The organism is Myxococcus sp. CA005 (assembly GCF_006518205.1).
Classification (GTDB): domain Bacteria; phylum Myxococcota; class Myxococcia; order Myxococcales; family Myxococcaceae; genus Myxococcus; species Myxococcus xanthus.
In genome coordinates, this window is record NZ_SRLV01000040.1 from 1 (window position 1) to 57,220 (window position 57,220).

50 protein-coding genes and 1 pseudogene (1 of these 51 cut by a window edge) are annotated in these 57,220 nt (G+C 67.9%); 31 read left to right on the plus strand and 20 right to left on the minus strand.

Going from position 1 to position 57,220, the window contains the following annotated elements; all coding sequences use genetic code 11:
• The first annotated feature begins 254 nt into the window (after positions 1-254).
• Positions 255-1,142 carry an RNA polymerase factor sigma-32 gene (locus FMQ63_RS18870; RefSeq protein ID WP_011556153.1) on the plus strand — a complete coding sequence of 296 codons (888 nt, stop codon included), beginning with the start codon at positions 255-257 and terminating at the stop codon, positions 1,140-1,142.
• A gap of 89 nt (positions 1,143-1,231) precedes the next feature.
• On the opposite strand, the gene FMQ63_RS18875 is transcribed toward FMQ63_RS18870, so the two are convergent.
• Positions 1,232-2,500 (minus strand): winged helix DNA-binding domain-containing protein, encoded by a 1,269-nt coding sequence (locus FMQ63_RS18875; protein WP_225909520.1) that lies wholly within the window; start codon positions 2,498-2,500, stop codon positions 1,232-1,234.
• A gap of 130 nt (positions 2,501-2,630) precedes the next feature.
• Positions 2,631-3,455 (minus strand): SDR family oxidoreductase, encoded by an 825-nt coding sequence (locus tag FMQ63_RS18880; protein WP_011556155.1) that lies wholly within the window; start codon positions 3,453-3,455, stop codon positions 2,631-2,633.
• 48 nt (positions 3,456-3,503) lie between these two features.
• Between FMQ63_RS18880 and FMQ63_RS18885 the strand changes: the two genes are divergently transcribed.
• Positions 3,504-3,770, plus strand: coding sequence for a hypothetical protein (locus tag FMQ63_RS18885; protein WP_011556156.1), 267 nt, complete (start codon positions 3,504-3,506; stop codon positions 3,768-3,770).
• A gap of 101 nt (positions 3,771-3,871) precedes the next feature.
• A complete protein-coding gene (locus FMQ63_RS18890) occupies positions 3,872-5,596 on the plus strand; it encodes a hypothetical protein (protein ID WP_225909521.1) in 1,725 nt (574 codons plus the stop codon).
• A 99-nt stretch (positions 5,597-5,695) separates the two neighbouring features.
• Here the strand turns inward: FMQ63_RS18890 and FMQ63_RS18895 are convergent, their stop codons facing one another.
• The 4 genes from FMQ63_RS18895 to FMQ63_RS18910 all read right to left on the minus strand — a co-directional run bounded on the left by FMQ63_RS18895 (position 5,696) and on the right by FMQ63_RS18910 (position 8,602).
• On the minus strand, positions 5,696-6,070 hold the full coding sequence (locus FMQ63_RS18895; protein WP_011556159.1) for a helix-turn-helix transcriptional regulator: 375 nt from the start codon (positions 6,068-6,070) through the stop codon (positions 5,696-5,698).
• Between the two features lie 84 nt (positions 6,071-6,154).
• The gene (locus tag FMQ63_RS18900) at positions 6,155-7,252 is read right to left on the minus strand and encodes a trypsin-like serine protease (RefSeq protein ID WP_011556160.1); all 1,098 of its coding nucleotides are present in this window, start codon (positions 7,250-7,252) and stop codon (positions 6,155-6,157) included.
• 16 nt (positions 7,253-7,268) lie between these two features.
• Positions 7,269-7,871 carry a toxin-antitoxin system YwqK family antitoxin gene (locus tag FMQ63_RS18905; protein ID WP_011556161.1) on the minus strand — a complete coding sequence of 201 codons (603 nt, stop codon included), beginning with the start codon at positions 7,869-7,871 and terminating at the stop codon, positions 7,269-7,271.
• Positions 7,862-8,602: a hypothetical protein gene (locus FMQ63_RS18910; RefSeq protein WP_011556162.1), complete on the minus strand. Its 741-nt coding sequence runs from the start codon at positions 8,600-8,602 to the stop codon at positions 7,862-7,864. Before FMQ63_RS18910 ends, FMQ63_RS18905 begins: the two co-directional genes overlap by 10 nt.
• 149 nt (positions 8,603-8,751) lie before the next feature.
• Here FMQ63_RS18910 and FMQ63_RS18915 point away from each other — a divergent pair, with 149 nt between their 5' ends.
• Positions 8,752-9,033, plus strand: a complete 282-nt coding sequence (locus tag FMQ63_RS18915) for a hypothetical protein (protein WP_011556163.1) — start codon at positions 8,752-8,754, stop codon at positions 9,031-9,033.
• A gap of 54 nt (positions 9,034-9,087) precedes the next feature.
• Positions 9,088-12,831 carry an isoleucine--tRNA ligase gene (ileS, locus tag FMQ63_RS18920; RefSeq protein ID WP_011556164.1) on the plus strand — a complete coding sequence of 1,248 codons (3,744 nt, stop codon included), beginning with the start codon at positions 9,088-9,090 and terminating at the stop codon, positions 12,829-12,831.
• A gap of 372 nt (positions 12,832-13,203) precedes the next feature.
• On the opposite strand, the gene FMQ63_RS18925 is transcribed toward ileS, so the two are convergent.
• Entirely contained in the window at positions 13,204-13,938 is a 735-nt protein-coding gene (locus tag FMQ63_RS18925; protein WP_011556166.1) for an SDR family oxidoreductase, read from the minus strand.
• Positions 13,939-14,245: 307 nt separating this feature from the next.
• On the opposite strand from FMQ63_RS18925, the gene FMQ63_RS18930 reads away from it, so the two are divergent.
• The 5 genes from FMQ63_RS18930 (at position 14,246) to FMQ63_RS18950 (ending at position 18,281) form a co-directional block, all read left to right on the plus strand.
• On the plus strand, positions 14,246-15,661 hold the full coding sequence (locus tag FMQ63_RS18930) for an ATP-binding protein (protein ID WP_225909997.1): 1,416 nt from the start codon (positions 14,246-14,248) through the stop codon (positions 15,659-15,661).
• A complete protein-coding gene (locus FMQ63_RS18935) occupies positions 15,648-16,199 on the plus strand; it encodes a response regulator transcription factor (RefSeq protein ID WP_011556168.1) in 552 nt (183 codons plus the stop codon). The genes FMQ63_RS18930 and FMQ63_RS18935 overlap by 14 nt, the downstream gene beginning before the upstream one ends.
• Before the next feature lie 75 nt (positions 16,200-16,274).
• Positions 16,275-17,321: a hypothetical protein gene (locus tag FMQ63_RS18940; RefSeq protein ID WP_216609135.1), complete on the plus strand. Its 1,047-nt coding sequence runs from the start codon at positions 16,275-16,277 to the stop codon at positions 17,319-17,321.
• Between the two features lie 5 nt (positions 17,322-17,326).
• Complete coding sequence (locus FMQ63_RS18945) at positions 17,327-17,809, plus strand: hypothetical protein (RefSeq protein WP_011556170.1); 483 nt, start codon at positions 17,327-17,329, stop codon at positions 17,807-17,809.
• Between the two features lie 10 nt (positions 17,810-17,819).
• On the plus strand, positions 17,820-18,281 hold the full coding sequence (locus tag FMQ63_RS18950) for a hypothetical protein (RefSeq protein ID WP_225909523.1): 462 nt from the start codon (positions 17,820-17,822) through the stop codon (positions 18,279-18,281).
• A 58-nt stretch (positions 18,282-18,339) separates the two neighbouring features.
• Here FMQ63_RS18950 and FMQ63_RS18955 read toward each other — a convergent pair whose 3' ends face one another.
• From FMQ63_RS18955 to FMQ63_RS38050, 5 genes and pseudogenes are all read right to left on the minus strand, one after another.
• A complete protein-coding gene (locus FMQ63_RS18955) occupies positions 18,340-18,585 on the minus strand; it encodes a hypothetical protein (protein WP_011556172.1) in 246 nt (81 codons plus the stop codon).
• Between the two features lie 271 nt (positions 18,586-18,856).
• Positions 18,857-19,294, minus strand: a complete 438-nt coding sequence (locus FMQ63_RS38035; RefSeq protein ID WP_011556173.1) for a hypothetical protein — start codon at positions 19,292-19,294, stop codon at positions 18,857-18,859.
• Positions 19,295-19,478: 184 nt separating this feature from the next.
• Positions 19,479-19,811, minus strand: a pseudogene (locus FMQ63_RS38750) (RING finger family 4 domain-containing protein); the annotation flags it as partial.
• 209 nt (positions 19,812-20,020) lie between these two features.
• On the minus strand, positions 20,021-20,356 hold the full coding sequence (locus FMQ63_RS38045; protein ID WP_228556451.1) for a transposase: 336 nt from the start codon (positions 20,354-20,356) through the stop codon (positions 20,021-20,023).
• Positions 20,328-20,615 (minus strand): helix-turn-helix domain-containing protein, encoded by a 288-nt coding sequence (locus FMQ63_RS38050; RefSeq protein ID WP_074960277.1) that lies wholly within the window; start codon positions 20,613-20,615, stop codon positions 20,328-20,330. Before FMQ63_RS38050 ends, FMQ63_RS38045 begins: the two co-directional genes overlap by 29 nt.
• A 465-nt stretch (positions 20,616-21,080) precedes the next feature.
• Between FMQ63_RS38050 and FMQ63_RS18970 the strand changes: the two genes are divergently transcribed.
• The 4 genes from FMQ63_RS18970 (at position 21,081) to FMQ63_RS18985 (ending at position 25,292) form a co-directional block, all read left to right on the plus strand.
• Positions 21,081-21,377, plus strand: coding sequence for a helix-turn-helix transcriptional regulator (locus FMQ63_RS18970; RefSeq protein WP_011556175.1), 297 nt, complete (start codon positions 21,081-21,083; stop codon positions 21,375-21,377).
• Positions 21,378-21,546: 169 nt separating this feature from the next.
• Complete coding sequence (locus tag FMQ63_RS18975) at positions 21,547-22,731, plus strand: MFS transporter (protein ID WP_011556176.1); 1,185 nt, start codon at positions 21,547-21,549, stop codon at positions 22,729-22,731.
• Positions 22,640-23,434, plus strand: a complete 795-nt coding sequence (locus FMQ63_RS18980; RefSeq protein ID WP_225909524.1) for an IS630 family transposase — start codon at positions 22,640-22,642, stop codon at positions 23,432-23,434. The genes FMQ63_RS18975 and FMQ63_RS18980 overlap by 92 nt, the downstream gene beginning before the upstream one ends.
• 277 nt (positions 23,435-23,711) lie before the next feature.
• A complete protein-coding gene (locus tag FMQ63_RS18985) occupies positions 23,712-25,292 on the plus strand; it encodes a right-handed parallel beta-helix repeat-containing protein (protein ID WP_011556178.1) in 1,581 nt (526 codons plus the stop codon).
• A gap of 41 nt (positions 25,293-25,333) precedes the next feature.
• On the opposite strand, the gene FMQ63_RS18990 is transcribed toward FMQ63_RS18985, so the two are convergent.
• The 3 genes from FMQ63_RS18990 to FMQ63_RS19000 form a co-directional block, all read right to left on the minus strand.
• Positions 25,334-28,486, minus strand: a complete 3,153-nt coding sequence (locus FMQ63_RS18990; protein ID WP_011556179.1) for a hypothetical protein — start codon at positions 28,484-28,486, stop codon at positions 25,334-25,336.
• A gap of 12 nt (positions 28,487-28,498) precedes the next feature.
• A complete protein-coding gene (locus FMQ63_RS18995) occupies positions 28,499-29,275 on the minus strand; it encodes a hypothetical protein (RefSeq protein WP_011556180.1) in 777 nt (258 codons plus the stop codon).
• A gap of 181 nt (positions 29,276-29,456) precedes the next feature.
• Complete coding sequence (locus tag FMQ63_RS19000; RefSeq protein ID WP_225909525.1) at positions 29,457-29,717, minus strand: hypothetical protein; 261 nt, start codon at positions 29,715-29,717, stop codon at positions 29,457-29,459.
• Positions 29,718-29,855: 138 nt separating this feature from the next.
• Here FMQ63_RS19000 and FMQ63_RS19005 point away from each other — a divergent pair, with 138 nt between their 5' ends.
• The 3 genes from FMQ63_RS19005 to FMQ63_RS19015 all read left to right on the plus strand — a co-directional run bounded on the left by FMQ63_RS19005 (position 29,856) and on the right by FMQ63_RS19015 (position 33,868).
• The gene (locus tag FMQ63_RS19005; protein WP_225909526.1) at positions 29,856-30,332 is read left to right on the plus strand and encodes a hypothetical protein; all 477 of its coding nucleotides are present in this window, start codon (positions 29,856-29,858) and stop codon (positions 30,330-30,332) included.
• Between the two features lie 139 nt (positions 30,333-30,471).
• Positions 30,472-31,287, plus strand: a complete 816-nt coding sequence (locus FMQ63_RS19010; protein ID WP_225909527.1) for a spermidine synthase — start codon at positions 30,472-30,474, stop codon at positions 31,285-31,287.
• Between the two features lie 322 nt (positions 31,288-31,609).
• The gene (locus FMQ63_RS19015) at positions 31,610-33,868 is read left to right on the plus strand and encodes a hypothetical protein (protein ID WP_020478523.1); all 2,259 of its coding nucleotides are present in this window, start codon (positions 31,610-31,612) and stop codon (positions 33,866-33,868) included.
• 64 nt (positions 33,869-33,932) lie between these two features.
• On the opposite strand, the gene FMQ63_RS19020 is transcribed toward FMQ63_RS19015, so the two are convergent.
• Entirely contained in the window at positions 33,933-34,409 is a 477-nt protein-coding gene (locus FMQ63_RS19020) for a VOC family protein (RefSeq protein ID WP_011556185.1), read from the minus strand.
• A 17-nt stretch (positions 34,410-34,426) separates the two neighbouring features.
• Positions 34,427-34,594, minus strand: a complete 168-nt coding sequence (locus FMQ63_RS19025; protein ID WP_228556450.1) for a hypothetical protein — start codon at positions 34,592-34,594, stop codon at positions 34,427-34,429.
• 434 nt (positions 34,595-35,028) lie between these two features.
• Here FMQ63_RS19025 and FMQ63_RS19030 point away from each other — a divergent pair, with 434 nt between their 5' ends.
• The 6 genes from FMQ63_RS19030 (at position 35,029) to FMQ63_RS19055 (ending at position 46,383) form a co-directional block, all read left to right on the plus strand.
• On the plus strand, positions 35,029-38,901 hold the full coding sequence (locus FMQ63_RS19030) for a kelch repeat-containing protein (RefSeq protein ID WP_020478525.1): 3,873 nt from the start codon (positions 35,029-35,031) through the stop codon (positions 38,899-38,901).
• 3 nt (positions 38,902-38,904) lie between these two features.
• Positions 38,905-40,521, plus strand: a complete 1,617-nt coding sequence (locus FMQ63_RS19035) for an OmpA family protein (RefSeq protein ID WP_011556188.1) — start codon at positions 38,905-38,907, stop codon at positions 40,519-40,521.
• A 163-nt stretch (positions 40,522-40,684) separates the two neighbouring features.
• Positions 40,685-42,952, plus strand: coding sequence for a family 2 encapsulin nanocompartment cargo protein terpene cyclase (locus tag FMQ63_RS19040; protein WP_011556189.1), 2,268 nt, complete (start codon positions 40,685-40,687; stop codon positions 42,950-42,952).
• A gap of 27 nt (positions 42,953-42,979) precedes the next feature.
• A complete protein-coding gene (locus FMQ63_RS19045) occupies positions 42,980-44,389 on the plus strand; it encodes a family 2B encapsulin nanocompartment shell protein (protein WP_011556190.1) in 1,410 nt (469 codons plus the stop codon).
• Positions 44,390-44,424: 35 nt separating this feature from the next.
• The gene (locus FMQ63_RS19050; protein WP_011556191.1) at positions 44,425-45,822 is read left to right on the plus strand and encodes a family 2B encapsulin nanocompartment shell protein; all 1,398 of its coding nucleotides are present in this window, start codon (positions 44,425-44,427) and stop codon (positions 45,820-45,822) included.
• Positions 45,823-45,987: 165 nt separating this feature from the next.
• Positions 45,988-46,383 carry a hypothetical protein gene (locus FMQ63_RS19055; protein WP_020478526.1) on the plus strand — a complete coding sequence of 132 codons (396 nt, stop codon included), beginning with the start codon at positions 45,988-45,990 and terminating at the stop codon, positions 46,381-46,383.
• On the opposite strand, the gene FMQ63_RS19060 is transcribed toward FMQ63_RS19055, so the two are convergent.
• Entirely contained in the window at positions 46,361-46,948 is a 588-nt protein-coding gene (locus FMQ63_RS19060; protein ID WP_011556193.1) for a TetR/AcrR family transcriptional regulator, read from the minus strand. The two genes, FMQ63_RS19055 and FMQ63_RS19060, sit on opposite strands and share 23 nt — an antisense overlap.
• Positions 46,949-47,005: 57 nt before the next feature.
• On the opposite strand from FMQ63_RS19060, the gene FMQ63_RS19065 reads away from it, so the two are divergent.
• The gene (locus tag FMQ63_RS19065; RefSeq protein WP_011556194.1) at positions 47,006-47,434 is read left to right on the plus strand and encodes a VOC family protein; all 429 of its coding nucleotides are present in this window, start codon (positions 47,006-47,008) and stop codon (positions 47,432-47,434) included.
• A gap of 57 nt (positions 47,435-47,491) precedes the next feature.
• Here the strand turns inward: FMQ63_RS19065 and FMQ63_RS19070 are convergent, their stop codons facing one another.
• Positions 47,492-49,366 carry a Hint domain-containing protein gene (locus FMQ63_RS19070; RefSeq protein ID WP_043612895.1) on the minus strand — a complete coding sequence of 625 codons (1,875 nt, stop codon included), beginning with the start codon at positions 49,364-49,366 and terminating at the stop codon, positions 47,492-47,494.
• A gap of 366 nt (positions 49,367-49,732) precedes the next feature.
• On the opposite strand from FMQ63_RS19070, the gene FMQ63_RS37475 reads away from it, so the two are divergent.
• From FMQ63_RS37475 to FMQ63_RS19085, 3 genes are all read left to right on the plus strand, one after another.
• Entirely contained in the window at positions 49,733-50,005 is a 273-nt protein-coding gene (locus FMQ63_RS37475; RefSeq protein WP_194866441.1) for a hypothetical protein, read from the plus strand.
• A gap of 544 nt (positions 50,006-50,549) precedes the next feature.
• Positions 50,550-51,305: a DUF6585 family protein gene (locus FMQ63_RS19080; protein ID WP_011556196.1), complete on the plus strand. Its 756-nt coding sequence runs from the start codon at positions 50,550-50,552 to the stop codon at positions 51,303-51,305.
• 28 nt (positions 51,306-51,333) lie between these two features.
• Positions 51,334-51,834: a hypothetical protein gene (locus FMQ63_RS19085; protein WP_011556197.1), complete on the plus strand. Its 501-nt coding sequence runs from the start codon at positions 51,334-51,336 to the stop codon at positions 51,832-51,834.
• A 198-nt stretch (positions 51,835-52,032) separates the two neighbouring features.
• On the opposite strand, the gene FMQ63_RS19090 is transcribed toward FMQ63_RS19085, so the two are convergent.
• Positions 52,033-52,572, minus strand: a complete 540-nt coding sequence (locus FMQ63_RS19090) for a TetR/AcrR family transcriptional regulator (protein ID WP_011556198.1) — start codon at positions 52,570-52,572, stop codon at positions 52,033-52,035.
• Between the two features lie 72 nt (positions 52,573-52,644).
• Between FMQ63_RS19090 and FMQ63_RS19095 the strand changes: the two genes are divergently transcribed.
• The 4 genes from FMQ63_RS19095 to FMQ63_RS19110 form a co-directional block, all read left to right on the plus strand.
• Positions 52,645-53,805, plus strand: a complete 1,161-nt coding sequence (locus tag FMQ63_RS19095; RefSeq protein ID WP_011556199.1) for an MBL fold metallo-hydrolase — start codon at positions 52,645-52,647, stop codon at positions 53,803-53,805.
• A 132-nt stretch (positions 53,806-53,937) separates the two neighbouring features.
• The gene (locus FMQ63_RS19100; RefSeq protein WP_020478530.1) at positions 53,938-54,498 is read left to right on the plus strand and encodes a hypothetical protein; all 561 of its coding nucleotides are present in this window, start codon (positions 53,938-53,940) and stop codon (positions 54,496-54,498) included.
• 93 nt (positions 54,499-54,591) lie between these two features.
• On the plus strand, positions 54,592-56,457 hold the full coding sequence (locus FMQ63_RS19105; protein ID WP_216609136.1) for a gliding motility protein: 1,866 nt from the start codon (positions 54,592-54,594) through the stop codon (positions 56,455-56,457).
• Positions 56,454-57,220, plus strand: the beginning of a protein-coding gene (locus FMQ63_RS19110) for a hypothetical protein (protein ID WP_011556202.1). 832 nt of this gene lie beyond the right edge of the window; only the first 767 of its 1,599 coding nucleotides appear in the window; it begins with the start codon at positions 56,454-56,456; its stop codon lies off the right edge, out of view. The genes FMQ63_RS19105 and FMQ63_RS19110 overlap by 4 nt, the downstream gene beginning before the upstream one ends.

The window sequence follows — 57,220 nt, forward strand, 5'->3', positions numbered from 1 at the left end:
TATAAGAGACAGCCCCCTGCCTGCCCCCCGGCGCCAACGGCGCCGTTGGCCAGTCGACGTTCGGAAGAGACTTCCGTGGGGCTGGCTGTAAAAACGACCGATTACCGCCCATATGCATGGGCCGGCTCGGATGCAAACCCCTGGATTCACTTGGAAACGATGGTGCCACCCCTTGGCACGTGGGTCGCAAAGGGCAACCCCCCGTAGCGTCATCTCGCTCCCCCAACCAGATCTCTTTTTCCCCGAGAGACACCATGCAGGCTTCCAACTCCTTCTCCTCCCCTGATTCGCTCTCCACCTACCTGTCGGAGATCAACCAGTACCCGCTGCTCACCCAGCCGCAGGAGCAGGAGCTGTCGAAGCGCTTCCGCGCGGGAGACCTGGCCGCGGGCCACCAGTTGGTGACGGCGAACCTCCGCTTCGTGGTGAAGGTGGCCTACGAGTACCGCTCCTACGGCCTGAAGATGTCGGACCTCATCCAGGAGGCGAACATCGGCCTGATGAAGGCCGTGCAGAAGTTCGATCCAGACAAGGGCATCCGCCTCATCTCCTACGCTGTCTGGTGGATTCGCGCGTACATCCAGAACTGCATCCTGAAGAACTGGAGCCTGGTGAAGCTGGGCACCACGCAGGCGCAGCGCCGCCTCTTCTTCAGCCTGGCCCGCACGCGCCGCGAGTTGGAGAAGATGGGCGCCGGCGACGCGAACGTCGTCAACGCCGAGGAGATTGCGCGCAAGCTGAACGTGAAGGCCTCCGAGGTGCGCGAGATGGAGCAGCGCATGGGTGGCCGTGATTTGTCCCTGGACGCGCCCATGGGCGAGGACGGCGACGCCACGCACCTGGACTTCGTGGAGTCCGAGTCCGTCTCCGCGGTGGACGAGGTCGCCGACCGGCAACAGGCCAACCTCACCCGCGAGCTCGTGCAGCGCGCCCTGCGCCGCCTGGACCCGCGCGAGCGCTTCATCATCGAGCAGCGCGTCATGGGTGACGCGGAGATGACGCTCAGCGAGCTGGGCGAGCACTTCGGATTCTCCCGCGAGCGCGCCCGTCAGTTGGAGATTCGGGCGAAGGACAAGCTCAAGCTCGCGCTGGTCACGCTGATGGCCGAGGCCGGCGTCGACGAGAGCACCCTCAACGCCTGAGCCTCACACCTTCCTGGGGAAGACGACGGCGCTCCAGTCCGGCCCGGCTGGAGCGCCGCCTCCCCGCACCGGCTCGACATGGAACGGGCTCACCCCACCCGCTCGAAGCGAATGTCGGCGTGCTGGCCATCCGAGGCGGCGAAGGCGAGCAGCCGCCCGCCCTCGTCGCTCAGCGCGGCGCGGTCCTCACGCGACAGCCGCGCGAAGGGCGTGATGCACAAGGTCGCGGTGCCGCGCGCACGTTCAATGCGCCAGGTACCTCGAACGAAGCCATCGACGAGGATGGTGGCGCGCACGATGCCGTTGATGGTGAAGACGCGCTTGCGGGCGGCATCGGAGATGATGCGCGTGCGGTCCGCGTGGGCCAGCAGCACGCTGTCGAATTCGGACAGGAAGCGGACGGGCGCGGGCGTGTCCGGGTCGGGCCTCCGGGCATTCGGGATGTCGAACAGCTCGACGCCGTGCTCGTCACGGAAGGCGCGCAGCTCAGGCCTCAACCGCTCCAGGACAGCGCCCATGCGTGGCAGGCCCGACCAGGCCTGCAGGTCCTTGGCGCTCGCGGGGCCAAACGCGGCGAGGTAGCGCATCACCAGCGCGTCTGGCGGCGCGGCGGGCTCGAAGCGCTGGCCGAGCCAGGACTCGGCGGTGGCGTACACCATCCGCTCGCCATGGCCCCACGTTCCACAGGGTGGCACCGTCACGAGCGGCTCCAGGCTCGAGAAGCCCAGGCTCAGGGCGCTCGCATCATGGCCGGGCCACCTCTCCTGGAGCCGCTGGCCCAGCTCGCCCCGGGGACTGGGACGTGCCTCCAGCAGCGCCCGTCCCTCCGCCACCAGCGCCTGGACCTCCACGCCCGCCAACTGCTTGCCATGGGAGGAGTGCTTCAGCCCCCTGTCCAGCGCGGGTTGCAGCACGGGACGCAGCGCGAGGCAGTCACGCGCGGTCACCAGGTGCAACGTCCCGCGCATCATCCCGGCGCGCACCACCTGGCGCTCGGTCATGAGCCGGGTCAGCGCCTCTTGCTGGAAGCCGTTCAGCCGCGTCCACAATGCGCCGTAGGGAGGATGGGTGGCCTGGGCTTGAAGCCCCACCAGGTGCTCAAGCGCCTCCATCACGCCCGCCCGGGAACGCTGCAACAGCCACTGACGCTGGAGCAGGGCCCGGTTGAGGGCCCGCTGCCCCAGGACCTGGGCCGGCAGCCGCCGCCGCGAGGAGGCGCGGACAGGCGGCGCGCTTCCTGATTCCTCCGTGGGTGAAGGCACTGGACTCAGCCCCCCTTCCCTCCGTGCCTTGCTGGAGCGTCCACGTTTGACACCCGCGGGGACGAGCATCGGCAACATCATCAAGAAGGGAATCATGTCGGGTGGCACCTGGGCGTGGGATGCGAACGCCCCTGGGTCGGGAGAACCCAAGGGGCTTCGTGGACGCCATCCTGGGACCCGCCCCTGACAGTCCTATGTCAGGAATGTGCAACCCGTTGGGCCCAGCTCAGCGCCGCGACATGCCGTGGAGCGCCATCACGAGGTGCTCGAAGGTGCGCCCGGGCAGCAGGCGCTTCGACACCAGGCCGATGCGCTGCGACAGGCGACCCACGGAGTAGCGCACGTCCACGCGCTGCCGCTCCACCAGGGCCAGGAGCTTCCGGGCGACGTGCTCGGGAGGAACGCCCGCGCCTTCTCCTGACTCCACCAGGTTCATGACGCGCTCGAAGGCCTCCTGGTAGGCGGACCCGGGACCGGACTGCCGGGCGCGCTGCCGGTACTCACGCACGCGCGTGAGGACATCCCCGGGCTGCAGCAGCGTGGCCTCGATGCCGAAGGCCGCGACTTCCTGCCGGAGGCTCTCCGTCATCCCCTCCAGGGCGAACTTGCTGGCGCTATAGAGCCCCTGGAAGGGAAGCCCTGCGGCGCCGCCCATGGAGCTGATGTTGACGATGAGGCCCGACCGCTGCGCGCGCATCGTGGGAAGCACCGCCCGGCAGACGCGCAGCGCGCCGAAGAAGTTGGTGTCCATCTGCCGCTGGGCTTCTTCGACGGACACGTCCTCCACGGCGCCGGCCATCACGAAGCCCGCGCAGTTCACCACCACGTCGAGCCGGCCCTCGGCCGCGAGCACCGACGCCACCGCGCGCTGAACGGAATCCTCATCCGTGACGTCCAACACGGCCATCCGGTGGTGGGCACCATCCGCGCGGGGATGGCGGCTGGTACCATGGACGGCGTGGCCATGTGCCCCCAGGAGCTCCGCGCAGGCCTGACCGATGCCAGAGGATGCGCCAGTGATGAGGACCACCTTGCGTCGCGACTTGCTCATGCGTGTTCCCGCCCAGGCTCGTGACGAGCATCAACGTGGGAGCTCATAGTGAACCTCATTGAACCCTGTGTCCTGGCGGGCGCGGTGGTGGGCACCCTCACCGGCGCCGTCCTGGGATTTCCCCATGGCCTGTTGTGGGGACTGGGCGGCATGGCGGCCGGCTTCGTCGGCGGCGTGCTCGTGCTGCCCTTCGTCATCCTCTTCCTCGTCATGGCTGGAATGGCGCTGTTCTTCTGGCCGCGCCACCTCCTCAGGCAGCTCCGGGGCACGCAACCCGGGACGGATGACGCGTCGCGAGAACACGGCGAACACTGAGGCGTCTGTCTTTACGAGTCGCCGAGTCCTCGCTTAAGAGGCCGGCTCATATGATTTCCACGGACAGTGCGCATTCCCGCCGTCGAGGCTCCTCCAATGTCATGGGCTTCCCATCGCCGCGCGTGAAGTCGCTCCTGGCGTTGATGCTCCTGTGCCTGGCCCCCGTCACCTGGGGCTGTGGTGGTTCGGAGCCGTCGCCCTCCCCCAGACCCGATGCGGGCCCCCAGCGGCCGGACGCGGGGGCATCGACGAACGACGCGGGCACGGATGCCGGGACGGAGGACCCCGACGCGGGAGAGCCGCCTCCGGGCTTCACGCTCCAAACCGCGTCCGAAGTGACACTCCGGTTCATCCCGGAGGCAAGCGCGGGGCTGAACGTCACCATCACCCGCGAGCCCACGTTCACCGATGCCGTGCACCTCTCCATCGAGGGGCTTCCCGAGCATGTGCACGTGACCACCGACGTCATCGCCGCCACGGAGTCCGAAGCCACGCTCTCGCTCGCCGCCCAGGAGTTCGCCCGCTACGGCAGTGTGCCCGTAACGCTGGTCGCGAGCGGCGGAGGGGCTCGCGTCGAGCATCCCCTGAACCTCGTCATCCGGCCCGGCCCGGCGGCGCTGGACACCTCGTTCGGCGGCAATGGCGTGGCGATGCCCGCCTTCGGCCACCCGGAGGTGCGCATCCACGCCCTGGCGGCGCAGCCGGACGGCAAGTGGATCCTGGCGGGCGCCACGGGCTCCACCGGCCTGCGCGACGTCCTGGTGGCACGTCTGCTCCCGAACGGGACGTTGGACCCTGCCTTTGGCACCCAGGGCACCGTCACCCTGGACGTCTGTGGCGGCGATGACTACGTGGACGCCGTCACCGTGCTGTCCGACGGGCGAATCCTCGTCGCGGGGGGCGCCATCGCGGGTCCTGGGAGCTGCTCGGGGAGGCAGTACCAGAGCCTGCTCTTCGCCCGGTACACCTCGGCGGGCGACCTGGACACCACCTTTGGCGACACGGGGGTGCGTACCTTCCAGATTTCCGCGGGCAACGCCACGCTGCATGCCGTCACGGTGGATTCGAGGGGGCGCATCGTCGGTGCCGGCACTGTGCAGCACGATGACCTGGACTTCGTCATCATGCGCCTGACGCCCACGGGCGCCGCCGATACGACCTTCAGCTCGGATGGACTGGCCTGGGATGACCTGGGCGCAGACGAGGACGGCCTGGCCGTTGTCACCCTGGCCGACGACCGCATCGTGGTGGCGGGAACCACGAATGCCAGCCGCAATCGCATGGCCTTGCGGCGCTACAACGTCAACGGCACGCCCGACTCGAGCTTCACGTACCGAAGCGCGTCGGATTGGCCTCGCCTCACCCCCCGGACCCTGCACCTGCTGGACGGGGGCAAGTTGCTGGTGGGCGGCAGCGGGCGGTGGAATGCGGGCACCGATTCCCCCAACAGCGGCGCGGTGACACGGGTCCACGCAAGCGGCAGCCCTGATACGAGCTTCGGCTGGGATGGCGATAGCGTCACCCACTGGTCCGCGCCAGGAGTCCAGCAGGAGCGGCTGGTGGGCACGGGCATCCTGCATGGCGGCGAGCTGGTCCTGGCGGTGGCCAGCACCATCAATGGCGCCACGGATGGCATCGGCCTCATCCACCTGTCCGCCGATGGGAAGACCGCCTTGCGGACGCACCGCACCAACCTGCCGGGCGCCGAGGTTGCCCTCGCCGCCGCGCTCGACACCGATGGCTCGATGTGCGTGGCGGGCCTCCGCGCCGACGAAGGCTCGTCCACCACGGCGCCCTTCGCGGCACGCTTCTGGCCCCACCGCTAAGCGGGGCGCCAGGGCCCCAAGCCCATGCGCTGGAGAATGACGTCCACCTCCTCGCGGGTGGACGTCGCATGCGACAGGACGGCCGGACGCATCCGGCCCTCACTCATGTCGCGCGCCCTTCCTGGCGCTGCCGCGCTCGGGCTTGCGGAGCTCCCGCTCCAGGGCATCCAGCCGGTCATTCCAGAAGCGCTCGTAGAAACGCAGCCAGTCGGCCGCTCCGGCCAGCGGCGCCGGCGCGAGACTGCACCGATGCGTGCGCCCCTCCACCGACCTGTTCACCAACCCCGCACGCTCCAGCGTCTTGACGTGCTTGGAAGCGCCCGCGAAGGACATGCTGAACGGCGCCGCCAGTTCGCCAATGCTCCTCGGTCCCGAGGACAGGCTGCGCAGCATCTCCCGCCGCGTCGGGTCGGAAAGCGCGTGGAAGACCGCGTCGAGCTGCTCGGAACGTTGCTGAACCATGGGGGTGACCATAACGACCTCCGCCCTAAATTAAACTACCCAGTTAAACAACATGCCAGAGGGGTGGGCAGGCGGGCAGCAGAAGGCGCTCGCGGACTACCCGCCCTTCGCGCGACGGCCGCGTCCCCAGGACCAGGCCAGAAGCACCAGCGGAATCAGGCCGGGGTTTCCGCCCCCTGCCGCCGCGCACCCGCCCGGCGCTGTTGCATCCCGCGGCTCGGAGCAGGGCAGCCACAGCCGGCACGCCGAGCCCGCCTTCACACAGGGATGCTCACCCTGCGCGCCGGTGCAGGCAGGCCCGAAGTGGCCCGCCTCGAGCCCCGCCACCGCGCAACTCCGGGTGCCGTCCGCCCGCGCGACACACGCCATGCCCACGGGGCAGTCCGCATGCGCACGGCACCACTGCGCGCAGGCGTCCACATCCGGGTCCACCAGCGTCCGGACGGGCGCGCCTCGCGAGGCGTCCTCGATGGCGACCTGGATGAAGTCCGCGTGCACGTCGACGCGGCTGTTCGTCCCCGTGGTGCAGGAGAGGTCACCAAACGAAGTCACACCGACCAGGCGCTCGACGCCGTCCTGTTCGATGAACACCGGGCCACCGCTGTCCCCGCCGCACGACATCGCTGGCGCCGCTTCGATGGAGAACGCGTCCGCTTCAACCGACGTGATTCGGGACAGGCCGCCACGGCGCAGGCCCGAGCCGCCCTCCCCGTCCGCGCCAAAGCCCACCACCCGCGCCAGCCGCCCCACGCCGTCAGCGGGAAACGCCCGCGCCGCCCAGGCCAGCGGAGCGACCGGCGCATCGCTGGCGAGAATCAACACGCCCAGGTCACTCACGCCCGGGCGCCACGCGGGATGGAGCCGGCCCTCCACCACGCGGATGCGCTGCGCGGCGGAGGCACGGGCTGTCTCCGCGGCGAACACCACCGAGAACACCCGTGGAGCATCCGCGTTCTCCACGCAGTGCGCCGCCGTCAGCACCACCCGAGGCGCCACCAGCGTGCCCGTGCAGAGCACGCGAGCCGCCTCGTCAGGCTCCCCACAGAAGGGCGGGACGGGAACGATGGCGGCCACCGTGGGGAAGCCCGGCTCGGGCGCTCCGCCCACCACGGCCCGCCGCGCCGGGGTGAGCGTCTCCGGGGAGACGGGAACGACAGAAGGACCGCACGCTCCCGCCGCCAGCAGGAGTCCCACGGCGGCGGACGTGACGTCACTCGCTGTCGAAGTCGCCCTGCGGAACATCCGTGGCGACGCCCGCGACATCCCAGTACTTCCACTCACCCGTCTTCTCCCCCTTCTCGTACTGGCCCTGCACGGCCAGCGCGCCATGGGGGTGCCACTCCGAATAAGCGCCCTGCGAGCGATGCCCCGCCAGCGTCCCTTCCGCCCACTTCGAGCCGTCCGAGCGCCAGGCGGTCCACTTCACCGGGCCGGAGCCGGGTGAATGGAGCTCCTCGCGGTTCTTCTGGCCCTCCTCGTAGTAGAGGGTCCACAGGCCCTGCTTGAGCCCGCCACGATAGTCACCTTCGAACTGCTTCACGCCGTCCTCGAAGTAGCTGACCCAGCGGCCCTCCATCTTCCCGTCGACGTAGGTGCCTTCCGTCTTCAGCGCCCCGGTGGCGTGCCACTCCGCCCAACGGCCGTGCTTCTTCCCGTCGGGCCGGGCACACCACTGGAGGACTCCGTCGGGCGGCGCGCGGCCCTGAAGCTGCGCGCCATCAGGACAAGGCCCGGAAGCCCGGTTGCAGCCCAGGGCCATCCCCGCGACGAGCACCCGCACCGCACCTGTCAGCACGCGCTTCTTCAACTGCACGAACCCACGCCGCTGCAGCTGCAGTTGTTGCGCGCGAACGAGTAATCATCCGACGCCGCCGCGAAGCTGCCCAGGCCGTAGTCGTGCTTGGCGCAGTCCTGCGTGTAGGCCGTGGTGCCCACGCAACGCGGCAGGCTGGTGACGCCGCAGCCCTGCCCGCAACGGCCCTTGCAGCCGTTGCCCGAGCCGCCGGTGCAGCCGCAGCCCATGCCCGCCGTGCGGTAGTAGCCAGAGCCGATGTACTGCCGGCCGCAGGAGCAGGAGATGTGCGTCCAGCCGCGCTCGGACACGTACTCGTACGCCGTGAGGACCTCGCCCACGGGGACGATTTGCATGAAGCTCGTCTGGCGCTCGGCGGCGTCCTCGACGCGGGTGCGGCCCTCTTCGGGGAGCTCGCGGGCAAGCCCCTCCATCAGCGACGCGAGCAGGTGCGAATGGGCCGCGTCCAACGGGCTGCCCGACGGCATGAACTGGCCTACGCCCTGATTGAAGTCGATGTGGAACCCGATGACGGGGTCGCCAAAGTCGTACGTCACCTCGACGACGTTGGCCTGCGTCTCCACCGCGAGCATCCGCACCACAGCCCCCCCGGAGCCGTACGTGGCCTCCAGCGTCGTCGCGTCGTGCTGAAGGACCTTGAAGCCCTCCTGCGCGATGGACTGTTCAGGCGGCGCGCCGGAACAGCCCACCACGACCGCCAGCGACAGGGCACAGAGCAGCAGCCTTTTCATGTCTCTCTCGATTCCAGGGCGTGAAATTCTCAATGCCCGAGAATCTAGAAACATACACACATGGGCGTCAACGGGCTTACCCTGAAATCAATACCATCCCGGCTTAGGCTCGACACCCCGGCGATGGACGCCGGTCTCAGGAGAGTCCCATGCCCCAGAATCGCGCAACCCTGATGTGCATTGCCGCCCTGCTGATGGCTGGCTGTGGTGGAGCCATGGACGAAGCCACGGCGGAGCCTGCCACGACGGAGTCCGCGTCCCAGGCGCTCTACCCGGAGTATGACCCGGACATCCACTGCCTGGTCTCGTCCCAGTACGTGTCCTGCCGCAGCGGACCGACGATGTACGCCTACTACAGCCCGGACTGGGGCTACTACATCAACCGCGACGTCTGTGGCCGCAACGGGCCGCTCATCTGTCCGCTGTACTGATTCACAGGACGGGCATCCATCCCCGGCGCGGGCGGTGCTATCAAGCACCGCACCATGCCTGAAACGCCCCCTTCCCTGTTCGATGCGGTGCCCGCGGAGATGGACTTTCCTTCCGACGAGCGCCGCATCCAGGCCTTCTGGAAGGACCGCCGCATCTTCGAGCGCTCGCTCGAAACGCGTGAGGATGCCCCCAGCTTCGTCTTCTACGAGGGCCCGCCGACCGCCAACGGCCTGCCGCACAACGGCCACGTCCTCACGCGCGTCATCAAGGACCTGTTCCCCCGCTACAAGACGATGACGGGCCACTACGTCCCCCGCAAGGCCGGCTGGGACACCCACGGCCTGCCCGTGGAGGTGGAGGTCGAGAAGGAACTGCGCATCCACGGCAAGGCGGAGATTGAGCGCTACGGCGTGGAGCCCTTCACCGAGCGCTGCATCGAATCCGTCTTCCGCTACACCTCCGAGTGGGAGCGGCTCACCGAGCGCATCGGCTTCTGGGTGGACCTGAATCAGGCCTACGTCACCTACCACCGTCCGTTCGTGGAGAGCGTGTGGTGGGCGCTGGCGGAGCTGCACCGCAAGGGCCTGCTGTACCAGGGCCACAAGGTGGTGTGGTGGTGGCCGCAGGGCGGCACCGCGCTGAGCGCCGCGGAGGTGGGCCTGGGCTACAAGACGGTGGACGACCCGAGCGTCTACGTCGCCTTCCCGCTGCGCGACACGCCGGACACCGCGCTGGTGGTGTGGACGACCACGCCCTGGACGCTGCCGTCCAACATGTACGCGGCCGTCAACCCGGGCGTGGACTACGTCACCGTGGACGCGGGCGAGCGCAAGCTCATCGTCGCCGCGGCGCTGCGCGAGGCGCTGGCGAAGAAGCTCAAGCAGGACCTGCCGGTGCTCGCCACGCAGAAGGGCAGCGACCTGGTGGGCCAGCGCTACCAGCCGCCCTTCGACCTCTACCACCAGCGCGCGGGCGACACGCGGCTGCCGCTGAAGGACGGCGGTGAGGACGCGCAGGCCTGGCGCGTGCTGGGCGCGGACTTCGTGACGCTCGACAGCGGCACGGGCATCGTCCACATCGCCCCGGCTTTTGGCGAGGACGACTACGAGGCCTTCCGCAAGGACAAGGCCCGCTTCGCCCAGCCGGAAGCGCTGGAGCTGTTCTGCGCGGTGAAGCCGGACGGCACCTTCTCCGACGACGTGCCGCTCGTCGCGGGGCGCTTCGTGAAGGAGGCGGACAAGGACATCCAGCGCCACCTGAAGGAGCGCGGGCTGGTCCTCTTCACGGAGCAGTACAAGCACGAGTACCCCTTCTGCTGGCGCGCGGACGACGACCCGCTCATCCAGTTCGCCCGGCCCGCCTGGTACATCCGCACCACGTCCGTGAAGGACGAGGCGATTGCCAACAACCGCGCCGTCAACTGGGTGCCCGAGCACATCAAGGAAGGCCGCTTCGGCGACTTCCTGGCCAACAACGTGGACTGGGCCCTGTCGCGCGAGCGCTACTGGGGCACGCCGCTGCCGCTCTGGGTGCACTCGGAGACGGGCGAGGTGGAGGCCATCCCCTCGCTCCAGGCGCTGCGCGAGAAGCCGGGCAACAACGTGGCCGCGGTGGAGGCGGAGCTGAATGCCTTCCTCGCGGGCAAGCCCCACGAGGCCAACGCCAGACACCTCATCGTCCACAAGCCGTGGATCGACAAGGTGACGTTCGAGAAGCCCGGCATGCCGGGGCGCTTCCAGCGCGTGCCCGAGGTCGTCGACGTGTGGTTCGACTCCGGTTGCATGCCCTTCGCGCAGTGGGGCTTCCCGCACGCGCCGGGCTCGCGGGAGATCTTCAACCGCGCCTTCCCCGCGGACTTCATCTCCGAGGCCATCGACCAGACGCGTGGCTGGTTCTACTCGCTGCTGATGGTGAGCACGCTCCTCTTCGACGAGGAGACGCAGGCTCGCATGGGCCTGTCACCCCAGCGCGGCTGGCCGCAGCCGTACAAGAGCTGCATCGTGCTGGGCCACGTCTCCGACAAGGAGGGGCGCAAGGAGTCCAAGTCCAAGGGCAACTACACGCCGCCGGAAATCATCCTGGACGAAGTGCGCATGGACTTCGCGGTCCTCACTGCCACGGAGGCCGGCGTTCCGGGTGAGCCGGGCGTGGCGCTCATCGCTCGCGAGGACCTGGAGGGCCTGGACATCCAGGAGGGCGCCAAGGTGCAGCTCTTCCGGCCAGACCGTCCGGACGTGGTCATCACCGCGACGGTGAAGGCGCACAAGAAGCTCAAGCGCCGCGTGCTGCTGCTGGCGCCCGCTGACCTGCAGACGCTGGACGTGGCGCCCTCCGCGCGTGGCGCCAGTGTCATGCCGGTGGAGGTGCCCCGGTTGGCGCCTTCCGAGCGCGTGGTGCTGAAGGACCCCGCCGCCAAGGCGCCGGGCGCGGACGCGTTCCGCTGGTTCTTCTACGCGGCGAGCCCCACCTGGTCGAACACGCGGCACTCGCTGAGCAACGTGCGACTGTTGCAGAAGGACTTCCAGGTCAAGCTGCGCAACGTCTACTCGTTCTTCACCATCTACGCGAACATCGACGGTTTCAACCCGGCGGCCGGCAACACGGACGCGACCGACTCGCCGTGGGAAGCCATCCGCCGCAGCCAGGGCTGGCGTGAGGTGAAGGCGCGGCCGGTGCTGGACCGCTGGATTCTGTCCGAGGTCCACCTCACCCTGCGCGACGTCACCAGCGCGCTGGACACCTACCAGGTCTACGACGCGGCCCAGCGGATGGTGGCGCTGGTGGACGCGCTGTCCAACTGGTACCTGCGCCGCAGCCGGTCGCGCTTCTGGGCGCCGGGCTTCGAACAGGACAAGCAGGACGCGTACTTCACGCTCTACGAGGCGCTCACCACCATTGCCTCGCTGTCCGCGCCCTTCATCCCCTTCTTCGCCGATGAGATGTGGGGCAACCTGGTGCGCAAGCCCTGGCCCACCACGCAGCCGGAGAGCGTCCACCTGGCGCGCTTCCCCACCGTGGATGCGTCCCTCATCGACGAGGGGCTCGCGGCGGAGATGGGCGCGGTGAGGGACCTGGTCTCCCTGGGCCTCAAGGTGCGCACGGACAACCGCCTCAAGGTGCGCCAGCCGCTGTCGCGTGCGGACGTCATCCTGGCGCGCAAGGAGCTGACGGACCGCGTGGCGGTGTATCGCGACCTCATCGCGGACGAACTGAACGTCCACGAGGTGCGCTTCGTGGAGCCGGGCAGCCCGGAGGCGGACGTGGTGCGCTTCCGCGTCCGGCCCAACCTGCGCGCGGTGGGCGGACGGCTGGGCCCCAAGCTGGCCCCGGTGCGCAAGGCCTTCGACACGGGTGACGGCGCCGCGCTGCACCGCGAGTTGCTCCAGACGGGCCGCGTGGCCATGACGGTGGCCGGCGAGGACCTGGTCTTCACCGCCGAGGAGCTGGAGACGCTGGTGGAGGCCAACCCCGGCTACGCCGCCGCCGGCATGGGCGTGGGCGTGGTGGTGCTCCACACCGAGCTGACCGAGTCCCTGGTGGATGAGGGCCTGGTGCGCGAGCTGCTCGCCCGCGTGCAGGGCGCGCGCAAGGACATGGAGCTGGGCTACACCGACCGCATCCAGCTCTGGGTGGACGGCGACGCGCGCGTGAAGCGCGTGACGGACGAAGCACGGGAGTTGATCGCTCGGGAGACGCTGGCCTCCAGCATCCTCGTGGGCCCCGAGGGCCTCACCGGCAAGGAAGAAGAAGCCAGCATCAACGGCCTGCCCGCGCGCATCCGCGTGGAACGGGCCTGAGCCGCGAAAAAACACGGGCTGCCTCATCCCCGCGATGAGGCAGCCCGCAAGTCACGGCACCCCGGCGCTGCCCTTCCCACGTGAAAAAGGGCCGTGCCAGCCTTCACTCAGCTCAAGGTGAAGGTCGTGTCGTTCCGGTACAGCAACGCCTGGGACCCGTTGGAAGCGATGGCGCAGAACAGCTTTCCCGTTGCCAGCTTCATGACGTCATTCCCCGGCTTCGAATATTTCGACATTTACTGCTTTTGCTCGATTACTAAAACGTAAGACAGGCTGTCAATCAAGACCCAGACCCCTGTCCGCCACGACGCCCAGACTCGCTTCTTCCTGGACGGAGCCGCGCGAAGCCCCGCCCTGCGGTGTCACCCTCCGTCAGGACTGAGCGGTGGGACGGACGATGATTTCGTTCACGTCCACGTCGTCGGGTTGCTCGATGGCGAAGGCGATGCTCCGCGCAATGGCCTCCGGCGGAATCGCCACCCGCCGGTATTCGCGCATGCCCTCGCGCGCGACCGGATCGGAGATGGAGTCGGCGAGCTCGGAGGTCGTCACGCCCGGTGAAATGACGGTGACCCTGATGTCGCCGCCAACCTCCTGCCGCAGGCCCTCGGAGATGGCGATGACGGCGTACTTGGTCGCGCAGTACACGGCGGCCGTGGGCACCACCTGGTGGCCACCAATGGAGGAGAGGTTGATGAACTGGCCGGAGCGCTGCGCCTGCATGATGGGCAGCCCCGCGGCGATGCCGTGCAGGACGCCGCGGATGTTGACGTCAATCATCCGGTCCCACTCCTCGACCTTGAGCGCCTCCAACTTCGACAGCGGCATCACGCCCGCGTTGTTGATGATGACGTCGATGCGGCCGTGCTCGGCGCGGACGAAGCCCATGAAGGACTCGACGTCGTCCCGCTTCGTGACGTCCAGCTTCCGGTAGCGCGCGGAGCCGCCCTCCGCGCGGATGGCGGACACCAGGGTTTCGAGCCGGTCCGTCCGGCGCGCGCCCAAGACAACGTGCGCCCCACGCTTCGCGAGCAGGCGAGCCGTCGCCTCCCCGATTCCGCTGCTCGCTCCGGTGATGGCAATGACCTTCCCTTCAATTCCAGACATATGGATGCGCCTCGTGACTGCGGAGTGGATGACCGCAATCTGTGCGCTGGCGCCGCTGAAGCGATATGCCGATGCTGCCGGGTTCTTGCCCAATCCTGCACGAACGGATGAATCCCCTGGCCCGGAGGTACGGGCCGCATACGCTCCTCCCCCCAATATCCGGCCGAGCTGGCCGGGGCACTCGGTGGGCGATGAGGGCCCCTCGCAGTTCAGCCGGGAGTACAGCCGGCTGTCTGGCGCGCCGCCCTCGCGAGACGTCTCCCGGCTGCGGAGGCCAGGCACCGGCCCGGCAGGCCAATGCGTCAACTTGACGCACACTTCACTGCCATCGCCGGGATATGACGTGCGGGTGTCCACCGCGCCGACTCACACCGAGGCGCCGTCGCCTGACGTCCTGTCCTCGCCCCCGCGCTCCGCCTTCCGACGCTCCACCGGGGACATGGCGGCGCGATTGTCCTCCAGCGACATCGCGCTCGGGTGGCTGGTCCGCCTGCGCTGGCACGCCGTCGCCGGACAAGCGCTGACGGTGGGCGTTGCCGTCCGGGTGCTGGAGCTGGAGTTGCCCGTGATGCCCCTGCTGGCCCTGGTGGCCACGACGGCGGTGTCCAACCTGCTCCTCGCGCTCTGGCTCCGCCGCGAGCCCGAGGTCCGTCCCGGCCTGCTGGGCGCCGTGCTCGCGTTCGACACCGCGCTGCTGACGGGGCTGCTCGCGCTGTCCGGTGGCCCGGCCAACCCGTTCGCCATGCTGTATCTCGTCCACGTGACGCTGGCGGCCATCGTGCTGGGCCCCCGTTGGACGGCGCTCATCGCGATGCTGTCGGTGCTGGGCTCGACCAGCCTCTTCGCCTGCCATGTCCCACTGCCCGACACGGTGAACCCGCCGGGCAGCCACGGCCTGGACTCGCTCCACGTCGTGGGCATGTGGGTCGCCTTCACGCTGACGGCGCTCATCATCGGCTTCGTCGTCGCCCGCGTGGCCGCCGCGCTGAGAGACCGGCATGCCGCGCTGGCGCGCACGCAGCGGCTGGCGGCGCGCGCGGAGAAGCTGGCGTCGCTGTCCACGCTGGCGGCCGGCGCGGCACACGAGCTGGGCACGCCGCTGGGCACCATCGCCATCGCGGCCAACGAACTGGACGCGCTCATCCTGGAGGCGCCCCAGGAAGCGCTGGAGGATGCCCGCCTCATCCGGGACGAGGTGGAGCGCTGCCGGGACATCCTGGAGCGCATGAGCGCCCGCGCCGGACAGACGATGGGCGAGGTCCCCGAACGGACGACGCCGAGCGACGTGCTCGCCCGCCTCCGGGAACAACTGGGCACCGCCGACCAGGCGCGCCTCCAACTCGAGCCCGGCCCGGACGTGCCCTTCTGGTGCCCCGTGCGAGGACTGGTGCAGGTCCTGACGAACCTGGTGCGCAACGGGCTGCATGCCAGCGAGGCCACCGGAGCGAACGTCGTGGTGTCCGCGCACCGCGAGGAGGACCGCCTGCGCTTCATCGTGGAGGACCGGGGCACCGGCATCCCGCGCGCGCTGCTGCCCCGGCTGGGCGAGCCCTTCTTCACCACCAAGCCCGCGGGCCAGGGCATGGGGCTGGGCCTGTTCCTCACCCAGACGTACGCCGAGCTGTGTGGAGGCCGCCTGGAGCTCAGCTCCGAGGAGGGACAGGGAACGCGCGTGACGCTGGAGCTGCCCTTGAGGAAGGAGTCGTCCGATGCCACCAGGTGAAGCCCCCGCCACGGTGCTCGTCACCGACGACGACGAGCGATTCCGAGAGCGGCTGGTGCGCGCCTTCGTGCGGCACGGCTTCCAGGCTCACGGCGCGGCCAGCGCGCACGCGGCGCTCGAGGCCGCGCGGGCGTTGCGTCCGGGTTACGCCGTCGTCGACCTGCGCCTGCCCGACGGCTCCGGCCTGGAGTTGGTGCGCGAGCTGAAGGCCCTGGACGCGAACACCACCGTCGTGGTGCTGACGGGCTACGGCAGCATCGCCACGGCGGTGGAGGCCGTCCGGCGAGGCGCCACACACTACCTGGCCAAGCCCGCGGACGTGGACGACATCCTGCTGGCCTTCGCCGGCGCCACCCTCCCCTCCGGGCAGGAGGCCGCGCTCACCCACGAGGTGCCCTCCCTGGCGCGCGCGGAGTGGGAGCACATCCAGCGCGTGCTCGCCGACTGTGGGGGCAACATCTCCCAGGCCGCCCGGTTGCTGCGCATCCAGCGGCGGAGCCTGCAACGCAAGCTGTCCAAGTACCCCGTTCCCAAGTGAGCCCCCGGGGTGCGTCAGCAAGACGCACGAAACGCGGCGCCCAAGCCGGTAGGGTGGAAGGTGTCAGGAGGTCCGATGTCCCCGCCACGCGCGAGTGCGCTGCTGCTCACCATCGTCGTGTCCGCCGGAGGCTGTACCAAGACGCCCACCGAGGAGGTCCGGAAGGAAGCCAACGGCAGCATCCAGTGCCAGACGCTCCAGCACCTGGCCTGCACGGGCCTCTACGGCGAGGGCGGCACCGGGTGGGCGACCCGGGCGATTCCCCCCGAGGTGCGCCCCTACGAGCCCGGCCTCCAGCTCTGGAGCGACGGCCTGGACAAGACGCGCTTCATCTACCTGCCGCCCGGCACGAAGGTGGACACGTCCAAGAGCGACGAGTGGCGCTTCCCCGTGGGCACGAAGCTCTGGAAGGAGTTCAGTTGGAAGGGGCGGCCCATCGAGACGCGCTTCCTCTGGAAGCGCCCGGACGGGAGCTGGCTGCGGACCACCTACCGCTGGAGCGACGACGGGAAGACGGCGCTCGAGTTGACCAGCGGTGAGAAGGACGTGCCCGGCACGGAGGGCTACGAAATCCCCAGCCAGCAGGACTGCCAGTCCTGCCACCGAGGTCGCGGCGACGAGGTGCTCGGCTTCGAGGCCGTCGCGTTGGCCCACGACGGCGCGCGAGGCCTCACGCTGGCGAAGCTGGTGGAGGAGGGACACCTGAGCCACCCGCCCGCGCAGGTGCCCCGCATTCCTGGCACGCCGGTGGAGCAGGCCGCCCTGGGCTACCTGCACATGAACTGCGGCGTGTCGTGCCACAGCGCCAACCGCATGGCGCTGGGCAACAGCTCCGGCCTGCACCTGCGCCTGGAAGCGGGCGAGCTCGGCTCCGTGCAGGAGACGGACACCTGGCGCACGTCCGTGAATGTGAAGGCGCTCATCCAGACGTCGGGCATGTTCGGGAAGAGCTCGCAGCGCGTCGCGCCGGGTGACGTCCAGCACAGCTCGCTGCTCTACCGGATGGGCCAGCGCGGGGACTTCATGCAAATGCCACCCCTGGGCACCCTCGTGGTGGATGAACAGGGTCGGGCGCTCATCCAGCGCTGGATTGAAGCGATGCCCGTGAAGAAGGGGGGGTAGGCGCCATGCTCTACTCAGGGGTGTTGCTCCTCCACTCCTGGCTGCGCTGGGCGGTGGTGGTGCTGGGAGTGCTCGCGCTCGTGAGGGCGCTGATGGGCTGGGCGCGAGCCCGTGACTGGACGCCCGACGACCGGCGGCTCCAGGTCTTCTTCGTCTCCGCCTTCGATATCCAGATGCTGCTGGGGATGACGCTCTACTTCGCGCTCAGCCCCGTCACGCCCCGGAGCCTGGACGCGCTGCGGATGGGCATGTCCATCAGCCACCTGCGCTTCTTCAGCCTGGAGCACCCACTGCTGATGCTCCTGGCCCTCACGGCCGCGCACGCCACCTCCGCGATGACGCGGCGGGAGGCGCCCGCCCAATCCAAGCACCGCACCTGGGCGGTGGGGCTCCTGCTGGCCATGCTGTTCGTCGCACTGGCCATTCCCTGGCCCGGCTTGCCCCACGGACGGCCCTGCTCCGGGACTTCTAGCCAGACAAACCGTTAGAGTGCCGCGCATGCGCGGACACAGAAACTGGGCAGGCACGTCAGTGATTGCGGTGACGCTTTGGCTCGCTTGCGGCGTGGCGATGAGCGGCTGTGGAAGGGGCAAGGAGCGCGCGGCGCTCGCCACGAAGCTGGAGCAGCGCATCCGCTCCGCCACGGAGGTAGGAGATGCCTTCCACCTGTCGGAGGTGACGGACTTCGACTGGGACACCCTCCACGTCTTCACGCCCTACGTGGTCGCGGAGGAAGTCCGCCAATCGCTCGGCAACGACTGGTCCGGCGCGCGAGACATCTACGAATCGGAATGTCTGCTCGTCTTCGTGAAGGAAGGACGGGTCGTCATGGACCTCGAATTCCCTCGGATGAAGGGGGACTTCTCGGCCATGAAGAAGTACCGCTTCTCGCGCGATGAGGCCCGGTTCGCCGCGCCCAAGGACGGCAGGCGCCTGACGCACGCGATGGATGCGCCCTGAGTCTCCGGACGCGGCGGCGTGCCTCGGCCCGCGAGGAGAGGCACGCCCGCGAGCACCGCTAAGCTTTCACCCACTTGCTTAGGAGCACGTCCCAGCGCATCTCCTTGCCATGAAGCGGCTCGGCCTGGTTGCTCGCGAAGCTGCCCGTCGCCGTCACGTTCGTGCACCCAATGGCCGCCAGGTAGGCAAGACAGTCCGTGGTGAACTGATTGGCCTGGCTGTGATTGTGGGCCCCCATGGCGCCATACATCTTCGAGCTGCCAGGACCGTCGTAAGTGAAGTTCTGCACGTAGTACAAAGGCACGTCAGTCGCTCCTCGTGAAGGCGTTGGTTGCCGTCCCGACTATCGCACTTTCCGCCCCTCCTGCTAAAGTGCGCTCGGAGCAACATCCCAGAGGGAGGCCCCCCGCACACGACGCGTCAGGGCCCCACCTCCACCGCCCCGGCGGCTCCTGCCGGGCGACGGCTTCAGCCGGGTCAGCACCGGGCTCTCGCGCATCGTGAAGTAGCCGGCGCCGCGCGGAACGCATAGCGCTTGCGGCAGGTGCGCAGCATCCAGGCGAACCTGGACCGCGCTATGCCTTCAGCGCGGCCACCAAATCGCCCGCGGCCAGCCATGAAACGGATTCCGCGGAGGTGTGGAGGAAGCGCAGCGCATAGCCCTCGCTGCCGGCCGGGAGCGAGGGGTGGTCCGTCATCCCCGCGAAGAACGTGGGCGCCGAGCCAGGCGCGAAGGCGTGGCTGGTGGCATCCACTTCAAGGCCACGCAGCCTACGCAGGAAGGCGGCGGTGTCCTCGTCCGAGCCCCGCTTCAGGACGGACACCGTGCCATCCCGGCGCCGGACCTGCACCGTGCGACTGCGCGCGGCGACGTGAAGGCAGGCCAGCTCCCAGGGCGTGGGGCGGGCGCCGGTTCCGAAATAGGCCAGGGTGTCCTTTCCAAGGTTCGCGAGCTCGCCTCGCGAGCTGTGCACACTCTGGAAGCCATCCTCGGGAGGAACCTTCACATCCACCCAACGGAGCTGCTTCTCGACGAGGTCGATGACGAGCGGCGTCGGTCCCCAAGGACAGCCGCGTCAGCCGGTTGACGGCCAGTGCATACACGCGCTCGGCGGCCTCGAGCGCCGTGGGCTTGAGGAACGGCTCGGACGGAGACAAGCGACGGTGACAGATGGGACACGCGCTGTAGTCGCTTCCGTCGTAACACCGCTCGCAGACCAGGTGGGCGCACGGCGACAGCGCACGCACCGTGCCCTGCGCGCCGCAGTGGATGCACGGCTGTTCCGGCGACTGGAACAACCAGCCCAGCATCCGCTGCACGTACAACTGCCGGGTGTCGTGCGGCACGCTCTCGGGGAAGTTCCGGAACAATGGAACGAAGGGCCGGTTGGCTCCCCGGAGCGCCGCACAGTTGTCGTAGATGAAGCGGCCGGAAGCCGCCATGATCTCGGTGGGCAGCGCGAGCAGCGCCTCCCGGAGCGCGCCGTCCAGCGTGTAGCCCCCCCCCCGCGAGGTCTGCCTCCAGGGCATCCATGCCTTGCTCCCGCGCCTGCGAGTCACCGCTGGGCGCAAATCCCGAGGGGAGGAAGACAAGCCCCGTGGTCCGGAGCAGCAGCGCGGCTGTATCGCCCATCACGTCGAGCGAAGGGGAGCCCATGGTGACTCCAGACGAGAGGAAAAAACGGGGCGGAGAGCGGATCCGCTACCTCTAAACGCCCGATCATGAATCTCGCACGCGCTCAGGCGGCGCGCCGCAGATGGACCTTGCGGAGGATAGGACTGGCACGCCGCTGGGCGTTGCGAGCGTGCAGGTAGGCATGGACGCGCCGCATGAGCTTCTGGAGGGTGCGGCAGCGATGGTTGCGAGTGACGTTGGCGTGGAGGTCCAGCCAGACGCGCTCAATGCGATTGGCGTCCGGGCAGTAAGGCGGCAGGAAGTGGAGGACAATCCGGCCGCCGAGTTGCTCGAGCGCCTTTGTCGTATTCTGGCTGCTGTGGATGGAGGCGTTGTCCAGGATGAGGTGGATTCGTGGGGCGCCAGGGTACTCACCGGCGATGCGCCAAAGCAGTTGGATGAAGAGTGAGCAACTCCCGTGTCCACGTCGGGTGGCACCAACCCACCTCTTCGGGAGTACCCGCCAGCACGCGCGAGAGAATGGCGAGGAAGCGCTCATCCACCTTCGCCTCGCCATTGGCCGCTCTGCGGTCCACCAGGGCTTTACGCCGTCCCCTCAGGTAGCGATTGACCGCAGAGACAACTGTGGAGGTGGCGCACGCCAGAGCACGCGCTACCTGCCTGCGCGATTCGCCGCGCGACACTCCCACCACCGCCATGCACCGCCGCAGGGTGAGCGGGCAGCCGCTCCTTTCACCCCAACGGATGAGGGAGCGACGCTGCAGCCGCGAAAGACGGGGCCTACCTTTGTCCCTGGGCGGGACCTTTCTGATTCCTGGTCTTCTGCGCACACAGAGCCGAGCGGGATGTGCCCCTGCCTCTTCCTGTCGCCCCGCGCGCCTGCCCGCTCACCAACCTCGATCGAGAATCACGAGCGGTGGTTTAAGCCCAAGCACCCACAGTGGCCTGGAAGCCCACGCCCCTGCAGCCTGACGCCTGGATGGGACGCTTGGGCCCGCATGTGCCCCGAGGGGCGGCACAGCCTCTGCTCCGGCCCGGCGCACAGCCCGCGTGTCACCCTCCTGCGGCCCTTCTTGGCCCCTCTTCACCAGCCCGACGCCCTCAACAGGGCTCCTATCCGTCTACACTTGACTACGATTCGTCGATTTACTAATCCTCATCCCATGAAGCCAATCCTTGCCAAAGCGGCGGCACTCGCGAACCCCAATCGGCTGCAGATCCTCGAACTGCTGGAGGCCCCAAGCCTGCACTTTGGCCCAGGGCAATTCGACGAAAGCGCGGGCGTGTGCGGTCTGTACATTTCAGAGAAGTTGGGCATTTCGGCGCCCACCGCATCCGCGCATTTGAAAGTGCTGACCCAGGCGGGATTCCTGACTTCTTTGCGGATCGGAAAATTCACTTACTTCAAGCGAGTGCCCGCCGCGATGGACGAATTCGCCGAAGAGATCCGCAAGCTTTGAGCAAGCGATTGCGCGCCTGCTGATTTCTCCCACTGAACCAGACCGCATAAGGACCTGAATCCCCTTGCAGGGGATGACTGCACATCAACGATTAGTCATTTAGCTAATTATCAAACCAAATCTCCCGCCCTCATCGGCCGACCATCACTTCCCGCCAACCACGTTAAATATGAAAAACTCCACCAGAATTTATCTGCTGTCATTTATCAGCTTTTTGATCGGAACCGCCGAATACATCATTGCCGGCATTCTTGATCAGATCGCGCAAGACCTGAATTTGCCCGTGCCGGTCATCGGCCAGATGATCACCGTGTTCTCGATTGCCTTCGCCGTCGGCACGCCACTCGTTATCACCCTCACGTCCAGCGTCGACCGCAAGAAGTTGCTGATCTTCTTCATGCTCGTCTTCGCCGCCGCCAATCTGGTTACCTTGGCACTAAGCGATTATGGCTGGTTGAACGCGTCGCGCGCCGCCTCTGGACTGAGCGCGGGCGTCGTGGAAGTCATCGCGTTGACCCTGGCCGCCACGCTCGCCGCACCCGGAAAGAAGGCCGGCGCCATTGCGATGGTCGTCATCGGTTTCAGCGCGGCCTTGGTCGTTGGCGTCCCGCTGGGGCGCGTAATTTCCGGCATCATGGACTGGCGGTACATCTTCGCCGGTCTGGGCGTACTGACGCTCGCGTCGCTGGTCCTGGTCGTTCGTGCCATTCCCAGCACCCGGGGCGAGGCCGCCGTGCCGCTGAAGCATCAACTCAAGCTGCTGAAGAATGGCCAGATATCCATCGTCTATGTCATGACGTTTTTCTGGATCAGCGCCTTTTCCATTATCTATTCCTACATATCGCCGTACCTTGCCAACGTCGCCCGCATGGCTGACGGCACCATCAGCATCATGCTGTTGATCTGTGGCATCGCAAGCATCATCGGTTCCAGGCTGGGCGGTTGGTTCACCGACAAGTCCGGCTACGCACCCACGCTGCTTGCCGGGTTTGCCGTCCACTGCGCAACGCTGGGGTTGTTCTTCCTCTTCGGACAGTCCGCCTGGATCATGTACGCGTTGTTGATCACGTGGTCCCTATCCGCCTGGTCTTCCGGCCCCGCCCTGCAATTTCGCCTGATCAGCCTAGCTCCGGAATCCACCAGCATCATCTTCAGTTGCTATACCTCGATGATCCAGTTCGGCATGGCCGCGGGAGCGATTGCGGGCGGCGTGGTGATCCAAATCGGTTCGCTGGATCAGCTCCCAAGCGTCGGCGCGGCCAGTGTCCTGGTGTCGCTGGTACTGTTGGCGACGGTGGCTTCGGAAAAAGCAAGGTCAGGGCACAAACTCGGTTTGCCAGGAAGAAAAGCCTGACTCCGGCGTCTATCGTGCGACGGTCTCGCCTGCGACCATGGGACGAGCGCTGGCCTCGGTGGGCGCGCGGCGGAAGCGGCCCCGCCCTGTGGTGCGCTGCCCCTGGCCCGAGCGTCAGCGGCAGCAGCGGCTGTGGCAACTGAAGTGCCGGGCGGTCTACGCCCGGCCCGAGGAGCCCGTCTGCTACGAGGACGAGATGGACGTGCATCTCAACCCCAAGGTGGGGCCCGATTGGATGCTGCCTGGAGAGCGGCGAGAGGTCGTCACTCCGGGCAACAACCAGAAGCGCTACGTGGCCGGAGCGCTCAACTCACGTACGGGCGAGCTGACGTGGGTGAAGGGGGAGCGGAAAACGAGTGCTCTCTTCATCGAGTTGGTGCGCGCGGTGAGCGAGGCCAACCCCATGGCCAGACGCCTGCACTTCATCCTGGACAACGCGGCCACGCACTCCAGCAAGAAGACAAAGAAGGCGCTGGCCGAGATGGGCGAACGGATGGTGCTGCACTTCCTGCCGCCGTACTGCCCCGAGGGCAACCGCATCGAGCGGGTCTGGTGGGACGTGCATGCCAACGTCACCCGCAACCACCGGTGCAAGAAGATGTCGGCGCTCATTGCCGAGGTGGATGCCTATCTGGAAGCTCGCAACGCTCAGCAGACTGCGAGTCCGCTGCTGCGCGCCGGTCCCGCTCGACGCGCAGCATGAGATCGTTCGAGAATTACAAGCGGTCGCTTAGAGTGAGAAGGAAGCACACCCAGGGCCGCCCCGAGGGAAACCCTACCAGGGCCCGGCGGGGCGCCGCTACCGTTGTAGCACGCGGTTGTCCCCCCCTACGCGGGCCAGCCCTCGCGACTCAGCGCGCCCCCCTGCCTGAGCCTGGCGAGCGCTCCGCCTACAAACTTCCCGGTGCACTTCACCCGTGTCCTCGAGGAGCGTCAGCCCTCGTGGACCTGGACCGGACGGAGCCGTCAGACTGCGAGACATGAACCTCTCGCGAGCCGCCCTTCTCGTCCTGCTCCAGCCGCTGGCCGTCCAGGCCGCGGAGTACCGTGTGGGCCCTGACCAGCAGTACACCCGCCTGGGTGACGTGCCTTGGGAGTCACTCGAGCCCGGAGACACCGTCTTCGTCCACGCACGGCCCACGCCCTACGCGGAGAAGTGGGTCCTGGGCCGCCGGGGCACAGCCGCCGCGCCCATCACCGTGCGCGGCGTGAAGGACGCGCAGGGCAACCTGCCCGTCATCGTCGGCGAGAACGCCACCACGCGCTCGCAGCTCAACTATTGGGGCGAGGAGCGCGGCATCCTGAAGATTGGTGGCTCCAACCGGCCCGCGGACACAATGCCCGCGCACCTGGTGGTGGAGAACCTCCACCTGCGCCGGGCACGCGGCGCCTTCACCGGCCGCAACGGCGCGTCCACCTACCTGGACAACGCCGCCGCCATCTTCATCGAGAAGGGCGAACACATCACCATCCGGGGCTGCGTGCTCGAGGACAGCGGCAACGGCCTGTTCGTCGCCAACCAGGCGTCGAATGTCACCGTCGAGCACAGCTACATCCTGGGCAACGGCAACACCGGCAGCATCCTCGAGCACAACGCGTACACCGAAGCGCTGGGCATCACCTACCAGTTCAACCGCTTCGGCCCGCTCTGCAGCGGATGTCTGGGCAACAACCTGAAGGACCGCTCGGCGGGCAGTCTCATCCGGTACAACTGGATTGAGGGAGGTAACCGGCAGCTCGACCTGGTGGACTCGTCCAGCGGCACGCTGCGCGCGGCGCCGTCGTATGCGCGGACCTTCGTCTACGGCAACGTCCTGTTGGAGCCCGAGGGCGCGGGCAACCGGCAAATCGTCCACTTCGGTGGCGACTCCGGCAACACGGCCAACTACCGGGGCACGCTCTACTTCTTCCACAACACCGTGGTGTCCAGCCGCACGGACCGGACCACGCTGTTGCGGCTGTCGCACCAGAACCAGACGGCACATGTGACGAACAACGTGGTGCTGGTGGCCTCGGCCAATGGCAACACGCTGTCCCTCACGGACGAGGCGGGCACGCTCCGACATGGGGGCAACTGGTACAAGCCCGGCTACGTGAGCACCTTCGGCACGCTCACGGGCGCCGTGGTGGATGCGGGAGGGAATCTCACCGGAACCGACCCCGGGTTCATCAGCCTCGCCGGACAGGACTTCCGCCTGGCCGCGGCCTCCGCCCTGAGAAGTCAGGCGGTGGCACTCCCCGCCGAGACCAGCAGCGAGCCCGTCACCTGGCAGTACGTGAAACACACGGCGGGTGAGCCGCGCGCCCAGGTGAGCCCGGCCCACATCGGCGCGTATGGGGATGCCTCCGAGCCAGGGACCGAGACACCGGACGCAGGCACGGGCACCGAGCCCGACGCGGGAACAGGAACCCCCACGGATGCGGGCACGACGCCGCAGCCGGACGACGCCGAGAGTTCGGGTGGCTGCGCGGCCGCTGGCGCCAGCTTCGCCGGCCCACTGGCGTTCGCGATTCTCGGCATCCTGGGACGCCGGAGGCGAAACCCGGCGCGAGGCCAGTAGAGCCATGGGGAGCCTCGAAGTTCGAGGCTCCCACCACGGCGTCAGAAGACGTCGGGACGCGGAAGGACTTGCGCGGGATAGACGAGCACGTGTCCCCCTTCGCCGAAGAAGGCCGGGTCGTGGCTGGAATTCACCTGGGTGGGACCACTCACCGTGGCGATGGACTGCCCCATGGAGACCAGCGGCGCATTGCATCGCTGAGCGAACGCTGGAGCGTGCCTGGGGCAGGTCGCCCCTGCCATGTAAGGCTCAGAACATGGCGCGGGCGGGCCACCGCAGGTTGGGCAAGGCGGGCCCATGGGGAATTCCTTGCTACATTTCAGACACCAGTTGAAGCCAAGCGGAGGAGGCGCTGGGGGATAGGGATGTGCGAGGCAGGGCATGGTATTGGTACAGCCGACCACCCCACACTGCCACCTTTGCCAAGGGTAGCCGCACAGATGCCGCGCCTCGGTCGGACCGTGAGTCGGGCAGTCCCCGGGCGCGCTCCGCATCTTGTTACAGCCGACACACCACCGCAGTTCCTTGTCATGGGTGCAAAAGCCCGGCGCGGTCGCGTGCATGGCCGGATGGTCATCGCAGGAGTAAGCGCCATCCGTTACGCGAGCCACCGATGCGCACCGCTGACCATCGACGTTGAACACCAGGCCGGGCCGCGGGCCCCCAATCAAGGTGCACAGCTTCCCACGACCAATGGACATACCGAACGACGGGATGAGCTGGACCTGTACCCGAGGGTCGCCAGCCACGGCGCCAGGAGCCTGCGGCCCGAAGGGGGGAACGGGGCTGTTCCCCCCGTGATAGAAAAGGTCCAGCCGGTTCATGGCGTGGTCCAGGCAGACTTCCAGGCCCAGGGTGACGCCATCCACCGTGACCACTGAGCCGCCTCCGTCGCCCGACAGGTTGATTTCCGACCCGACGCGGTTCGGCCGGTTCAACCAGGTGGCTCCCAGCCCCACCCGGTTGGGGCTCGCCGCCGGTACGTCCGTGGAGCCTTCCGTGGGAAGCGCCAGCCTGTCCGTGGCGCCATGGATCTCGATACGCCGGCCCAAGCCCGTCGCGTCGAACCAGGCATTGGCATTGTGGGAGTTGGGTCCCACGAAATCGATGGCGGAGACGTACTCCTTGTAGACGGCGGCCCCTTTCAACCCCTGGCTGAGCAGTGGTGCTGGCCAGCCCTTCTGGACCATGACGACGTTGAAGACTTCCGTCGACCTGGGCTCGACGAGCTCCGCCGACCCGCTGGCGAAGCCCACCTTCTTGTTCGCAAGCGTGAGGCGGTATCGGCCCGCCCCCAGCGGCACACACCCTTTGATGTCGTCCTCTTCAGACCCCGTGCGCAGCTTCCACGGCGCAGCAGGCGCGGCGCCCGATGACGGAATGAAGATGCGAGAGCACACCCTGGAGTTGACCACGACCTCCGTGCAGGCCCCCGTCTGGTCAACGGTGTCAATCCAAGCCACGGGTTCGGACAAAACGATAGGGCCTGGAGCAAGGCCGCTCTTGCCGTCCACGGTGAGCTGGTACTCGCCGGGCGTGAGCGTCGTCGCGACGGCATTGAGTGCGTAGTTCTTCCCACGCTCACGCACCTTCCAGGTCGTGTCGGGAGGGCGCGAAAGCCTGACCTTGAGGACGTCATCCACGCCGGACGTATCGGCCTCGAGGAGGACCGAGTGGACCTCCCCCTCCCCACCATGCGTGAGCGGCGTCCCGGTGGGTGCCCCCGTCACCGCATCCAACTCCTCGTGCGGGAGATAGCCGATGGCGCTGCCAACCACGAAGAGCCAGTCTGCATACTCCAGCTTGTCCGTCTCCTGCCGGAGCTGCCGCGTGACGTCCCAGAGCTTCTCGACCGGATATCCACCGTCCTTTCCTCGGAAGTAGAACTCTGGCGCCATGAACAACTTGAGGACATTCTCCTCGGGACGTATGTGGCCATCCGCCGCCGCGAGCCGAATGGCATCCTTCATCACATCGCAGCGCGTCTGGATGTCGACGTCCGGGTCCGCGTCGCCCAGGTAGTCGATTCCGGGGCCAGGCACGCGAGGCTTCGTCCCCGGCTTGACGTTGAAGGCAATGAACTGCACCTGCGCATAGTCGAAGGCACGGACCTGGGTGGGCATCACGGCCAGCGCGAGGCCCTGCGGTTCGTCTTCGTCACTGTGCGCCTGGAGCTGCACCCGGTAGGGCAACTGGTCGCGGCGAATCGCGGCCTTGTCCCACGTCTTCCGCGCATCCTTCAGGAACTCGTAGCGTTTCCGGGTCCGGAGCTGCTGCTCGTCCAGGGGCGCGAAGAACACCACGTTGTCGTCCTTGTCCCAGACGACGAGTTGCCCCCGCTTGAGCTTGCCGTGGTCGCCTTGCAGCTCCCACGAGACACTCAGCGTGTCCTCGTCGAGCTCGGGGTCCGCGCCCTTGACGGGCTTCCAGCGTGGAGCGAACGGCGTCAGGAGGATTTTCGCCGCGTTGTCCCGGTCATCCTTGTAGTACCGCACCAGCACGTCATAGGGCGCGCAGCCGTGGTGGATGAAGGTCCCCGTGCCCTCCCGCTTCAGCACGCCCTGCGTGGCCTCGCTCTCCCCTTTCCAGTCCGGGAGCTGCTGGGCCACAGCGGGCGGCCGCCTGTCAGCGACCTCGTAGCATTTGCGCCGGCGAAACAAGTGCATGGAGCCCCCCTCCGTAGCATCCGTGTCGCAGGCCACCTGCCCGCCCTGAGGCGAAAGCGAGTGATACCCGTGGGCGTGGACCTCGAAGTCCACCTTGTCGGCACTGGAGGCGACACCTTCCAGCATGTACTCCGTTTCGCAGGTGCCGGAGGAAGGCAGGAACCACCGGGTGAGCTTGCGGATGGACACCGCCGGAGCAGGAAACCGTCGCCGCACCTGCACGGTGTGCGACGTGTCCAGGGCGAGCGGTGCGGCGGGCTTCCACGGCTCGGGTTTGTGAATGAAAGGCTTCGGTCCCAGCGCGGGGTCGAGCAGCGACGCGAGCGGGTCCGTCTCCGGACTGGCGCAACCCACGAGTTCGATCAGCGCGCGGTTGATTTCCGCCGGGACGAGGGTGCCCCAGTTGTAGAGGGCCACGTCGTTCAACCGGCCGGTGAGACCGTTCGTGTCGAGCAACTCACCCAGTGTCTGCCGGTGCGTCACATCAATCTTGTTGGAGTCCGACCGGCGGGCGAAGACAGGAGGCATGGACGCCCTCCGTTACGGGTTCAAGGCCATGAACTCGAAGACTTCGGGGGCGCCGTCGTCCTCGAGTTCGAGTGCGTCGAGCGTCAACGCGGTCTGAGGTCCATTCACCAGGGGAATGTCCTCACTGACGCCCTGGTCGAGCACCCACTCCTTTGGCGAGGCACTCGGCGGCCATTGGACGGTGACGTGCGGCCGGTCGATGGGCGCCATCGTCCCGTCGGGCTGCTGGAGCTGGACGGCGAGCTTGAGCTGTCCCAGTTGCTGGACCTGGTAGTGGAAGCGAAACCGGCCCGCGGGGATGTTCAGCACAGGTGCGGCGTCCAGCAACTGGCCCGTGGCGGAATAGAGCTGGAACTTGCCGCCTCCCGCGAAGCGCAGGGCGAGCGGATAGGGCCCGGGCACCAGCGGCTCCCCGCTCCATCCCGCCAGGCCCGAGGTCCCCGTGGCCTGTGCCAGGGGATGGGCATCCCCCAGCGTGAGTTCCACGCCGCTGACACCCGCGGCATCGTGCTTCCATTGAAGCAGGAACTCGGGGCGCGCCCCCACTTCGACAGGGACCAGGCACACCGGGCAGGTGTTCAAGATCACCGGCTGCTCCCGGGCCCCTGGATTCAGGAGCAGGTCGTCCACCGCCGAGAGGCCATCCACCGTGACGGTGTAGGTCCCCGCATCCAAGGGCAGGAACCGAGCCACGCCATCGCCTTGCGTCGCGGCCGTCATGTCATTCACGGCGTAGCGCAGGACGCGGCCCTTGGGCTGCATGGCCTTGTTGCGGTGCGGATCGTACACGGGGGAATGAGCCGTATGGCACGTCCCGACAGCGACACCTGGACCTGCCCCAGCATCTCCTGGGTGTCTGTCCGATAGACGAGCACCAACAACCCCGTCCGGTGCTGGACACAGGGAAGCGTCGAAGTCCCCACGACGGTCGACGCGGTCTTCTCCGCGGCCTTCAGGGCGGCGGCGAGATTCATCCTTCCCCCTGGCGCGCCTGAGCCAGCTCCAAACGCGCATAGATGAGATTGAGCTTCTCGGAAGCCGGCCGCTGAGCTTCCGTGAGCAGGTCTCCCATCCAGCGGGTGGCTGGCGCCTTCTCGAACCCGGGCCCGAATTCGATGAACAAGAAGACGTACAACGTCACCTCCCGGGCGTCCGTGATGCCGTGACGCTCGGCATGGGCGATGCCATCCTCCACCGCGCCGCGCAGGGCCCTCGCATCCTGGAGTCGCACGTCTCCGGGAAACACCGAGGGCAGGCTTTGGAGCGTCTCCGCGAAATAGAAGCAATTAAAGAAAAATCAATACTCTTGGAATGCCACTTCCAGCCTGCCTTGCTGGAGGGCTTCGCGCCGGGACTACAGTGCGCGGCCATGACAACCCGATTCCACCTGCGGTCCCTCTCCATAGGCCTGGTACTGTTCCTGGCGGGCCCCGCAGGCAGCGTCTCCGCCGCACCGAAGGTGACCATCAGCGACATCCAGGCCCAGGTCTACGACCGGCAGCAGGGCGCCGTCGTCGCGATGGATGCGGCTTCCGACCCCTACGGGATGAACGTGGACGCCTTCATCGTCGTGAAAATCCAAGGGACCTATGAGGGTGACGCGCCGCTGAAGCTGAAGCTGCTGGTCAGCGCGCCCAAGGAGTCCTCCGAAGCGGCGGGTGACCGGCCTGCCTGGAAGGTGACTCAGACGCGCGACCTGGCGGTGCTCACGGAGAATGGCGTCACGCAGGTGCCCTTCATCCTCCCGTACCACTGCGCCTCCACGGTCAAGGTGACGGCCACGCTGACGGGCGGCGGACTCAAGGCCAGCAAGACGCTCGACACATCCTTCCCCTGCGCCGAGTAGCCCGTATGCTCGGGGCGTGAGGTGGATGCGTCAGGCAGGACAAGCGTGGGGCCCGGGGCCCTGGAGGATGGCACTCGCCAGTTCCTCCCGGTGGCAACCGAAGGAGCCTTCACGAGCGAGGCAGCGCCACCGAAGCGTCTTGGCCCTGGCGCGTGTCTCCCGCGCCTTCGAGTTTCCCCGCACGATTCTGCACGTCGCGAAGTCCGCCAGTGGTCCCATCATCGTCAGTGAAGACGACGAGGGCCGCCGCTACCTCCAGTTCGGGTGGATTGGCGCCTTCCAGAGCGCGATGTGGCCGGGCTTCCCTCTGCGCCTGGAGCTGGACTACACGCGAGCGGTGGTGGCGACGCTGGCCTTCGTGCCCGAGCCCTCGCGCCTGCTCGTCGTGGGACTGGGAGGTGGCACCATTCCCACCTTCCTCCGCGCGGTGCTCCCGCATGCGCACATCGACGCGGTGGAAATCCAGCCCCAGGTGCTGGACATGGCCCGGCGCTACTTCGACTTCCGCGAGGACGAGGCCCTGCACGCCCATCTCGCGGACGGGCGGCGTTTCATCGAATCACCCGGGGCGCCGTATGACGTCATCATCCTGGATGCCTACGGCACGCGAAGCATCCCGCCGGCGCTGGCGACGCAGGAGTTCCTGCGGGCCACGCAGGCCAGGCTGACGCCGGACGGGGTGGTGGTGGGCAACGTGCTCCGGAAGTCAGGCCGGCCCGGCTCACTGATGGACCCGCTGTGGCAGGCCAGCTTCCCGCAACTCTACGCCTTCGACGTGCAGGCGTCGGACAACCGCATCCTCGTGGGGCTGCCCCATGCGCGCAGGCTCCTCCGTGCGAGATTGCTGGCACGCGCCGGGCAGCTCGCGCGCAAATGGGGCGTGCCCTTCAACCTCCGCGCACGGGTGGCCCGCCGCGTGAGCGGCAGCCGCGGCCCTGCGAACAGCCACGGCTGACGCGCAGGTGTCGACTGACGTCGAAGACGCCAGCGCCCCAGCGATTTCCACATCCAACGACGCGCGCACCGTGCCGTGGAAGACAGAGTCCGCCAGCCCATCGTGCGGGGGCTCAATCGTCACCAGCAGGCCAGTAAAGCCGAAGCCGAGCGCAAGCACTACTCAAGAACAACATATCCAGAATTAACTGCATATTGCGCACTCCTGACAAACTGTGCAGATTCGAACTGTGGGGCTTGAAGCCAAACAAACCCACAGTTGGTCCTCAAATCAAAACCATGAGCGCAGCGGCCTCCAGCACGCCCCGAACGTGAGAACATCCATGAATAGGAAACCTGACGTCTACACACTCATCCTGACATCCTGGGCCGCCCTGGCCGTCGGATGTGGCACGCCCAGCGAGCCTCCCACCTCCACGGCGTCCACGGAGGCTGGCTTCACAGCCCAGGTTGAGGAGGCGAACGAAGTCTCCGAGGACGTATCCACAGAAGGGCTCGACACCGCGTTGTCCAGCTCAGCCACGGTCCTGGGGCGCTTCTCGCGCTACTGCGGCAAGGTCAACAGCCACCAGTCTCCTGGGGGCACCTGGACGGCGGACCCCGACTGCACCTCGGGTTGCAACATCGGCGGCCTCGCCTACTGCCAGAAGTTCTGGCCGGGCTCCACCGCCATCCGTCAGGTCGCCGTCTCCTCGAAGCCCAACAACGCCTGGCGGACGGCTGGCTGTGGCGTCATCGTCGACGACTACGACGGCACCGACGAGTTCGAATGTACCGTCGAGCCCTACTGCGGCGACGGCATCTGTCACACCGACAATGGCGAATCGCCGTCGACCTGCGCCGCCGACTGCGGCACGTGCGGAGACAACGTCTGCAACAACGGTGAGAACTACATCGTGTGCTCGGAAGACTGCGGCCCTTCGAGCGCCTGCGGGGACGGTGCCTGCAACAACGGCGAGACGCACGCCACGTGCGCCGCGGACTGCGTGGCCCCCGCCCTGGTAACGACTCCAGACTTCCCGACTGGCGTGCTCCAGTTCGCGACGGAAGAGGCCTTCAACTCGCTCTACCATGCCCTCGAGGCCACGCCCGCGGCCGCGTCTTCGCTGCCCAACGGGTTCAACCACCTCAAGGGCCACCTGAGCCAGTTCCCCATCAACGAAACCACCTATGAAGTCGACCGGGCCGAGTATCTGCGCGACCTGAAGTTCCACATCATCCCGGACGAGGGTCTCCAGTATCTCGTCAACCCGGACATGCAGGTGCTCGCAGGTGGCAAGCTCTATCAGTTCACGGATATCGGTCTGTTCCAGGTCGACCTCAACAACCTGGCCTGGTTCAAGACATGGCTCGCGGCGAACCAGGAGCGCATCGACTTCGATCCAAACTTCAAGACAGTCCCGGGGGAGGTCGACCTCGGCGACGGGCGCTACCAGGTGAGCACCGGCGTCGTTCGCATCGACATGCTCAAGGAGAAGATGGCGGGCAGCGACACCACCCCGGACCCTACTGAAACGGTCCTGGGGCGCTTCTCGCGCTACTGCGGCAAGGTCAACAGCCACCAGTCTCCAGGGGGCACCTGGACGGCGGACCCCGACTGCACCTCGGGCTGCAACATCGGCGGCCTCTCCTACTGCCAGAAGTTCTGGCCGGGCTCCACCGCCATCCGCCAGGTCGCCGTCTCCTCGAAGCCCAACAACGCCTGGCGGACGGCCGGCTGTGGCTTCATCGTCGACGACTACGACGGCACCGACGAGTTCGAATGCGTGGCCAACTCCCCCTTCGCCACCGCGGTGGCGCAGGAGCAGCTCAAGGGCGAATCAGGTGGCGACAAGTGCAACCCGCCGCTGCCCGCCTATCAATTGCTGACGGTGGGAAGCGGGTTCAACAAGGAAGGCACCGCGCAGTTCGGTGACCGGCGCTTCATCTTCAAGACGAAGAAGCTCAACCTCTTTCTGTTCCGCTCCATCTCCATCAAGGGGAAGCTCCAGCGCAGGAAGAAGGCGCTCTTCGTGAAGTACTGGGGCCCGTCGTATGCGGATGAAATCGTTGTCGGCATCGACAACATGGACCTGCATACCAGCTACATCTTCCCCACGCCGCACACCTACAACACGCTCGCCAAGCCGAACTTCACGAAGATCGTCAAGTTCAAGCTAGGCAACTGGCTGTTCGACGCGATGAACATCGACGTCAACATCAACGCCCTCCGCTTCAACCTCACTCAGGCGCAGATCAACTCCTTTGTGAACAACCAGCTCAACCAATTCATCGGAGGCCAACTCAACAACGTGTGGGCTGGCATCGAACGAGGAATCATCAACGCAATCGACCCGACCTACATCAGCCGGTACGCGGAATACACCAAGAAGGTCAACTCACTGAAAGAGCAGAACCGGTTCCGCATCACGCTCGGAAAGGCCGAGAAGCACCGGGGCTACAGCCACAAGAACAGTTGGACCTTCGACTGGAACGTGGCGGTCGGCCAGAGCACGTACTCGTACGACATGAAGGCCGGCAGCTTCCTGGGCCGCGCCAGGGTCGGCTGCAGTTGGCACGGAATCCGGATCGTGCGGCAGTAATGCGTTGAAAGCGGCCCCCTGCCCCGTACGGACAGGGGGCGGCACCACCGTGCCGTCGGGCAGCCTACGGGTCCGCACCGTCGTACGCGCGCTGCAAGCCCTGGATGTCGAGCTTCACCATGCCCAGCATGGCTTCCATCACCCGGCGCGCCTTCTCCGGGTCCTTGTCATTCAGCATCTTCCCCAGCACGGACGGGATGATTTGCCAGGACAGGCCGAAGCGGTCCTTGAGCCAGCCACACTGCTGCGTCTGGCCTCCTCCCTCCAGGAGCTTCGACCACAGCTCATCCACCTCTTCCTGCGTCTGACAGTCCACGAACAGGGAGATGGCCTCGGTGAACTTGTAGTGAGGCCCTCCGTTCAGCGCCATGAACTGCTGTCCATGGAGCTGGAACGTGCCAGAGACGACCGGCGCCGTGTCCGAGTCCCCGGCGCGGTTGAGGCTCAGAATCTTCGCGTCCTTCTTGAAGACGGACACGTAGAACTTCATGGCTTCTTCCGCGTTGCCGTCGAACCACAGGAAGGGCGTGATCTTCTGCATGGTGCGTTCTCCTCTGTTCAGGATGCGCCCGGCGTCAGGCGCGCTTGGATTGCTTGGAAGTACGTGCGCATCTGGCGCAGGTTCTCGATGACCATTTCGGGCCGCTGCCGCGTCTTGCCCACCAGCATCGAGCCCTGCCACGTGCTGTAGAGCATCCAGGCCACGGCGTCGGGGTCGAAGCCCACGCGTGGCGGATGCAGCCGCTTCGCCTCCGTGAGCAGCGCCGACCCAGGCCTCCATGTGGCCTTCACCCGCCTGACGCACGGTGGCGCTGGACAGCGCCAGTTCCTGGGAAAGCAGGCCCACCCTACAGGTGAGCATCCCGCCGTGCTGTATTGAATCCACCCCCACCCCGTCAAGCGACAGGGGGAACGGAAGCTTCCAGCGCCGTGAGCCTGGAGACGCACAGAATGCACAACTGAGACACGGTCGACGTTGCCCATCCGACCCTGCAGCGGATAATCCGCTGAAAATGACTCACAGCGTCGGGTTCACGGCTCGAGCCGTCCCGCCGCTCCTTTCAAACCGGAGTTCCTGGATGCAGTCACATCGCGCGGTCTGGAGCAGGCGCCTGATACTCGTGGGGAGCGTCATCCTCCTGTCATGCGGGAAGGAGGGATTGACGCCTCCGAGTGACGACGCGCTGGCCGCCGCACGAGGCCAGGCCCTGCCCCAGTGGAAACAAGCCCCTTCCGCCACCACCGCCCTGGCGCTGGCACTGGCCTACTTCCCCGACCTTGAAACGGGTCCGGCCCCTTCGGCGCCCTCGGCCCGGCTGCTCGATGCGCAGCTCAGGAATGACGGAGGGCTGACGCTGACCACGCGTGGACTGACCTTCCAGGTCCAGCCGGCGGCCTCCACCCCGGGCACGCTCCACCGCGAGCGCTTCGCCGCGTTCCAGGGCGAGCGGCACCTCTGGTGGCCCGCGGGAAGCACGCAGACCACCGAACAGGGCTGGCGCACCTCGCGGGTCGAGGAGGCGTGGATCCTGGACGCGGTACCGGAGACGCGCGGCGACAAGCCGTCGCACCGCGCCGAGTACACCGTCACGTTGCCGGCCTCCGTCCGGCACATCCAGGACACGGGCGACTACCTCCAGTTCCTGGATGAAAGCGCGCGCCCCGTGCTCCGCTTCCATCCCGCCGTGGTGCGAGACGCCAACGGTCACTCGCGCGCGGGCAGCACGCGGCTCGCGGGTGGACGCATGAATCCGCGCACCCAGGTGTTCGACGTGGACGGCGCGCAGGTCCGCATCACGACCGAGGTCTCGCTCGCCGGACTCACCGCGCCGCTCGTCGTCGACCCAGGCTGGTCCTCCACCGCCGCCATGGCGGAAGCCCGCGCTCAGCACACCGGCCTCCTGCTCGGCACCGGCCAGTTGCTGGTCGTCGGTGGCGTCAACCGCCTGGGCTTCGTGGCTTCGTCCGAACGCTACGACCCCGAAACCGACACATGGAGCGCGGCGGCCGCCGCCGGGATTTCAGGCAACGTCACCCTTTCCGCGCGCCTCTCCGACGGGCGTGCGCTCGTGCTGGCGGACGGCTCCACGTCGGGGCGCATCTACGACCCCGCGACGGACACCTGGTCGGCCACGGGCCCCATGGCCGCGCCCCGCCCCCTGGCCACCCTCACGCGGCTCGGCTCCGGTCAATTCCTCATCGCGGGCGGCAGCAATCTCGCGACCGCCGAACTGTATGACCCCGCGAGCAACACGTTCCTCCCCACCGGAAGCCTCCTGAGCGTCCGTCGCGCCCACACCGCCACGCTGCTGCGGAGCGGGCAGGTGCTCGCGGTGAGCGGCTTCAACAACGTGAACGACGAAGTCCCGGGCGCCGACCTCTACGACCCGGTGGCGGGAACATGGACCGCCGCCGCGCCGCCCCTGGTCCCAAGGCACTACGCCACCGCCACCCTGCTCCCCGATGGCCGCGTGCTGCTCGTGGGCGGATTCACCTCGGGCGGTATCGTCACCACGCATGCCGAGCTCTATGACCCGACGGCCAACACCTGGACGGCCACCGGCGGCCTGAATTTCGCGCGCAACGGCCACACCGCCACGCTGCTGCCCGACGGTCGGGTGCTCGTCGTGGGCGGCTCCAACGCCGCGCGAGATGCCCAACCGGCATCCGAACTCTACGACCCCGCCACCGGCACGTGGACCCTCGCGGGCTCCATGGCGACTGGCCGGGAGAACAGCACCACGACCCTGCTCCCCTCCGGCAAGGTCCTCACCGCCGGAGGCTTCCACTCCAATCCGTCAACCACGTTCTACGCGGACACGGAGGTCTATGACCCTGGCGTCCAGGGCTGGGCCGCGGCGGGAACCCTGGGCGGTCCTCGCATTGACCCGCTGATGGCGCTGCTGCCCACGAACCGCGTCCTCGTGGCGGGTGGCCGTGACGGAGCGGGCACCGCGCTGGCGTCCGCCTCGCTGTATGACCGGACGACGAACGCCTGGTCCGCGACCGCGGGCCTCTCCACCGCGCGAGCCGATGCCACGGCGACGACGCTGGCCTCGGGCGAGCTGCTCGTCGTGGGTGGCACGAACGCAGGCGGCACGCTGAACTCGGCAGAGCGCTATTCGCCGACCACGAACACCTGGAGCCCCGCGGCGTCACTCACCCGCGCGAGACACCTGCACACCGCGACGCGCCTGCCGGATGGCCGGGTGCTCGTCGTCGGTGGCCAGGACGGCGCGGACGTGCTCGCCTCCGCGGAGCTGTACGACCCGGGCACCCAGGCGTGGACCACCGTGGCGTCCGCGGCCGGGGCGCGCACCGCGCACGCCGCCGCCCTGCTGCCGGATGGACGGGTGCTCATCGCGGGAGGACGTGACGCGGGTGGAGCAGCCCTCGCGTCGGCGGAGGTGTACGACGCCACCACCAACACCTGGGCGCCCGTCGCCGGCCTCGCCCAGGGACGTGAGCGCTTCACGCTGACGCTGCTGCCCGCCGGAGAGCTCCTGGCGGCGGGCGGCGCCGCGGGAGGCGTGGCGCTCGCCACCACGGAGCGGTACTCGGCCGCCGCGAACACCTGGACGCCGGACAGCCCGCTGACGCAAGCGCGCTGGCGTCACACCGCCACCCTGATGCCGTCCGGTACGCTCCTGGTCGCCGGAGGCCTGAGCGCGCCAGACACCTACGTGGCCTCGGCCGAAACCTACGGCGCCCCCTCGCGGACCTGGACACCGGTCATCGCGCCCGACGTGCGGGGTGGGGCCGTCGCCGTTGCCTTGCCCACGGGCGAGGTCCTGCTCGCGGGAGGCACGGCCGCCACCACGGCCGAGCGCTACGAGGACGTCCTCGCGCCTCCCGCCTGGCGTCCGGTCGTCTCCGCGCCGGAGACGCTCTACCAGACCTGCCCCACCGTCATCGAAGGCCAGGGCTTCCGGGGCATCTCGGGCGCGTCCAGCGGCAGCTACCTGGACTCGCCAACGGACTTCCCCCTGGTGCGCCTGCGCGCCGCCGAGGGCGGGCGGCTCTGGACGCTTCCCGCCACGGACATGTCCACCACGCGCGCGACGGTGCGGGTGCCCGCGGAGGCGCCGCCGGGCCCGTATGCCCTGTCCGTCTTCGCCAACGCCATTCCGGGTGGACGCATGGTGACGGTGCGCGCCAACACCGCGCCCACCGCGGACGCCGTGCGCATCGCCACGATGACCGGCGTCCCGCAGGACATCACGCTCACCGCGACCGATCCGGACGCGGACCAGACGTTGACGTGGACCATCGTCACGCCTCCCCAGCATGGAACACTGAGCGGCACGCCGCCGAACCTCCGGTACACGCCCAACCCGGGTTACGTGGGCGCCGACAGCTTCACCTACCGAGTCAGTGACTGCGGCCTGGACAGCAACGAGCCCTCGGTGGACATCGAGGTGGAGGCCACCCAACCCCTGGCCATCACCTGCCCCGAGGACACCACCATCGAGGCAACAGGGCCTGACGGCGCTCCAGGCAACTGGCCCCCCGCCACCGTGACGCCCGGAGCGGGCGGACCCGCCACGCTCACCTATTCACCGGCGGAGGGCAGCACGCTGCCGCTGGGGACCACGACCGTCACCGCCACCGCGGAGGACGCATCCGGCACGCAAGTCACATGCACCTTCCAGGTCGAGGTGCGGGATACCACCCCGCCCGCGCTGACGTGCCCCGCCGACATCCGGACGACCTCCGATGATGCGTCGGGCACGACGGTGACCTTCGAGCTGCCCGAGGCCACGGACGGCGTCTCGACGCCCTCCGTCACGTCCTCGCCGGCATCGGGGAGCACCTTCCGGCACGGCAACAACACCGTCACTGTCACCGCTACGGACGCCGCGGGAAATGAAGCCCGCTGCACGTTCCAGGTCACGGTCCAGGCAACGGTCATCTCCATCGCCGGAGGCGGCTGCCAGGCCTCTGGCGGTGGCGCTGCCTCGTCGCTGGCCATCCTGGTGGTTCTGGCATCGTGGAGCGGACTGCGTCGCCGCTCGCGTCACGCCTCGCACTGACCCATGCGTCACCCTCTTTCGCGAATGGACTTCACCTTGCGTACACAGGCTCGGAGCTGGGCGCTGGCCGCGCTCATCTCCTCAATCGCGCCCAATGCCCTGGCACAAAGCACCACGGGCGCGGTCGTCCCCATCGACCTGGAGCGGCTTCGCTTCACCCCCGCCGCAACGGACTCGATGCTCGTGGACACAGGCCACGTGCTCCCCCAGGGCGCCTACCGGCTGATGCTCATGGCCGGGTATGAGCGCGGCATCCTCCTGCTCAAGGGCAGTGATGGCCAGGAGCGCTCCATCCTCGACTACCGCGTCTCCGGCTGGCTCGCGGGCGCCTGGTCTCCCACCGACCGGCTGGAGCTGTCCGCGCGGCTGCCCGTCATCATCCACCAGGGCGGCAATGGCGCGGACACGCTGGTCGGCGTCTCCGCGCCGGACGCCTTCGGCCTCGGGACCCCGGAGCTGGGCGCCCGCTACGCGCTGCTGCGGCGCGAGGACGGCGCCCCCGTCTTCCTCAGCCTGGGCCTGGACGTGGGCACGCCCGGCGGCACCGCGGATGCCTTTGGCCGGCAACAGGGCTGGGCGGGCCTCCAGGTCGCGCCCCGGGTCGCGGTGAGCCGGGAGCTGGGCCCCGTCGTGCTCGGCGCCAGCGCGGGCGTGCGCATCCGCTCCACGGAGAACGAGCCCGGGCGCGACTACGGCACCGAGCTGGAGCAAGGCATCGTCGTGTCCACGCGCGGCAAGGGCCTGCGCGGCGAAATCGCGCTGCAAGCCGCGGAGTCGCTGGTGGAGCCGGACTTCGCGCTGGAGCTGCTGGGCGGCGTGCGGCTGCCCGTGGGCGGCGGCTTCGAGGCCTTCGCCATCGCCGGACATGGCTTCACGGACATCCCGGGCACGCCGTCCATCCGCGCGGCCGCGGGCATCGCCTGGGCCCATCAGCCGCCCGCACGGGAGGACGTGTGCCGGAGCGGCCGGAGCCACACGCCGGAACAGTGCCCCGCGCTGGATGACGACGGCGACACGGTTCCCAACGGGCAAGACCGCTGCCCGCTCGAAGCCGGCCCGCCAGAGAACGACGGCTGCCCGGACACCGACGCGGATGGCGACGGCGTCGTGGACCGCGAGGACGCATGCCCGAACGAGGCCGGTGTCGCCGCCCACCGTGGCTGCCCCGAACCCAAGCAGGAGCCCACGCCGCCGCCGCCCGCTCCCGAGCCCGCGCCCCAGGCGCCCGCTCCCGAGCTCGCGCCCCAGGCGCCCACCACCGAAGCGCCGACGCGGCTGCCGACCGAGCACCACGTTCAGTTCCCGGTGGGTCAGTCGACGCTCTCCGACTCGGAGCGTCGGAACCTGGACGCCATCGCGGACTACCTGAAGGCCAACCCGGGCGTGTCGCTGCGCATCGAAGGACACACGGACAACACCGGCCCCGAGGAGCTCAATCGCACACTGAGCCAGGACCGCGCAGACGCAGTGCGGCAATATCTCATCCAGCAAGGAATTGAGAGTTCGCGGCTGACTGCGAAGGGCTACGGCCCCGCCCAACCCATTGCGTCCAATGATACGCCCGAGGGACGGAGCGCCAACCGCCGCGTGGAGTTCGTCACCAGTACTACTGGTGAATGAAAACACGACTTATCGCGGGAGCAATACGGCGCACGGATGGAGCTAAATCCGTGCGCCAGCAGGCAAATCGCGACTTCTCCAGAGAATCTTTTATGCAAGAAACACTTGGATAAGTGTTCAGCGCCTAACTATAACGCCCCCCTGAGTTCAACGAGGGGCGTCCATGAGTACGGCGAAAAACAAGCAGCCATTCGAACTGCCAGACTTCTACGTTCCCTGGCCGGCGCGCTTGAATCCGAACCTCGAAGGCGCCCGGGTGCATTCGAAGGCCTGGGCACGCGAGCTGGGAATCATTGGCCGCCCGAAGGATGGCAGCGCTCCGGAAATCTGGAGCGAGGCGAAGTTCGATGCCATGGACTACGCCCTGCTCTGCGCCTACACGCATCCGGAGGCGCCGGGCCCGGAGCTGGACCTCGTCACCGACTGGTACGTCTGGGTCTTCTACTTCGATGACCACTTCCTGGAGCTCTACAAGCGCCCCCAGGACCAGGTCGGCGCGAAGGCCTACCTGGACCGTCTGCCATTGTTCATGCCGGTCGACCCGGCGGCCACGCCTCCGCCGCCGACCAACCCGGTAGAGGCCGGGCTGCTGGATTTGTGGAACCGGACCGTCCCCAGCCGCTCCATGGCATGGCGGCGCCGGTTCTTCGAGAGCACCAAGCACCTGCTGGACGAGTCGAGCTGGGAGCTGTCCAACATCAGCGACCGCCGCGTCTCCAACCCCATCGAATACATCGAGATGCGCCGCAAGGTCGGCGGTGCGCCCTGGTCCGCGAACCTGGTGGAGCACGCCGTCTTCGCCGAAGTCCCGGACCGGGTCGCGGCCAGCCGCCCGATGCGGGTGCTGAAGGACACGTTCTCCGACGCGGTCCACCTGCGCAACGACCTGTTCTCCTACGAGCGGGAGATTCTGGAGGAAGGCGAGCTCTCCAACGGCGTCCTGGTGATGGAGAAGTTCCTGAACATCTCCCCGCCCAGCGCCGCGCACCTCGTCAACGAGGTCCTCACCTCGCGCCTCCAGCAGTTCGAGAACACCGTCCTGACGGAGCTGCCGTCCCTGTTCGTCGAGTTCGGCCTGAACCCGGTGGAGCAGGCCCAGGTGCTCACCTACGTCCGGGGGCTCCAGGACTGGCAGTCCGGCGGCCACGAGTGGCACATGCGCTCCAGCCGCTACATGAACAAGGGCTCCGGCGGCGCGGGCGGCTTCTTCCTGGGCCCCAACGGCCTGGGCACCTCCGCGGCGCGGCTGCCACAGTCGCCCACGGCCCTGGGGCTCACCCGCCTCAAGAACTTCTCCCATGTGCCGTACCAGCCCGTGGGCCCGGTGAAGCTGCCGAAGTTCTACATGCCGTATTCCACGAAGCCGAGCCCCCACCTGGACGCCGCGCGGCGCGACTCCAAGGCGTGGGCGCGGCGCATGGGCATGCTGGACGTGCTCCCCGGAGTCCCCGGCGGCTACATCTGGGACGACCACAAGTTCGACGTGGCGGACGTGGCGCTCTGCGGCGCGTTGATTCATCCCCACGCCACCGCCGCGCAGCTCAACCTGTCCTCCTGCTGGCTCGTCTGGGGCACCTACGCGGACGACTACTTCCCGGCCTTCTACGGTCACACCAAGGACATGGCCGGCGCCAAGGTGTTCAACGCCCGGCTGGCGCTGTTCGTGCCGGAGGACGCCGGCGCGGTGGTTCCGCCCCCCACCAACCCGGTGGAGCGCGGGCTGGCGGACCTGTGGGCCCGCACCACCGAAGGCGTGACGCCCGCCTCACGGAGCCTGTTCCGCAAGGCCATCCTGGACATGACGGAGAGCTGGGTGTGGGAGCTGGCCAACCAAATCCAGAACCGCATCCCGGACCCCATCGACTACGTGGAGATGCGGCGCCAGACGTTCGGCTCGGACCTCACCATGAGCCTGTCCCGCCTGGCCCATGGCGACGCGCTGCCGCCCGAGGTCTTCCACACCCGTCCCATCCGCAGCCTGGAGAACTCCGCGGCGGATTACGCCTGCCTCATCAACGACGTCTTCTCCTACCAGAAGGAGATTGAGTTCGAAGGTGAGCTCAACAACGGCGTGTTGGTCGTCCAGCGCTTCCTTGACCTGGACCCGGCGCGGGCCGTCTCCGTCGTCAACGACTTGATGACCGCGCGGATGCAGCAGTTCGAATACATCATCGCCAACGAGCTGGAGCCGCTGGCGCGCAACTTCAACCTGGACGGCAAGGCCCAGGACAAGCTGAAGCAGTACGTCCAGAAGCTGCAGTGGTGGATGAGCGGTGTGCTCATCTGGCACCAGACGGTGGACCGCTACAAGGAGTTCGAGCTGCGCGCGTCCCGCAAGCTGGCGCCGCGGCTCTCGTCGGGCCCCACCGGCCTGGGTACCTCCGCCGCACGCATCACCTCCCTGTTCGCCAACCTGCGCTCCGGCGCCTGATCTTCCATCTCACTCGAAAGGCCCATCATGTCGAACATCATCAAGCCGGGCAGTGACGCCGAGAAGTCCCAGTTGAGCTTGGGCACGGCCGCCGCGCGCCAGCTGGCCACGACGACCAAGTCCGTCCCGCAGATGCAGGGCATCTCCTCCCGGTGGCTGCTCAAGCTGCTGCCCTGGGTGCAGGTGTCCGGTGGCGTATACCGCGTCAACCGCCGGCTGAGCTACGCGGTGGGCGATGGCCGCGTGACGTTCACCACCACCGGCGCCAAGGTGCAGGTCATCCCGCAGGAGCTGTGTGAGCTCCCCCTGCTGCGCAGCTACGACGACGTCGAGGTGCTGACGGCGCTGGCCAACCGCTTCGAGCAGAAGACGTACAAGGCCGGCGATGTCATCACCGAGGTGGGCAAGGAAGCGGACTGCATCGTCCTCATCGCCCACGGCAAGGTGAACAAGATTGGCGCCGGCAAGTACGGTGACGCCACCGTGCTCGGGGTGCTGGCGGACGGCGACCACTACAGCTACGAGGCGCTGCTGGAGTCGCAGGACTACTGGAAGTTCACGGCCAAGGCCGCCACGGCCTCCACCGTGCTGGTGCTGCAGCAGTCCGACTTCGAGGCCGTGATGGCCCAGTCGCCCTCGCTGCACAAGCACGTCGAGCAGTTCAAGGCGCGCTCGAAGAAGAAGCAGGACACCACGGGCCAGGCCGAAATCGAGCTGGCCGCGGGCCACACCGGCGAGCCGGTGCTGCCCGGCACCTACGTGGACTACGAGACGTCGCCCCGCGAGTACGAGCTGAGCGTGGCGCAGACGGTGCTCCAGATTCACACCCGCGTGGCGGACCTCTTCAACGAGCCCATGAACCAGACGGAGCAGCAGCTCCGGCTGACGGTGGAGGCGCTGAAGGAGCGCAAGGAGCACGAGCTCATCAACAACCGCGAGTTCGGCCTGCTGCACAACGCCGACCTCAAGCAGCGCATCCACACCCGGCGCGGCCCGCCCACGCCCGACGACATGGACGAGCTGCTGGCCACCGTGTGGAAGGAGCCGTCCTTCTTCCTGGCCCACCCGCGCGCCATCGCCGCCTTCGGCCAGGAGTGCAGCCGCAAGGGCATCTACCCCACCAGCGTGGACTTCAACGGCAACATGGTGCCCGCCTGGCGCGGCGTCCCCATCTTCCCGTGCAGCAAGATTCCCGTCAGCGACTCGCGCACCACGTCCATCATGCTGATGCGCGCGGGTGAGAAGAACCAGGGTGTCATCGGCCTGCACCCGGGCACCATCCCCGACGAAATCGAGGCCGGCCTCAACGTCCGGTTCATGGGCATCAACGAGAAGGCCATCATCAACTACCTGGTCACCAGCTACTTCTCCGCGGCCGTCCTCGTGCCCGACGCGCTGGGCATCCTGGAGAGCGTCGAAATCGGCCGCGGCGACTAGCCCTCCTTCCGCTCGGATGACCTGAGGGAATCCACATGACGAAATTCGTGAAGACGGGCGACGACACCCCGCGGCTGAGCCTGGGCACGGCCGCGGCGCGTCAACTCGCGACGACGACGAAGACCGTCCCGCAGATGCAGGGCATCACCCCGCGGTGGCTGCTGCGCATGCTGCCCTGGGTAGAGGTGACGGGCGGCACGTACCGGGTCAACCGTCGGCTGAGCTACGCGGTGGCGGATGACCGCCTCGTGTTCAGCAACATCGGCGCGAAGGTGCAGGTCATCCCGCAGGAGCTGCTCAAGCTGCCGCTGCTGCGGGGCCTGAGCGGCGACGACGAGGTGATTGCGGCCCTGGCCAGCCAGTTCACCCAGGCGGAGTACAAGGCGGGCGACGTCATCGTCGAGGCGGGCGCTCCCGCCGAGCACGTGTTCCTGCTGGCCCACGGCAAGGCGCGCAAGCTCCGCGCAGGCCCGTATGGCGCGCCCGTCACCCTGGACGTGCTGGCGGACGGCGACCACTTCGGCGACCAGGCGGTGGTGGAGTCGGATGACGTCTGGACCTTCACCGTCAAGGCCACCACGCCATGCACGGTGCTGTCCCTGCCGCAGCAGGTGTTCGAGGGCCTGATTGCCCGGTCCGCCACGCTGCGCGCCCAGGTGGAGCGGTACCGGGAGCGCCTGAAGAAGCCCCAGGACAAGCTGGGGCAGGCCGCCATCCCCCTGGCCGCCGGCCACTCCGGTGAGCCGGACATCCAGGGCGGCTACGTGGACTACGAGCTCACGCCCCGCGAGTACGAGCTGAGCGTGGCCCAGACGGTGCTCCGGGTCCACACGCGCGTCTCCGACGTGTTCAGCGACCCCATGGACCAGACGGAGCAGCAGCTTCGGCTGACCATCGAAGCGCTGCGGGAGCGGCAGGAGCACGAGCTCATCAACAACCGGGACTTCGGCCTGCTCCACAACGCCGACCTCAAGCAGCGCGTCCACACCCGCAACGGGCCGCCCACGCCCGATGACCTGGACGAGCTGCTCAGCCGGCGCCGCAAGTCGCGCTTCTTCCTGGCGCACCCGCGCACCATCGCGGCGTTCGGCCGGGAATGCACCCGCCGGGGCATCTACCCGACACCCATCGAGGTCCAGGGCACGCCGTGCATGGCCTGGCGCGGGGTCCCCCTGCTGCCGTGTGACAAGATTCCCATCACCGAGCAGCGCACCAGCTCCATCCTCGTGCTGCGCACCGGCCAGGAGGACCAGGGCGTCATCGGCCTGCGCCGCACCGGCCTGCCGGACGAAGTCGAGCCCGGCCTCTCCGTGCGCCGCATGGATGTGACGGACAAAGCCATCACGAACTACCTGGTCAGCACCTACTTCTCCGCGGCGCTGCTCATCCCCGATGCGCTGGGCGTGCTGGAGAACGTGGAGCTTGGCGGCTGATTTTTCGGAAAGTGACACGGCGGGTCCAGGCGCAATGCCTGGACCCGCTGTGCCGCCTGAAACGCTCGCGTGCCGCATCCGTCAACCGGCGGGCCGGGTTGATTCGCTTTGCGTGGCGGAGCATCGTCCGCGGCCATGAGTTCGAGCGAACAAACCCAGACAGTCATGGCCCTGGCCGAAATCTTCGTTCCGCTGGCCGTGGGCATCCTCCAGGGCATCCTGGTGATGAAGTTCGTCAGGCCGCTGCTCATGGAACGGCTGGGCGGGCTCGCCGGCCTGGTCCGCTCCCGGGCCAACACCTTCTTGGGCATCGTCCAGATGTTCCTGCTCCTGGGCGTGGTGGCGGCCTGCAACGCCGCCTACGCGCCGCAGACGCTCGCCTGGCTCCAGGAACGCGACATCCTCCCTTTCGAGCCCACGCTGCTCGTGCTGCGCATCTCCGCCATCATCGCCTCCTACCTGAGCGGAACCAACCTGGTCCATCTGGCCTCGGCCCTGTCGGACGACACGGAGTCGAACACGCTGGAGCCGCTGCCGCTCAACAACCGGCGCCAGCGGTGACGCGCTCGATGAGCGCGAGCATCGCCTCGCGGTAGGCCTTCGCATCGCCGCCGGTGCTGATGGCCAGGGCCGCGCGGTCGAAGGCGGCGGACAGCAGGCTGGCGAGCGCTGGCACCAGCGACCCGTCCCCCAGCAAGGCGGCGAGCCCTTCTCGCAGCGAACCCGCGGCGGAGGACTCGTCGAGTGCCATCATCTCCGCATGGCCGAACACCGCTGGCCCTTCCACGAGGAGCAGGCGCGTGCGGCCCGGGATGGCCATCGCGTCGAGGTAGGCCAGACTTCCAGCGATGAGCGCCTCCCGCGCGCCCAAAGCCGGCGGCGTCGCCTGGTCGATGGCCCTGCGCAGCTCGGCGAATTCCCGCTCGAGCACCGCCCGCAGCAGCGCCTGCTTGTCCTCGAAGTGGTGGTAGAGCGCCCCGCGCGTCACGGCGGCGGCGGCCACCACCTCCGGCGTCGACGTCTGCGCGTACCCCTTCTCCACGAACAGCGCCCGGCTCGCGCTCACGAGCGCCTGCCGCGTCGTCGCGCTGCGCTCATCGTTGCTTCGTCGTGCCCTCGATTGCATACATGCAGCCTGTATGTTACCTCATTGAAAAACAAGCCCGAAGGAGAGCGGAAGCCCATGAAAATCACCAGTTACTACCCGGTCATCATGACGAACGACGTCGCGGGTACGGCGGCGTTCTACACGGCGCACTTCGGCTTCAGCCCGCGCTTCACCAGCGACTGGTACGTCCACCTCCAGTCGGACGATGCAGAGCATGTCGCGCTGGCCATCCTCGACGGCCGGCACGAAACGGTGCCGGCGGTGGCCCGGGGCACGGTGGCGGGGACCATCCTGAACTTCGAAGTGGAAGACCCGGACGCCGTCTACCGGGACGTGCAGGCCGCCGGCCTGCCCATCCACCTCCCGCTGAGGGACGAGGCGTTTGGCCAGCGGCACTTCATCACCGCGGACCCCAACGGGGTGCTCATCGACGTCATCAAGCCCATTCCGCCGAGCGAGGACTTCGCGAAGCAGTACGAGGCCAGCGCGCTTCCCGTCGGGTGACGGCCGGGGCCGGAAGCCGCGTGGACGCGCGGCTCCCGGCCTGGCCAGACGCGAGTCTCAGCGCGACTGGGTGGAGCGGACGCCGTTGCGGAAGTCCGTGTGCCAGGCCTTGGGCAGGCGATTGAGGAGCGACACCTGCGGCTCGCGCTTCGGCGCCTGCAGTTCGTCCTGCATGGTCATGTCCCCCACCAGGAAGCCGCCCGCGTAGAGGGTGCGGCCATTCTTGCCCACCGCCAGCAGCTCCGGGTCCGTGCCCAGCCGCAGGTTGTAGACGCGCATCTTGTCAGGCGACACGGGGGTGATGGACGTCAGGGTGGAGACACCCTTCACGGTGCGAACCTGGTCCTTCACCTTCAGGTTCTTGGCCGCCACCACCTTGCCGGTGCTCATGATGACGGGGTGCATCTCGGTGAGCGTCACGTCATGCCCCACGCTGTCGCGCAGACGGAAGAGCGGCTTGGCCTCGTTACCCCGCGCCACGTCGGTGACGGTCAGCACCGTGCCCTTGGCGTCGGCGATGACCTTGTCACCCAGCTTGACGCTCTCCACCGGGGCGAGCGTGCCGTCCGCCAGCTTCACCTGGGTGCCCTCCGCCATGCAGCTATTCCAGAAGTAGATGTTCGGCGTGACGCCCGTGGTCGGCATCGGGTAGGTGACGAAGAAGGACTTCACCTTGGTGTTGCAGCGCACCTTGCCGGCGACGTGGATGTTGAAGCGCGTCAGCTCATTGATGATGGTCTCCGCCGCGCACGAATCCGGACTGGTGCCCGAGCCCTGTCCCGGGAGGTTGAACAGCCAGTTCACGTTCGTCAGCACGTTGATGTAGCTCTGGTTCCCGCCAATGGGGATGGAGTTGGCGAAGAACGTCTCATTGAGGCACGTGCGCCCCGTCTGCGCGGCGATGAGCTGGACACGCGCCCGGTCAATCTGCGCCACTACGCACTGGAAGCCGCCTTCCGCGCCAGCGCTCAGCGTGCCGCGCACCGGGACGTAGAGGTTCTGGTAGTTGTAGGGCGCATTGAAGGCCCAGAAGTCCGAGGCGTTCAGCACGCCCGGCTGGTTGGAATAGGACGCCGCCACGCCGGTGGGCGACGGAGGATAGGGCGCCAGCGTGCCGTTCTGGTAGCCGGCGACCGCGTAGTCGCAGTCCGCGCCACCACGGAGTTGACAGGCCACGATTTCGGCGCGGGACGCCTGCTCCAACACCTTGCGCGGGTGCGTGAAGGTCAACGTCGTGGGCGCGTTCAGCGCCGCCGCGCGCTCGACGATGTACGAGGTCTGGTCGATGTTGGGCCCCATGGCCATTACCAGGGACTCCATGCGGAGCGTGCGCCCCTTGCCCGTGGCAATCGTGGCGGGAGCCTTCACGTCATCGAAGCCCATTCCACCGCCGTACTCTTCTCCCGCATCAGAGGAGACGAGCACCGTCTGGGTCTCATCCTCGTTGACGTCGTAGTTGAAGAGGTCGGCGTAGATGTAATCCGCGCCGTCCTTGCACACCACCTCCACCACGGGGAAGAAGGTGGTGTAGCCATTGTTGGTGGCGACGTGCGGCTGGCTGTACTTGAGGAAGTGGTTGCACCAGGCCCGCTCCGTCTCCACCTGATTGGCGACGCCTTGACGCGCCAGCGCCCGCTCACGGCCTGCGTCCAGCCGGCGGAAGAGTTCAGGGGAGTTCTTCGCGTCCTTCCCTGCGGAGCGCAGGCGCCCCTGCAGGAACTTCCAGTCGCGCTCGTCCGACAGGTCCAGATTGATTTGGAACTGCCCCGTCCGCTGGCTGATTTCGTCGAACTTCCGCGTCAGCCGCCCGGACTCCGCCAGGTTCGCCTCGGGCGCCTTGAGCGCATTACTCCAACCCAGGTTCATCAACATGAGACCCGCGACAGGAACCACCTGAGCCAATCGCTTCCACATCCCAGTCTTCCGATGCATGTCCTCTCCTTTGCGCACATACGACACCCGGCAAAGGGCATCCCAGACAAAGACTCTTGAAATACGCTCACGAACCCGCGCGAACCCGTTCCGCACGCGGCAGCGCCGCGACGGTGGTTCCAGACGGATGCCCCCGCATCAAAACGACACGAACATCCCGCCCATCACCCCAGACAGGCCTCAAAATGGAACTCAGCCAAAACAATCCCATACAGAAACGCCCGCATGCTGCATGGCAGCCAATTCACTCGCAATAGCACCTGCCCACTACTCACAGTGAATAGTGGCCTTTTGGCCGGAGTTCCCGCGTTTGCACTGTCGGTTGTCAGACGCTCATCCCAAGCCCGACCCTTGCACACCTTGCGCATGGGCTTGGGAGGTCTGCTGTGCCTCGACATCCTGGTCGAGGCGCACGCCATCCACGGCACCGGCGCGGACGGCCAGGTGCCGCGGCGGTACCAGGACCCGGCGCCACGACGCTCCGCCATGGCGCCGGAGCATGGACCGGCCCCAGGCCCAGCGCGTGACGATCTTGGGCGCAATCCCGCGCAGCGGCCCTGGCAGCGCGTCCAGCATGCCCCCAGCGAGGGCAGCGCGTGGCGCCCCTGGTACACCGACGCCAGACGGAGACGCCAGTAGGGGTTGAAGAAGTGGGGCTGCTCCGCTGTGTACGATTGGCGTATGCGTCGACTTGCGGCGCCGCCCCTGCACGAAACCCCAATCCTGTTCACGGAGCCAGGAGTAACCGGGTTCGCCTTGACGAGTCGCACGACCTGACGGGTACGCACCAACGCGGGGACGCCAGGCCCACCCGGTGCGCGTGAGGCCACGCCCCCTCGGCCAGCGACATCCGCATCGACGCTGGCCAGGACACCGCGCGCGGCGGATGGCGCCGTGCCACCTGATGCCCCCGCCCCCCATCCACCCGCCAGGGCCCGGCGCCGTCCGGAGAATGCGCTCCGCCATGCCGCAGGCACGACAGACACGGAAAGGCTGTGTTTCACGCAACCTCATCCAATGACTTCTCACGACTTGAGAACACCGATTGTTTCTCGAATTCGCCGCACCTGAGCAACCCTGAAACATCACACGGGGTATGAGACCCTGGCGAAATGCGCCACGCCGGTTTCACCCTGAGCGCGGTGGCGAATCTCATCGAAAAGACACATGCGATTGTTTATAGGTGCGTGTACTTTTCGATACGGCTCTGGAGGCTTCACTGAAGCGCTCGCACACCCGGGAATTCCCCACGCACGTCCTGTACTGGCTCGCCGCTGGCTTCGCCCTGATTTACGTGGTGGCCGCGGCGTTTCTCTCGTTCGGCAAGATTTACCTGCTCCCGCAGGACTTCATCAAAGGGCTCTTCCGCTACCACTCCGCGCAAATCGTCCTGCTGGCGGGCATCCCCTGCGGCCTCTATTTCATCTTCTGGCGGGCCAGCGACTTGTTCTCATGGCTGGCCGCGCCGCCCAAGCTGGTGGTGGATGAGGAGTGCCTGCGCGCGGGTGACACGCGCATCGCATGGCGGAACGTGAGCGCCATCATCACGGTGCAGAACCACGACCGGCTCGTCCTGCGCCACCGCGGGGGCACCTACCGGCTGAGGTTGAACCTGTGGAGCGACGCGGACGAGCTGTACGCCCACGTCACGGACCATGTCGTCGATGCGCTGATTGACGGCGTGCACCGGCAGGTCAACGCCGGCAAGACGGTGCAGTTCGGGCCCCTCTCGCTCAGTGGCGCCGGGCTGACGCACAAGAAGCGGCTGATGCGCTGGGACGACATCGAGAGCATCCGCTTCCAGGACGAGTTCGGCGACGGTGTCTCCACCCGCGAGCTGATCATCGCCGCCCAGGGCAAGCCGCTCAAGATTGACGAGGCCCGCATCGTCAACGCGCCCGTCCTCCTGGCCTACCTGTCGCAACGGCTGGCCAGCTGACTCCCTTTCCCCTCACAGGTCGCACGTCATGGAAATCTACAGTTCCTCGCAGAACAAGCAGAAGACGCTGAAGCCGCGCGAGGTCTATTACTCGCGCACGAAGCTCATCATCGGTGTGGTCATCTGGACGGTGGCCTCGGGCCTCTGTGGCATCCTCACCTTCCGGCTGGCGAACAGTCTCGGCGCGATGGCGCTCTGCGGGGCGGTCAACCTCTGCATGGTCTGGATGCTCTACGGCTGCATCAGGCCGCTGGGCAACCTGGACAAGCCCGCGCTGATCATCGGTCGGGATGGCATCCGCTTCGAGGATGGCCTGCTGATTGAATGGGCCGACATGACCGAGAATACCTATTACAGCCAGTCCTACATGGGCATCCCCACGCTCAAGATGATTCAAATCAAGACCACGCTGGACAAGCCCAAGACGAAGAAGATGCGGGTGGCGGCGCTCGACATCGACAGCGACGAATACCTGGAGCTCTGCGACACCTACAGCAAGCGCGCGGCGCTGGCCCCCGCACGGGCGTAGCGAGAAACCTGGCACCGCGCCGGCATGAAGGCTGGCACGGCGCCACGTCGGAACGCCCCTGGGGAGATACCGGGGGCGCCCGGCCAGTGGTAGCAGGGTGACACTGCCGCGGAGACACGCGCGAGCAGGTCCTCGGTCTCCAGCCATGCCTCACCCGACAACAGCGGGAGCTGCGCGCCAAGTGCGGCTCCGCCGCCCTCAGCCCGTGAAGCGCTCGACGAGCAACTCCAGGCGCTGACGCAACACCCGCGTCGTGGGCAGGTCGGACTGGAGCCCGTCGACGGCCAGCATGAACACCTCGGCGAGCGGCCGCGACTCCAGAACGGCCTGCGTGTACTTGAGCCAGCGTCGGCGATGTCTCGCCTCCACCTCCGGCAACAGCCGCTCGCAGGCGGTGTAGAACTCGGAGGCCATGGGCGCCCCGGCCATCAACTCCCACGGCTCCAGGAGGATGATTTCGTACACCTGGAGCAGTTTGTCGCCCGCGGCGCCCGGCCGCGCCAGCACCTGCTCCACGCGCGGGTAGCGCGCTTCGAACAGGGATTCGAAGACGGCCGCGAAGATGTCCTCCTTGTTCTTGAACTTCAGATACAGGAGCGGCCGCGACAGGTTCGCCCGCTTCGCGATGTCATCCAGGGACGTCTTCGCGTAGCCGAAGCGCAGGAAGCACTCCAGGGCCGCGTCGAGAATCGCCGTCCGGCGCAACGCATCACGCTCTTCGCTCCTGGTGCCCGCCATGCGGAACAAATTGACAAGAATGTCCTATTTCGTCAATTCATCACCGCCTAACGACGAGCGCGGGTGGACGGCATGACGTGGCGAAGGAGGCTGGCGTATGCGGCAATGGGAACGGCGGCGCTGCTGGCCCTGCTGCTGACGGTGGTCACCATCCAGGCCTGGCCGGCGCTGGGTCAGGCCGCGGACGGCGCGCGGCGGGCACGCATGGAGCGCTCGCCCCAGTGGCAGGACGGGCACTTCGACAACCCGCAGCCCCTGCGCAACGACACCTGGGGCTCCATCGCGAGCATGTTCAGCGCCAGTCCCGACGTGAGCCCTGCCCAGGGAGCGCTGCCCTCGGTGACGCTGGACGGGAGCGCGTTCGGCGCGCCGCCCGCCACCGGCCTTCGCGTCACATGGTTCGGGCACTCGACGTCGCTCGTGGAGCTGGACGGTCAGCGGATTCTCATCGACCCGGTGTGGAGTGAGCGCGCGTCGCCCCTGAGCTGGATAGGACCGCGCCGCTGGTACGCCCCGCCCCTGGCGCTGACGGAGTTGCCCGCCGTCGACGCGGTCGCCATCTCCCATGACCACTACGACCACTTGGACCATCGAACGCTGTTGGCGATGAAGGACTGGGACACGTCCTTCATCGTGCCGCTCGGCGTCGGTGCACACCTGGTGGGCTGGGGTATCCCCGAGTCGCGCATCATCGAGCTCGACTGGTGGGAGCGTGCGCGCGTGGGAGCGCTGGAGGTCGTCTGCACCCCCGCCCGGCATGCCTCGGGCCGGACGGGCATCGACAAGGACGCGACGCTGTGGGCGGGCTTCGCGTTCCTGGGCCCCAAGCACCGCGTGTACTACTCGGGCGACACGGGCCTGTTCCCCGCAATGAAGGACATTGGCGAGCGGCTGGGGCCCTTCGACCTGACGATGATTGAGGTGGGCCAGTACCACAGCGCGTGGCCCGACTGGCACATCGGCCCCGAGCAGGCCATCACCGCGCATCAGTGGGTCCGGGGGCGCGTGCTGCTGCCGGTACACTGGGGCCTGTTCACCCTCGCGCTCCACGGATGGACGGAGCCCATTGAACGCGTGCTCGCGGCGGGTGAGGCCACGGGCGTGAGCGTCATCGTCCCGAAGCCGGGTGAGCGCGTCGAACCCGGTGCGCCGTCCTCCCTCGAACGCTGGTGGCCCTCGCTGCCGTGGAACACGGCGGCGCAGGACCCCATCGTCTCCACCCAGTTGGACTGACGTCCCTGCCCCGAACTGTCTGAGCGCCAGTGCCCGCCCGCCTGCCCTCCGGGGTGACGCCTGCCTGCCCGCCCGGCCCAGGTGCCCTTCCTCGCGCCAGGAAGCACCTTGAGCGCGGGAGGCAGAGAGCGGATGAACAGACGACTCGCTTCGTTTTTCCGAAGAGACCCGGCCGAAGTCCAGGGCGCGTATTTCCTGCTGAAGGGCCTGTTGCCCTGGCTCCAGCCGAAGCGGGTCACCCGGTTCACCGGGCCCATCCGCGAAGGCTGGTTGATGAAGACGGTGGGCGGACTCGCCGGCACGGTGGGCGCGACGCTCCTGTCCGCGCACCGCCATGGCCGCGTCACGCCGGAGCTCAGGAAGCTGGGCATCTGGAGCGCGCTCACGCTCCTGGTGGTCGACGTCTCCACGTACACCACGAACCGGAAGCGGCGCTCCCCCGTCTTCCTGGCCGACGCGGCCATTCAGGCCGCGCTGCTCGCGGCGCAGTGGCGCGCGCGCAGCCGCATGCCGGTGGTCATCGACGCACGCGCCTCCAGCCTTCGCGACCCGTCGCGGTACGGTGCGGGCGAGCACGGACGGTGGAACATCCTCCCCGGCGAGTCACGCGACGCGGCGGGCAATCGCGACATCGTCGACGAAGGCTCCATGTCTTCGTTTCCCGCCAGCGACCCGCCTTCCTACATGGGTTGACCGCTTCGCCGCTGGGTCTCCCGGAGCGGCCGGTGTAAACCGGGGAGCGTGAACGAAAGCTGGGAGCGGCGATTCCGCCGAGAGGTCAAAGAGATGGACGCCGCCCTGCGTGGCGTCCTGTCCCGGACACAGTCTGACGAAGAGCTCCGTGCCGCCCTCGAGGAACTGGCGCGCCGCCCCGCCTTCCGGTCCTTCACCTGGCTGTGGGGGCCCGCCCTCCACGCCAGGGACCGCGTCCGCTTCCGCCCCCTCATGCTGTCCTGCTTCTCGCCCGGCAGCGTCACCGCCGACGGGAAGTGGCAGAACCCCTGGCTCGGGGAGAATTCCTCCGCGCTGGAGGTCTGGCTCTTCGACGCGGACCGGGCCGACGACGTGGAGATGTTCCGCCGCCTCCTGGACTGGAAGCTCGCGGGCCTGCGCGCCCCCCGGCAGGCGGAGTTCTGGCGGACCGAGGTGGTGCGGCGTGTCCAGAAAGCGCCCACGCGCGCGGCGCGGCACACCGAGCTTGCCAAGATGGACATCGGCTGGGGCCGGCTGGACGAGCCCACCGCCCTGGCCCTGGACGCGCTGGACGCGGAGGCCGCCCGCCCCTTCATCCTGGAGCATCTGCCGTGGAGAGGGCCCCGCGAGCGCCAGCCCATGTGGAACACGCTGCGCGAGCGGGCCCAGGCGCGGGGTGATGCGGCCCTGGCCTCCGCGCTCTACCGGCGATGCGTGGATGAGCCCACATGGTGCCGTGATGCCCTGGCGCTCGCACGCACCGTCCAGTCCCCGGCCGAACTGGTCGCCGCGCTGAAGGCGCACCACCCGGAGGCGCCCATGCCCGGCGCGGCGCGGCTCTTCGTGGAGCTGGCGGAGGCGCGCGGACGTGACGTGGTGCCCTACCTCCTCGGCCACCTGCAGGCGGTGGCTCCTCGCTGGAGCGCGCTGGGACGAAAGGACGCGAAGGGCTTCCCGGAGCTGCTGGCGCTCGCGCGGGCGCGGGACTGGGACGATGTATGGGGCGCGCTCCTGCGCACCTCGGCCATGGCGGAGACGTATGACGCGGAGGTGCTGCGGCTGGTGCAGGACGACGCATCGCTCCCGGCCCGGACTCGGCGCCGGCTGCTCCAACTGGCGGGCGCGGGCGGCGAATGGAATCTCCCCGGCCTGGGCCTGGCCCGGGTGCAGCCGCTGACGGACGCCACCGCCACCGCCCTGTACGCGCGCTTTCCGGAGCTGGTACGCGGCCCCTTCCGCATGCACGTCGCTTCGGGCTGGCGCGCCGCGTACCCCAAGCTGGTGATGCGCGCGCTGGAAGCGAACGACGAGGACCTGCTGGACTACCTCGCCAGCCGCGCCGCCATGCACCTCCCGGCGACGGGGAGCGCGAAGGAGTGGGAGAAGGTGCTCGACGCGCTGGCCGCGCACTACGAGGCCCTGCCAAAGGAGGGCGGCGTCTTCGCCCGCCGCGCCGCCAACGCGCTGGGCGCCCTGCCCGCCCATTCCATCTGGACCTTCGACGCGCTGATGGAGAAGAACCGGCTGGCGCGGCTGTTCTTCCTCCGCTCGGACGACTTCTACCTGGCCGAGCCCCGCGCCGTGCGCGACCTGCTGGAGGCGCCGCAGATTCACGTCCAGGCGCTGGCCTTCCGGCTGCTCGGCCGCAACTCCGCGAAGGCCCGCGAGGTGGCCGCGCAGAACCTGGACCTGCTCCAGGCCACCCTGCTGAGACCCCTGCACCGGCGCACGCGTCACGCCGCCTTCGACGCACTGGCCAACGCCGCCGCCCACGGCGTGGAGGCCGCCCGCGTGCTGGTGCCGCGCGTGCGTGACGCCTTCGCGCTGCCGGACTCGCGCTATCCCAAGGAGTCGCTGATGGCGCTGCTGGCCCGCATGCTGGCGCGCTGGCCCGAGCTGCGAGACACAGCGGAAGTCCCCCACGTCTTCGGCCTGCCCGCGAAAGGAGACGGCGCGTGACGGCCTCCAGCTTCCTCTACGCCACGCCCTCCGTATTCGAGTCCACCCGGGAGCGCTCGCAGCTCAGCCTGTCCGCGGACACGCACCGCCCCGTGCGTTTCCACGCGCGCGTGGCCCGGGACGTCCTGTCTCTCCGGATGGCGCTCCAGGCGCTCGGCGGGCTCATCTGGCAATCGGACGCGTGGAACGAGACGTGGGGCGGCGGGCTGCTGGACCCGCTCATCACCGTGCACCCCGACCGCGTCTTCTTCGAGGCCTTCAGCCAGGACCAGAGCGCCTACGGGCTCGTCATCGTGGACCGCGGCCTCTTCGAGCCCGAGGGCGCGGTGCGCTGCGGCACCACCAACGTGGACTTCACCGCCTGGCTGTGGGCGGCGCTGGCCGAGATGCGCTCCACCCGGGAGACACACCTGCGCATCGGCCCGGAGGGACTCGACGTGCGCACCACCGGCGCGGGCGGTCGCTTCGAGCAGAAGGTGGACGTCCCGGAGCCCTGGGTGCGAGGCCTGCTCCAACTCCAGGGCGGAATGGCGATGCCCGGCACCCGCCTGACGGCGCGGCCGGTGGACCTGCTCGCCGCGGTGCGCTTCCTCAGCCACACCAAGGCCAAGGTGTCACCGCGCGCGCTGCGCTACGAACTCCACCCGGGCGAGGACGCGCGGCTGATGCTGGAGCCTTGGGAGCACCCCGTGCCCTTGAAGGGCGCGGCCCACGGCTACACGGCGCCTCGCATCATCCGGACCTGGGGCCGCCGGCGGCTGCG

What these genes read in the sequence shown, in the direction of transcription:
- FMQ63_RS18870 (WP_011556153.1), top strand. Translation starts at nt 255, where the DNA reads ATGCAGGCTTCCAACTCCTTCTCCTCCCCTGATTCGCTCTCCACCTAC.
- FMQ63_RS18875 (WP_225909520.1), bottom strand. Translation starts at nt 2,500, where the DNA reads ATGATTCCCTTCTTGATGATGTTGCCGATGCTCGTCCCCGCGGGTGTC.
- FMQ63_RS18880 (WP_011556155.1), bottom strand. Translation starts at nt 3,455, where the DNA reads ATGAGCAAGTCGCGACGCAAGGTGGTCCTCATCACTGGCGCATCCTCT.
- FMQ63_RS18890 (WP_225909521.1), top strand. Translation starts at nt 3,872, where the DNA reads ATGGGCTTCCCATCGCCGCGCGTGAAGTCGCTCCTGGCGTTGATGCTC.
- FMQ63_RS18895 (WP_011556159.1), bottom strand. Translation starts at nt 6,070, where the DNA reads ATGGTCACCCCCATGGTTCAGCAACGTTCCGAGCAGCTCGACGCGGTC.
- FMQ63_RS18910 (WP_011556162.1), bottom strand. Translation starts at nt 8,602, where the DNA reads ATGAAAAGGCTGCTGCTCTGTGCCCTGTCGCTGGCGGTCGTGGTGGGC.
- FMQ63_RS18915 (WP_011556163.1), top strand. Translation starts at nt 8,752, where the DNA reads ATGCCCCAGAATCGCGCAACCCTGATGTGCATTGCCGCCCTGCTGATG.
- ileS (WP_011556164.1), top strand. Translation starts at nt 9,088, where the DNA reads ATGCCTGAAACGCCCCCTTCCCTGTTCGATGCGGTGCCCGCGGAGATG.
- FMQ63_RS18925 (WP_011556166.1), bottom strand. Translation starts at nt 13,938, where the DNA reads ATGTCTGGAATTGAAGGGAAGGTCATTGCCATCACCGGAGCGAGCAGC.
- FMQ63_RS18935 (WP_011556168.1), top strand. Translation starts at nt 15,648, where the DNA reads ATGCCACCAGGTGAAGCCCCCGCCACGGTGCTCGTCACCGACGACGAC.
- FMQ63_RS18940 (WP_216609135.1), top strand. Translation starts at nt 16,275, where the DNA reads ATGTCCCCGCCACGCGCGAGTGCGCTGCTGCTCACCATCGTCGTGTCC.
- FMQ63_RS18945 (WP_011556170.1), top strand. Translation starts at nt 17,327, where the DNA reads ATGCTCTACTCAGGGGTGTTGCTCCTCCACTCCTGGCTGCGCTGGGCG.
- FMQ63_RS18950 (WP_225909523.1), top strand. Translation starts at nt 17,820, where the DNA reads ATGCGCGGACACAGAAACTGGGCAGGCACGTCAGTGATTGCGGTGACG.
- FMQ63_RS38050 (WP_074960277.1), bottom strand. Translation starts at nt 20,615, where the DNA reads ATGGCGGTGGTGGGAGTGTCGCGCGGCGAATCGCGCAGGCAGGTAGCG.
- FMQ63_RS18970 (WP_011556175.1), top strand. Translation starts at nt 21,081, where the DNA reads ATGAAGCCAATCCTTGCCAAAGCGGCGGCACTCGCGAACCCCAATCGG.
- FMQ63_RS18975 (WP_011556176.1), top strand. Translation starts at nt 21,547, where the DNA reads ATGAAAAACTCCACCAGAATTTATCTGCTGTCATTTATCAGCTTTTTG.
- FMQ63_RS18985 (WP_011556178.1), top strand. Translation starts at nt 23,712, where the DNA reads ATGAACCTCTCGCGAGCCGCCCTTCTCGTCCTGCTCCAGCCGCTGGCC.
- FMQ63_RS18990 (WP_011556179.1), bottom strand. Translation starts at nt 28,486, where the DNA reads ATGCCTCCTGTCTTCGCCCGCCGGTCGGACTCCAACAAGATTGATGTG.
- FMQ63_RS19005 (WP_225909526.1), top strand. Translation starts at nt 29,856, where the DNA reads ATGACAACCCGATTCCACCTGCGGTCCCTCTCCATAGGCCTGGTACTG.
- FMQ63_RS19015 (WP_020478523.1), top strand. Translation starts at nt 31,610, where the DNA reads ATGAATAGGAAACCTGACGTCTACACACTCATCCTGACATCCTGGGCC.
- FMQ63_RS19020 (WP_011556185.1), bottom strand. Translation starts at nt 34,409, where the DNA reads ATGCAGAAGATCACGCCCTTCCTGTGGTTCGACGGCAACGCGGAAGAA.
- FMQ63_RS19035 (WP_011556188.1), top strand. Translation starts at nt 38,905, where the DNA reads ATGCGTCACCCTCTTTCGCGAATGGACTTCACCTTGCGTACACAGGCT.
- FMQ63_RS19040 (WP_011556189.1), top strand. Translation starts at nt 40,685, where the DNA reads ATGAGTACGGCGAAAAACAAGCAGCCATTCGAACTGCCAGACTTCTAC.
- FMQ63_RS19045 (WP_011556190.1), top strand. Translation starts at nt 42,980, where the DNA reads ATGTCGAACATCATCAAGCCGGGCAGTGACGCCGAGAAGTCCCAGTTG.
- FMQ63_RS19050 (WP_011556191.1), top strand. Translation starts at nt 44,425, where the DNA reads ATGACGAAATTCGTGAAGACGGGCGACGACACCCCGCGGCTGAGCCTG.
- FMQ63_RS19055 (WP_020478526.1), top strand. Translation starts at nt 45,988, where the DNA reads ATGGCCCTGGCCGAAATCTTCGTTCCGCTGGCCGTGGGCATCCTCCAG.
- FMQ63_RS19060 (WP_011556193.1), bottom strand. Translation starts at nt 46,948, where the DNA reads ATGCAATCGAGGGCACGACGAAGCAACGATGAGCGCAGCGCGACGACG.
- FMQ63_RS19065 (WP_011556194.1), top strand. Translation starts at nt 47,006, where the DNA reads ATGAAAATCACCAGTTACTACCCGGTCATCATGACGAACGACGTCGCG.
- FMQ63_RS19070 (WP_043612895.1), bottom strand. Translation starts at nt 49,366, where the DNA reads ATGCATCGGAAGACTGGGATGTGGAAGCGATTGGCTCAGGTGGTTCCT.
- FMQ63_RS37475 (WP_194866441.1), top strand. Translation starts at nt 49,733, where the DNA reads ATGGGCTTGGGAGGTCTGCTGTGCCTCGACATCCTGGTCGAGGCGCAC.
- FMQ63_RS19085 (WP_011556197.1), top strand. Translation starts at nt 51,334, where the DNA reads ATGGAAATCTACAGTTCCTCGCAGAACAAGCAGAAGACGCTGAAGCCG.
- FMQ63_RS19090 (WP_011556198.1), bottom strand. Translation starts at nt 52,572, where the DNA reads ATGGCGGGCACCAGGAGCGAAGAGCGTGATGCGTTGCGCCGGACGGCG.
- FMQ63_RS19095 (WP_011556199.1), top strand. Translation starts at nt 52,645, where the DNA reads ATGACGTGGCGAAGGAGGCTGGCGTATGCGGCAATGGGAACGGCGGCG.
- FMQ63_RS19100 (WP_020478530.1), top strand. Translation starts at nt 53,938, where the DNA reads ATGAACAGACGACTCGCTTCGTTTTTCCGAAGAGACCCGGCCGAAGTC.
- FMQ63_RS19105 (WP_216609136.1), top strand. Translation starts at nt 54,592, where the DNA reads ATGGACGCCGCCCTGCGTGGCGTCCTGTCCCGGACACAGTCTGACGAA.